This window comes from Gemmata algarum, assembly GCF_034097035.1.
GTDB lineage: Bacteria > Planctomycetota > Planctomycetia > Gemmatales > Gemmataceae > Gemmata > Gemmata algarum.
In genome coordinates this window covers 1-46,678 of the sequence record NZ_JAXBLV010000210.1, presented here as the reverse complement: position 1 = coordinate 46,678, position 46,678 = coordinate 1, and the positions used below count along the sequence as shown (strand labels likewise).

Sequence of the window (46,678 nt, the reverse complement as noted above, 5' to 3'; positions counted from 1 at the left end):
CGGGAACGCGCGCCGGGCCTGTCGGAACTCTCGGCGCGGCCGCCCGCCCAATCGCGAAACTCGGTTGACCGGCCCGGCGCGCCGGAGCTAAGAGAACTCTCGTCCCGTCGGCGTTGACCCGCCGCCTGATTTCTAGCGTCGCCCGTGAGTTCGCGGCCCCGCGCCGCGCGACCTCGTACCCCCACAGCGGGGCCGGCTGTCTCCGGCCCGTTTCGCCCCGTTATCCACAGGCCCGGCGCGCGCGGCCACAGCCCGCGTTCGCCCAACTCGTGCGCGCACCGCACTGCGCGCCGGAGGCACCACCATGTCCACGACCGACCGCACCCGCGCCGCGTTCCTGCCCAAGCTCGACGCGCTCGAGCACCGCGAGGTGCCCGCCGTCCTCGCGACGTTCAACACCGGCGTCCTCACCGTCATCGGCGACAATGCGGCGAACAACATCGTCGTCGCCGCGGACGCCAGCGGCGCGCTGCAGGTGACGAACAACGGCGCCGCGGTCACGATCCGCAGCACGTTCGGCACCCCGAACAAGGCCAACCTGCAAACCATCACCGTGGACGCCAAGGGCGGCGACGACTCGATCGTGATCCAGAACTCGATCAACGTGCTGGACGCCAACGGGAAGCTCGCGTTCGCGGCGAACAGCGTGCTCTACGGCGGGTCCGGCAACGACACCATCCGGGTGCTCGCCGGCGGCTTCGTCGGGGGGCTGCCGGCGCAGGGCCAGCCGCTGCCCGCCATCGTCGGCAACTCCACCATGTACGGCGGCTCGGGGGACGACTTCCTCGACAGCGGGTTCGGCAACGACACGATGTTCGGCGAGAGCGGCAACGACACGTTCCGCTGGCTGCCGGGCACGCTGATCGACGCCTACGACGGCGGCGGCGGGAACGACACCGCCATCGTGGTCGGCAACACCACGGCGATCCCGGACCTGACGACGCCCGACCCGAACGACACGGGCAACGGCGACAGCTTCCGCCTCGACGCCGACCCCACGACCGGCGGGGTCAAGTTCCAGCGCACGAACCTGGTGCCGTTCTTCATCAACATGACGACGATCGAAAACGTCGTCATGCAGACCGGCGGCGGGAACGACACGATCACCGTGACCGCGCTCGCCGGCACCGGGGTGAAGAGCGTCGTCATGGACGGCGGCGACGGGGACGACAAGCTCGACGGCTCGGCGGCCAACGTGGCGCTACAAATCTTCGGCGGCGCGGGCAACGACACGCTGCTCGGCGGGTCGAAGAACGACGTGCTCGTCGGCGGCGACGGGAACGACACGCTGAGCGGCGGGAAGGGCACCGACACGCTCGACGGCGGGGCCGGGAACGACACGCTCGACGACGGCGGCAAGGACGGCGCGCAGGACGTGCTGATCGGCGGGACCGGCGCGGACACGTTCGTGCGGCGCCAACTGAACAAGTCCACCGCCCCGGTCCCGCTGTTCGACGAGCTGGTGCTCGACTTCAGCGCCGCCGACGGCGACGTGACCAAGATCATGTTTATTTGAAACGTCCGGTCGCGAGGCCGCAACGACGAGAACGTTGGCCGAAAGCTCTCGGCGTTGCGACTCGCGACCGGATGATGTGTGACCTGGTGCGCGTATCCGGTAATACGGCCGCGTTCTTAACGAACCGCTCCCAGACCAGTCGCTTCAAGGGGTTTGGGTGTGCCGCATAGGGGTTACTAAGTTCAAGGTTCTCATTCACGTTCCGTCTAGTTGTGTCTGTTTCTTGTGGCACCGACATTCCTGTCTGCGCGGCGCGATAAGGCTGCACAGACACGGGCGCTGTTAACCCACGATTCGCGCCAGCGCGGGCGGGAGCGGCGCTTCCAGTTCGAGGCGCTCCAGCGTGAACGGGTGGTCGAAGCTCAACCGCCACGCGTGCAGTGCCAGGCGCCGGACGGGGTCGGTCGTCGCGCCGTACATCTTGTCGCCCGCGACCGGGCACCCCAGCCCGGCCAGGTGAACGCGGATCTGGTGCTTGCGCCCCGTTTCGATCTCCACTTCCACCAACGAGTAGCCGCCGCGGGTCTGCCGGACCGTGTAACGCGACGCCGCGCGTTTCGCGTCCGGCCCGGGGCGCGGGCTCGCGCGCACCCGTAGGTCGCGGCCCTCCGTCAGGTAGTTCTCGACCGCCCCTTCGGGCGCCTCCGGGCGGCCCTCGACCACCGCGAGGTAGGTCTTCGTCAGCTCCTCCCAGTTCCTCTGAAGTTGGTCGCGGACCTCGGCGCTGCGCGCGAACAGCAGCAGGCCCGAGGTGTCGCGGTCGAGCCGGTGAACCACGAACGGCCGCCCTGCGTTCCGCGCCCGCAGGTAGTCGCTCAGGCGCACGAACGCGGTGTCGAGCTTCTCCGACTCGGTGGCCACGGTGAGCAGCCCCGGCGGCTTGTCGATCACGACGAGGTGCGCGTCCTCGTGGACGATCTCCAGCCCGGACGCGGACGGCGGCGCGGGCGGCGCCTCACGCGCCACGCCCACCTTGTCGGCGGGCCGCACCGTGTGATCGTGCCGCGTCACGGACGCGCCGTTCACGACCACCCGCCCGGAGCGGAGGAGTTGCTTCACGCGGGTGCGGTTCATCGGCGCGAGCGCCGCCAGCAGGAACTCCAGCAGCGGCGTTTCGGAAGCAGGTGGAGACAGGTTCTGCATGAGACCATCACGTGCCTGCGGCGCCGGCGAATTTCGTCCAAGCTCGTTGTGCGAACGCATTCGGGTGACCTCCGATTATTACTACGCGGAGAAGGGCCGGCGGTCGCGCGGAACTGGCGGCCCTTTCATGAGACACGCGTTATCCCGGCGATGCCGGCCTGCGGCGAAAAATGAGGGTGGACTTGGCACCGATCGGCGCACCGGTGATGCTGGGGCGATCCCGGAGGGCGCCCAATGACGGAAGCGGAGTGGTTAGCGGCGACGGAGCCGCGGGGGGTGTTGGAAAGCTGGTCGCAGCCGACGAGCGAGCGGAAGATACGGCTGTTCTGCTGCGCGTGTTGCCGCCGCATTTGGCCGCTCATCACCGCTCCCGAGAGCCGGAAGGCGGTCGAGGTGTCGGAAGCGCTCGCCGACGGCCGCGCCCGGGAGGGAAGGCGTGCGGCCGCCAATCTGGCCGCGACAGCGGTCGCGAGACGGGAGCGGTCGTGGCCGTTTGCGGCGGCGGAGGAAGCGAGCAAGCGGCTCATCCGCGCCTACCGAAAGAGCCCTGCCCTCGCCACGTGGGCCGCGCGCACAGCATACTACGCTCACGAGGCGGCGTACCTCGGTACGTATTACGCGGTGGGAACGAACGACCGCGCGGCGTTCGATTCCGGCAACGTCGCGCGGCAAGCCGAGCAAGCGGCCCAGATTGCGCTCCTCCGCGACATCTTCGGCAACCCGTTCCGGCCGGTCCCCTTCTCGCCCTCGTGGCGCACCGATACCGTTCTCGCGCTGGCGCGGCGGGTGTACGAGTCCCGCGACTTCAGTGCGATGCCGATCCTGGCCGACGCGCTGCAAGACGCCGGGTGCGACAGCCCCGACGTGCTCGCCCACTGTCGTGATCCCCAGGGCACGCACGTGCGCGGCTGCTGGGTGGTAGACCTGGTGCTCGAAAAGGAGTAACATCAAACCAAATTTGGTGAACGGGCCGGATGGATCATGTTCGGTCTCCAGTACCGACGCGATCGGTACGTGTCGCCTTTTGGGAGTCGTCGCGTGAATCGTCGGCATCGGTTCCTCGCTGCGGTCGTGGTTCTTCTCCTCGCCGCCGCCGGCTGTAAGCCCCGTTCGGCCCCCGAATCGGCCACGGGCGGTTCGGGCGGGCTCAACGGCTTCCCGGCGGCTGCGCTTGCCGGGCCGCCGAAAGCCGCGCCAGCCGCGGCCGGGCTCGACGGAGCCTGGGAGAACGTCACGCCCGGTTTTAACCCGAACCTCCGGCAGATCAAGCACATCAACGGTAACCAGTTCACATGGGTGATCTGGGACCGGACCCGGAGGACCGCGGTCCTGGTGTCCGGGGGGACGTGTTCCCTCCAAGGGAACGTTTACAAAGAGGTCATCGAGTACTGCGGCGCGGGCATTCAGGAGCAGTTGCTCGGACGGGAGCAGGTCCTCACCGTGGAGTCGAACGGGGACCGGGTCACCTTTTCGGGCGTCCTGACGAGCGGCGTCAGGATCAACGAGACGTACCAGCGGATGCGGTGACCCGCGGTCAGCGTTCGGACCCGAAAGCCACCACCTACCCGCCCCTGCCATCCCTTCCACGTCGCATTGCGGTTGCGAGGCGGGTCATGTCTCGCCCACACGGGCCGAGAGGCCAAGAAGATTTTGACAGGATCAATAGGACTGAAGACCGATCAATTTCAAACCCTGTTAATCCTGTCGATCCTGTCAAAACTGGCCTTTGCAAACACGAAGAGCACGCGGGCCGGAACGAGGCCACAGCTATCCGTTCGTGCCGCCCGCTTTATAGACTTCTCGATAGCTAAACGGGAGCGATCCCGCAGGCTTGCCGATGGTTCGGTGACGGAGGATGCGCGGATGGCGGACGGCCCGACTTCCGATCGGCAGGGGCGTCTCCCCAACGTACTGGGGTGGCTCAGCTTCATCGGCCTATTCATGACCGGTGTGATAGGGCTATCCGGTGCGATCCGGCGTCCCCCCGATTTGGCTGGAGCGGCGTACCTGTTGACCGGCGGGCTCGCGTTCGGCGCGGTCGTACTTCTGGTGCTTCGTCGCGTACCGTAGAGGCCCAGCGAGGCAGGCTACAGCCGTTCGATCGCTACGAGTTCTGCAACCTTCTTCACGATGCCGAACCTCACACGTCCCAATCTGTGGCTCTGGCTCTCGCGCGTCTTCGGTTGGGACGGGTGCCTGCCACTTTTTGTCGTGCTCCTGCCGGCCGTAGTGGGTGCGGTCGCACCCAACGCGGAAAAGGCGATCAGCATGCTCGCGATCTTTCTTCCCATCGCGGCACTGTTCGCCCGCTATTACATCGGGCGGCGCGCCGTTGCCTCCAACCGCGTCGGCCCGGCGCTCCGGTTCTGCCAGCAGGTCGTGTTCACCGCCTCGATCCTGTTGCTGCTGTTACTGGAGTGCTTCGTCATTGCTCTCCATCTGGCCCCGGCCGTTCCGCTTGGGGACTTGTGCGCGGTTGTCGTGCTGTACGCTACATACCTGACCGGGATGATGTTCGCGATGTTCCCCGGGTGGGCGGATGGGCCTCGAGTGCAGGATGCGAACCGCGACGAGGGGAACGACGAGCGGGCGCACGTGTAAAGATGCGGGTGCGAGTCATTCGGCCTACTCGCACCCGGAATCGACGAACCCACCAGTACCCTCTAGCATAAGAGGGGATTCGTTAATGCCGGGCGCGAAGTAGCTCGGTACGCGGACAAATGATTAAAAGGCCTTAATGAATAGCACTTTGGGGCCAATGAGGTTGGCGCCACAATGCCGGGAGATTAACACGCGGGCATGAATTGCTAGGTCGTTTTGAGAATGAAGCTGCCTGCCGGTGCGTTGACGCAAAATAACTAAGCTGATAGAATTACACGACCGCACCGGTACATCTCGTGTGGTCGCTGCGTGGTCTGTAATCACTTTTGTTAATTGGGCCGAATATGTCTCTCCCCAAGACAACCCGTATGCGGTACGGGTTCACGCTTATTGAATTGCTCGTCGTTATTGCGATCATCGCCATTCTGATCGGGCTGCTGCTGCCGGCGGTGCAAAAAGTCCGGGAGGCGGCGTCCCGGCTCAAATGCAGCAACAACTTGAAACAGCTCGGCTTGGCGTACCACAACTATCACGACTCGAACATGCAGTTGCCCCCGGCCGCGATGGGCGACAAGTACGCGTCTCACTTTGTTCTCATCCTGCCCTACATCGAGCAAAACAACCTTTACAACAAGTTCAACGTCTCCCTGGAGATGACCTCCGGCGCCAACAACACCCAACTGCTGGCGAACGAGTCGGTCGTCAACACCTTCCTCTGCCCGAGCATCCGCAGCGGCAACGCGATGACAACGCTGGGGCCGGCGGTTGACTACGTGGCGACCGGTAACCGAGATCAGTCGAACGACTGCGACCGGCTCGACGGGAACCCGGAGCAGCACTGGGGCATGTTGATCTATCCGTCGGACCCGCTGCCGGGGACGGGCCGCACCGGCCTCAAGAGCCGCACGTCGTTCGCGAGCGTCACGGACGGGCTGAGCAACACCACCCTGTTGGGCGAGAAGCACGTCCCCTCGACCGGCATCGGCCAACCGGCCAACGCCGGCGACGGCACCTGGGGCTATTGGTACATCAGCGACTGGAAGACGTGGATGGTCGTCCGGAACGCCAAATTCGCCCTCGGGAAGGGGTCGAGCGACAACACGGGCGACTACCGGAAGAAGCTCGGCAGTTGGCACACGGGCGTGTGCCAGTTTCTGGTGGGCGACGGGAGCGTGCGGAGCGTGAACAACAACACCAGCACGGAAGTCCTGCTCCTCGCCGCCGACCGCCGCGACGGCCGGGCCGACAACCCGTTCCAGCAGTAACCGCCTCGCGGTAACAGCACAACGCCATACAGTGCGGCGCCGCACGATCGTGATCGTGCGGCGCCGCACTGTATCCCTTTCCTACCCCTCCCAATCTGATAACGCGTGCGCATATGAAAACGATGAAGAGCTCCGCAGCGTACCTGATGCTGGCCGTGACCGGCGCGTTCGCGCTCGTGGCCTCCGGCTGCTCCGACATGCCGGCCGTGGGCGGCAAAGTGCAGTACGAGGATAAGACCCCTGTTAAGGGTGGAACGGTTACGTTCAACAGTGCGGACAAAAAGATCAGCGTCACCGGTGTGATCGCGGACGACGGGACGTTCAAGCTCATGACGGACGGCAAGTCGGGCGCGCCGGCGGGCAGTTATACGGTTGTGGTGGTCGGGAAGAATGACGTTTACGGTGCGCCCCCCACGGTTGATGAGGTTTACGGAAGCCCGTTGACGACGCCGCTGAAGCAGGACGTTGCAGCCGGCGCCAACGACATTACGATCACCGTCAAACGCCCCGCGAACGCGCCGAGACGTTGAGCCCACGTTACGCGGCTCTGCTTGGATGTTCTGGTCACTCGAGGGGCGCGGTGAGCGATACCTGTCCACACTGCGGGGCCAAGCTCCCGTATGTCATTGATGCGTTCTGCCCGGAGTGTCGCGAGTCGCTCGCCGAACCGTCGGAAGTCGACCACCGGCCGAACGTTCTGCCCGTAGCCCCGTCCGCCGGTGAATTGCCCCGGAGCGCGGTCCCGCGCTCCGTTCACACCCGCCTGTTCGTGCTCGCGTATTACGCCCTGGCGGTCTCGTGGGGCGTCCGGAGCGTCTGGTTCTGGCTGCCGTCGGTGCTGGACGTGGCGATTCCGGTCGTGTTCGCGCTTTGCTCGGGGTGGTGGGCGGTTGTGGACGCCCGCCGGCGCGGGCACCCGATTCCGGTTCTGTCCCGGCCGTGGTTCTTCCTGCTGGCGGTGGTAGTGGTGCCGGGGTACGTCATCTGGAGCCGCCGCTGGTACGGGGTGGGATGGGTCGCTCTGCACGCGGCCCTCGGGTACTCTACGGCTTTCGCCGTCATGCACATCGGCGGCGTTATTGTGTTCGGGCGCCAGTGGTTTCGTGCCCTCGGCATTGATTAGGGGCCGAACCCGTGGCCTCGCTGAACCCGTTCATCGGATCTGTCGTCCGTTGGCCGTCAGTCGCTTGATCGCATTGTGGGTGCGCACGTCAACCAGAGCGTGCGTGTGTCGTTTGGTTGCGGGGCATGGCTGTGAACCCGTTTCCGGAATGGCTCGCCGAGGTCGCCGCGGACGCGATCACCGTCCACGCGGACGCCCCTCTCGCCGAAGCCCGCAGCAATCAGTGGAGTTTCGGTTTGGACGCCGGCCAGCGAGCGGTGGTCACCGCGGCCGACGTTGAGGGGTTCATTCGGGCGGTCGCGGTCGCGCGGGGGCGCTGGTTGGCCGCGCGCGAGATGGGGCCGATGCAGTTCTACTGCTGGCACGACGCTCAAATCGGGCAATTGCGGTTCAGCTTGGTCTCGGCCGGCGGGGTTCGCTCGGTGTTCGGCGCCCCGATCGAACCGGTGTCGGTTCTGCGCGCGGTAGTACACGAGTTCCTCGGCGCTGCTGCGCCGGGCGATCCGTTGCGGGTGTGGGTTCTGACGGTGCCGTGAGCGCCGGGTCGCGCGGCGCCGGACTCCATTAATTGGGGCCAATGCCGCGTCCGACCGCTTGATCCGCCAGAGGGCGACCGCGGCCGTGGTCGCACTCTGACCCCACGTTCGGCACCGCCCCGTGATCTTCCGCAAGACGCGCGAAACCCACAAGCCACAAGCAACCGGCCCCCGCGCCCGCCGCCTCACGCCTCCGAGTCGCCCCACTGCCATCGGAATTACAGCAGCGTATGCGCTAGCGCCGGCTGCCGCAGGCGCGTGAGCACGCGACCGTCGTTGCGCGCTGTCACGAGCCGGACCATTCATTCAACCGAACACGGGGCAGATCGAGTTCCTGCGCACGCGGGAACTTGCGCTGTGAACTGGTTCAACTGGTCGGTGAATGAGAGGCCGGGATTACAGGCGCTCCGGAAACAGGCGCGGCCGACCGCATCGTGAGCAGCAGTGGTCGTTGGCCCGCAGGCACTGTAACGGGGGTTACAGTGTCAACGGGTCCTACCCGACTGGACGCCGAGGGGCCTTCCGCGACCCGCGAGCTACCTGTTCGCTGGGTGATTGCTACCCACGAATCACACGCTCGGAGCACCGCCTGCGGTCGGCCGCTGAAATCGAGGTCGAGCCATAAGGCATTGAAAATTAATAAATTGCGTCCTGGTCGGCCCATACGAATGGCGGCAATGGGAGAGCGCCGGACACGGCGCCGGACGCTCGTGGTAGCGGCGGAAATCCCAGAAGTAGCGCGGGACAGAAAATGGGTGCAGCAATGCCCGATGTGTCGCTCGTTCAGCGGCACCCATCGGGGCGGTGGAGCGGCCCGAATGCCGTTGTGTCCCTCTGTGGTTCAACGCGATGGGAGTGCGGCCCGCAGGTTGAATCGATCTGCGGGCGTTACTTGACTGCGCCGACGTGCTGCGCCGCCGCCCGAAGCGCGGTCGCGGCGTCGGCGGCGCTCGTGCGCGGGTCGGGGGACGCCTCGAGTGCCGCCCGCGCGGAGCGCTCGGCCGCGCGGAGCGCGTGCCCCAAAACCGGATTGGTCAGCGGCACCGGCAGAACGGTTTCCGACACACGCTCGTGAGCTTCGCGCACCCGCTCGATCGCCTCGGCCCTCAAAATCGCCGCCCGCCTCGCGTCGGACTCGGCGACCCTCTGGCCGGCTTCGAGGAGCTTCTGCGCGGCCGCCCGCACCAACCCGGCCGCGCCCGCAAGCGCCGCCCGGGTCGGATCTTGTGGGTCGCGCAACGTAACGGCCCGTTCGAGCGTGTCGGCCAAGGTCGCGGCCCGGCCGGCGAGTTCGCCCGCCCGTGCCATCTGCTGGAGGACGGCCGCGCCGGAGGCGCCCACGAGCTGCGCGATGTCGCCGAGCCGGGCGCCCTGCCGCGCCGCCAGTTCAACGGCGCGTGCGCCCCACGGCTTCCCCGCGCCGGCCTTCGCCAGCCCGTCCGCGAACCGCAGGGCGGTTTCGGCTTGCTCCTTGGCTTCCGGGGCCGCGCCGGTGCGGAGGAAGTCTGCGGCGGCCCGGGCGGCTCGGGCCGCGGGCTCGGTGTCCGGCCCGAACGCGGCGAAATCGGCGGCGAGCGCGCGCTGCCGGGTCTCGAGCGCCGCGAACGTGTTGGCCGGGGCCGGGCGGAGGCGATCGGCCAGTGCCCGGGGCAGATCCGTGAGCCGCTCGTGCTGGGCGCGCTGGTAGTGGATCAGTTCGCGGCACCGGTCGGCGAACGACCGCGACGGCAGGTACGCGTCCGCTTCGGCTGCGGCCGGCGGCTCCGGCGGGGGGGCGGTCGCGAGTTCGGCGACATCGGCCATTTTCGCCGCGAGTTCGTCCAGCGCCTCCGCGAGCCCCCGCTGGTCCGACGCCAGCCGGTCCGGTTCGCGCCGGCCGCCGATCCGGGCGTACTGGTCCAGCACCCGCTTCCGGGCCGCCTGCCCCGCCGGCCCGACCCGCGTGTGCGCCAGTTCCTCGCACTCGCGCGCCAGTTGCCGCAGCGCCTCGTCGGACGCCGGGGCGCTGAACGGGGCCTTCGCGTCGGCCAGCTCTTTCGCCCGCACCGCCGCCGCCCGGCGGTACCCCGCGAGCTGCTGGACGCGAGCGAGGTCGGGCTCCGAGCCGTTCAGCCGCGCGGCGAGCTTTTCGAGTGCCTCGGCGGCACCGCGGACACGGAGGCGGGCCGCGCCGGGCTTTGAGCCGTCCCGGAGCGCGAGTTCGGCGGCCTGAAGAGCCAGGCGGGCGTCGTTCAGCAGTACGGCCGCTTCCGGAGCTCCGGCGGGCAGGAGCCGGAGCGCCTCTTGAACAACGGGAACGGCGGGTTCGAGTTGCTTCGCGGTGAGGTCCGGCCCATGAGCGTCGAGTACGACCGCCAGCGCGCCGAGTTTACGGCGCAGCTCTTCGCACCGCACGTCCGGGGGCGTTGCCCCTTCGAGCTCGAGTTTGAGCCGTTCGTACTCGCGCCGGGCCAGCAGTTGCGACGCTTGCACGTCGAACGGCGCGGCGCCGCGCAGGTCGGCGCCGGCCAGCGCGAGCGCCGCAGCGAGCCGGCCCTGTCGGGCGCCCATGCCGGGCAGATCGAGCGCCGCGGCCTGTTCGGACAGCCGGCACTGCCGGTCCGCCAGCGCGGCCAGCTTCTTCGCCGTCGGCGGGGGAACCGCGGGCTGCCCCTCGAACCCGCGCAGGGCCTGCTCGGTCGCGTTCGCCAGTGCCTCCTGCTCCGCGCGCAGCTTGTCGAAATCGCTTCGCGCTTTGTAGAGCCGCTCGCCGACCGGGGGCATCAGGTCCGCGACCCGCTCCAGCGCCTCGACCGCCAGCCGCATGGCGGTGTCCGCGCTGCGGCCGTCGGACGACATGGTCTGGACCGCCCGCCCGCAGTGCCGCGCCGCGCCGTCACGGGCCGACCGGACCGAGGCGTCGGGGGGCAGGTGCAGCCGGCCGACCGCGTCACCGACCGCGTGCTGCTCGGCGCGGAGCGCGGCCCGCGCGTCGGCCGGCAGCCGGTCGAACCCGATGCCCCGCGTTGCGGCGCGGAACCGGGTCAGCAGGTCGCCCTGCCACAGGGCGAGCTGTTTCGCGCCCTTCTTCGGGTCCGAACACGCCTCGGCCCAGGCATCGAACTCGCGCGCCAGCCGCTCAAGCGCCTGCGTCTGCTGCTCCAGTTCCGTGAGCGCCTCGACGGTGCGGCCGGTCGCGGCGAGTTCCGTCACTTTGCGGAACTCGTTCGCCCGGGGCGGCCCGACGCCGACGAGCCGGGCCGCCGTTTCCGTGGCGACCAGCAGCCGCTCGGCGCGCCGGGCCTGCTCTTCCTGGTCGGCGGCGAACCGGGCGACCAGCGCGGCCCGGGCGTCGGCGATCGTCCGCTGGCTCGCCGCGTCGAGCCCCCGCGCCGCCTCCGCCAGTTCGGCGAGGTCGCTGGCGAAGCGGCGGGCCTCTTCGCTGCGGCCCCCTTCGAGCGCCAGCCGCAAGGGCTCGCTGTCCGCCACCACCTCCTTCAGCCGGGCGATGAGCTCGCGCTGGCGCCCGCCGAACTCGCTCGCGCTCCGCTTGGCGCCGGCGAGCGCGGCTTGGTCGTCGGCGAGCGCCCCGAGCCGGGCGCGGTCGAGCCGGGTGCGGGCCAGCGCGTCGTTCTGGGCGAGAAGTGTGCCCAGCTTCGCGTCCGCGGCGGACAGGTCCGCGGACGCGGTCGCGAGCCCGTCGGCGCGGCTGCTCCCTTCCGATTCGGCGCGGGCCAGCCCCTCCTCAGCGCCCGGCAGCTCGCGCGCCACGAGGGCGCCCGCCGCCGCCGCGAGCGGGCGGAACTCGGGCACCAGCGCGGCGTCGCGTGCGAGTGCGGACAGCGAGGCCGCGGCGAGCCGCGCTCGTTCGCGCGCGACGTTCACCCGGACCGCCTGGTCCACGCTCAGCGCGCCGGTCGCCGGGGACTCGGCGCGGACGACCGCCACCGCCTCGGCCGCTTCGCGCACGGAACCGCGGGCCGCTTCCGCCGCCGCGCGGAACGCGTCCCGCTGGTTCCGCGCGTCCTGCTCTTCGAGCGGCGGCGCGGACGCGCTGAGCGTCAGCTCGCTCCACCCGTTCGCGGGGTACAGGGTTTCCTGGGGCAGCAGCTTAGGGTCTTCGGACGCGCGGTTGTCGGTCACACGGACCCGGAAGCGGACCGTACCGCCAAGCGGCGCGACCGCCGACGGGTCGAAGTCGAGGCGCCCGGTCGCGCGGGGCGTGCCCGCGCCGGTGAGCGGAATGGGGAGGACGTGTGTGCGCGAGTCGGGCAACTCCAGTGTGTACTCGAGCCGGGCGTCGGACACGCAGAAATCGTCACAAGCGACGACCGCGATCGGCACGCGGCCCTCGGGACGCACCGACCGCGGGCGCGTGCCGACGCCGGTCAGCGTCTCGAACCACGGCGCTTGGTCCGGGGCCACATGCACGTTCGCGGTCAGAACGGTGCGGAGCTTTTTGCCGTCCACCTCGCGCAGCAGAACGAGCTTCAGTTCGCCGCTCGTGCGAAGCACCAGCGACGACGCGCCGGAGAGCCGGTCGGGGGCGAGGGCCACCGGCACCGGGTCCATTTTTGTGGCCCCGTGCGCGTGCCACTCGAACAGCGCGCTCGCCGCCGGCTGGGTAAACGTCAAGCGAGCCGTGAGCCGGGACGCGTCCGGTGTGTCGAAGTCGGTGAGCGCAGAGAGCACGCGCGGGTGGGCCTTGACGTACCCCGGCGGCGCGACCTCGATGCGCGTGTTGGGGGCCAGGTCCACCGGGTCGAGAGCGGTCACCTTGAACCACTCGCTGGCCGCGCCGCCGATCAGAACCCGGTACTCGAAATCGTGGGGCACACACGCCCGGGTGACGTGGAACGCGCCGGCGTCATCCGCAGCCATCGCGACCGCCCGCTCGGGCGCCTCGGGCGCGTCCCGGAACACCGCCGTGGCCCGGTGCGCGACCGCGCCGGGGCGGGACTCCGTGTGCTCGGCGAACGCGCTTAGCGTGACCGCCGCGCCGCGCCGCACCACCGGCTCGCCCGACGTGACCACCACGCGCAGCGGGGCCGCCGGCGGGCGCGCCCACGGCAGCGCGACCCGGCGCAGCCGCTCGGCGCTGTTCGGCAGCAGCCCGGTGAGCATCAGGAACGCGAGCAGCGCGAGCAGCGCCCAGCACAGCGCCAGCAGCGTAGGGTGCGCGGGAACGGCCCGCTCGAAATCGACGGCCTTTGCGCGCCGGAGCGTGTCTTCCCGGAGCGCGGCGCGGACCGCCTCGGACGTGCCGTTCGCGGGGGCGATCACCGCCTGGAGCCGGTCCGCCAGTTCGGGGAGCCGCTGCGACAGTTCGGCCGCCACCTCCGAAAGGGGGATCTCCGCTTGCCACGGCTTGAGGACGAACTGCCAGACGAGCACGCCCAGCGCGGTGACCCACACCGCGACCAGCAGCCCGCGAGCGGTCTCGGGCAGGCCAACGAGCGCGTCGAGCACGAGTGCGAGGACCGCGCTGCCGACGGTCGCGAACAGGCACCGGCTGACCCCACGGGCGACCCGCAGCGCCCGCACGCGCGGGACCAGAGCGGCGAGGCGCTGCTCGAGGGCGGGCGGGACGGTGGCAGCCATCGACGCTCCGAAGAACCGGCACAGACCGTGCCCGGACACGCGCGAAGTGCGTAACGTAGACTATACCCGCGGTCGTCCGACCGCGGCAAGCGCCACCCGGAGCAGCCGAACCATCATGGTCTCGCCCGAACGACTGGAGTCGATGCAAAAGGGCTGGGTGCGGACGCTCGAGCGGTACCGCGTGGCCCCCGCGGACGCGTACCCGGCGTTCGACGTGCTGGTGGCGGCGTACACCGGCCCCGAACGGTTCTACCACAACCTCGAGCACCTGACCGAAATGTTCCGGGTGATCGAGCGGCTCTCTGCGGCCATCGAGGACCCGAACGCGATGCAACTGGCGGTGTGGTTCCACGACGCCGTGTACGACTCGCGCGCGAAGGACAACGAGCAGCGGAGCGGGGAGCTGGCCGTCGATTTGCTCGGCCCCATCGGGGTGCCGGCGTCCACAATCGAGCGCGTCGTCCGCATGATCTGGGCCACGGCGCACGCCGCGGAGCCGCCGGGCGACCGCGACACCCGGGCGCTGCTCGACGCCGACCTCGCCATCCTGGGCGCGTCGGAAGAGCGCTACGCCCGGTACGCCGCGGCCATTCGCAACGAGTACGCCTGGGTGCCCGACGCCGAATACCGTGCCGGACGTGCGGGCGTGCTAAACGGGTTCCTTGCGCGCCCGCGAATTTACTACTCGGAAATCCTGTTCGCAGAGGGTGAGGAGCGGGCGCGGACGAACTTGCGTGCCGAGCTGGATCGTTTGTCGGGGAAAACCCTCTAATGCGTGACGCCCGCTTCCACCACGTTTCGGAAGCGAGAGGGAGGAAACAACTTATGGATTTGAACCAGTTCACAGAGAAGGCCCAGCAAGCACTCGCCGGCGCCCAGAAGCTCGCGGCCCGGCTGAACCACCAACAAATCGACACCGAACACGCGCTGCTGTCGCTGCTCGATCAGGAGAAGGGGCTCGCTCCCGCGATCCTGGCGAAGGCGGACGTGTCGGTCGACGCGGTCACCGTCAAACTCCAGCGCGAGCTGGATCGCTTACCCAAAGTGATCGGCACGAACGCCGAGCCGCGCCTGACGCAGCGGCTCGTGAAGCTCATCGACGCCGCCGAGGCGGAAGCCAAGAAGCTCAAGGACGAGTACGTCTCGGTCGAGCACCTGCTGCTGGCCGCGACCGACGACACCGGCACCGCCGGCAAGACGCTCCGCGAGTTCGGGCTGACCCGTGACCGGCTGCTCTCCGCGCTGAAGGAGGTGCGCGGGAGCCAGCGCGTGACCTCGCAGAACCCCGAAGAGACGTACCAGTCGCTGGAGAAGTACGGCCGCGACCTGACGCAGTACGCGCGCAACGGGAAGCTCGACCCCGTCATCGGGCGCGACGAGGAGATCCGCCGCGTCATGCAGGTGCTGTCGCGCCGCACCAAGAACAACCCCGTCCTCATCGGCGAGCCCGGGGTCGGTAAGACCGCCGTCGTGGAAGGGCTGGCCCAACGGATCGTGCGCGGCGACGTGCCGGAAGGGCTGAAGGACAAGCTTATCGTGGCGCTCGACATGGGCGCGCTGATCGCCGGGGCGAAGTACCGCGGCGAGTTCGAGGAGCGGCTCAAGGCCGTTCTGAAGGAGGTGACCTCGTCGGACGGGCGGATCATCCTGTTCATCGACGAGATGCACACCATCGTCGGCGCCGGCAAGGCTGAGGGGGCGATGGACGCCGGCAACCTCCTCAAGCCGCTGCTGGCCCGCGGCGAGCTGCACTGCATCGGCGCGACCACGCTCGACGAGTACCGGCAGCACGTCGAGAAAGACGCGGCGCTGGAGCGGCGGTTCCAGCCGGTGCAGGTAGGCGAGCCGTCGGTGGAGGACACCATCAGCATCCTCCGCGGGCTGAAGGAGCGGTACGAGGTTCACCACGGGGTGCGCATCAAGGACGGGGCGCTGGTGTCGGCGGCGGTCCTCTCGAGCCGCTACATCGCGGACCGGTTCCTGCCGGATAAGGCGATCGACCTCGTGGACGAGGCCGCGGCGAAGCTGCGCACCGAGATCGACTCGATGCCGACGGAGCTGGACGAGATCAGCCGCCGGGTGATGCAACTGGAGATCGAGCGCGAGGCGCTCAAGAAGGAGTCCGACCGGGCCTCGAAGGACCGGCTCGAAAAGCTCGAGCACGAACTCGGCAACCTGAAGGCCGATGCCGACGCGCTGAAGGCGCGCTGGCAGGCCGAGAAGCAGGCCGTTCAACAGGTTCAGACGGTGCGGGAGCAGATCGAACAGGTCAAGGCCGACATCGAGAAGGCGGAGCGGGCCTACGACCTTAACAAGGCGGCGGAACTGAAGTACGGGAAGCTGCCGGCGCTGGAGAAGCAGCTCGCCGCAGCCGAGACGGCGTCCGCCCGCGACCGTGACAACAAGCTCATCAAGGAAGAGGTGGGCGAGGAGGAGATCGCCGCGGTCGTGAGCCGGTGGACCGGGGTGCCGGTGTCGAAGCTGCTGGAGGGCGAGAAGGAGAAGCTCCTGCACCTCGAAGCCGAGTTGCACAAGCGCGTCATCGGCCAGGACGAGGCCGTCACCGCGGTCGGCGAGGCGGTCGTTCGCGCCCGGAGTGGGTTGAAGGACCCGAACCGGCCGATCGGCAGCTTCATCTTCCTCGGCCCCACGGGGGTGGGGAAGACCGAACTGGCCCGGGCGCTGGCGGAGTTCCTGTTCGACGACGAAAAGGCGATGATCCGCATCGACATGTCGGAGTACCAGGAGAAGCACACGGTGTCGCGGCTGGTCGGCGCGCCCCCGGGCTACGTCGGGTACGACGAGGGCGGGCAGCTCACGGAGGCGGTCCGCCGGCGGCCCTACAGCGTGGTGCTGTTCGACGAGATCGAGAAGGCGCACCCGGACGTGTTTAACACGCTGCTCCAGGTGCTCGACGACGGCCGGCTCACGGACGGCCAGGGCCGCACGGTGGACTTCAAGAACACCATCGTCATCATGACCTCGAACGTCGGCAGCCAGCGCATCCTTCAGTACAAGGGCACGCACATCGGCGAGGTGTACGACCGGATGCGGGCGGCGGTGATGGAGGAGCTGCGCAAGGGGTTCCGGCCCGAGTTCCTGAACCGGATCGACGAGATCATCGTGTTCCACGCGCTGACCGAGGCGGATCTGACGAAGATCATCGAGGTCCAGTTGGGGAACCTGCGGAAGCGGCTCGCGGAGCGGAAGATCGGGCTGGCGCTCACCGAGGGGGCGAAGGCCCACATGGTGCGCGTCGGGTACGACCCGGCCTACGGGGCGCGGCCGCTGAAGCGCACGATCCAGAAGGAGGTCGAAACGCCGCTCGCCCGGCTGCTTCTTAAAGGCGAGGTGACCGACGGTGGCTCGGTGTCGGTCGATTACGACGCGGCGCACGACGCCCTGAGCTTCACCGCGACGCCGGGCGAACCGGTGGGGTAATAGGCGCCTCAACTTCGAGGCGCCCAGGAATGGCCGCGGGGCACTTCAACAGCCCCGCGGCTTCACACACTTGGGGACTCGGGTTAGAACCTGGAGCTACTAGTCGGGTGCGAACAACGATTGGGAGGATGCGATATGGAAGACCTGACTTTGGAAGCGCTCGCCAAACGGGTCGAAGCACTGGAGAAAAAGCTGGCCGAGCGGCCGGTGCCCGGCAAAATGGACTGGCTGAAAGTGGTCGGCATGTTCGACGCTGACCCGGAGTTCATGCAGCAGGTCATTGCCGAGGGAGACGCCGTTCGCGAGAGCGAGCGAAAAGCCGCTCGCGAGGGCGCGGAATGATCCTTCTCGACACCGATCACATTTCCGTTCTCGAAGTGCCCAGCAGTGATCGCCGGACACGGTTGGTCGCCCGGCTTGCACAAGCGGCGGCGGAGGGCGGGGTGATCGGAACAACGGTCGTGACTGTCGAGGAGCAGATGCGCGGGTGGCTGGCGTCGATCGCAAAGGAGCGCCAGGCCCAGCGCCAAGTGAACGCTTACCGCCATTTGGCGAGGCTGTTCGCGTTCTTTCAGCCTTTCCATCTCGCTCTGTTCGACGAGGCGGCGGCGGACCTCTTCGACCAGTTCGGGCGCATCCGAATCGGAACGCCGGACAAGAAGATCGCCGCTATCGCGCGAGCGAACAACGCGCTCTTGCTGACCGCCAACCGACGGGACTTCGAGCAGATTCCGGGTCTTCAGTTCGCGAACTGGATGGACCCGCCGGCAGGCTGAATGCTTGAAACACCCCATACGCGGGACGCAATAGCACCGCGGCGCGAGGGAAGGACGTGGTCCGCCCTCGCGGGGTAAGTCATGAGGGCCATCGGACGGAGAAGGCACGCGGGTTACATCAGAGGTGGCTTGCCGAGACTACGGCGGATGGTCGAGAGCTGGCCGCAGTGCATGGCGAAGTGCATGGCCCCGAACAGCACGGCCTCGCCGTAGTTCGTTGCGAACGGCCCCGGGTTTGCCGGCGGGCTGACGAGCGACTCCGGCGGTAGCGCGCCGAGCGCGCCGAGCAGTTGGTCCACACACACGTCGAGCAGGCGGAGCAATTTGGTCGGATCGTCCAGTTCGGGCTGGTCGTCCGCCGGCTTACGGGTCACGCTGTACTTCCCAATGAACTCTTCCGTTAAGAGCGGCAGCTCTGTGGCTCCGAGGCGCTCGGCGGTGCGGCGGGCGGTAACAGCCAGGTGCCCGACGATCCACGCCGCCGAGTTCGCCCCCGCCACCGGTTGGCGCGTGAACTCCGCGGCCGTGAGGTCGCCGGCCATCATGTGAAGCATTTGCCGACCCATCCGGTAGCCGCCGGCGAGCAGGTCGTTCGGGGACATCGACGGGCTCCGCGGGTGCTGCGTTGAGGGTATGTCGGATAGCATAGCCGTTCCGCGCAGCAGGGGCGCCAATGTCCGCACGCGCCTGCGGGCGGTATAACCCCTCGTGGGCACGGAGCGCGACAGATGACGCAGGCCATTCGCGACCTTCCCCGGCTGCCGCGGCGCGACGCGACCGGGCACAAGGGGACTTACGGTAAGGTTCTGGTGGTCGCCGGGAGCCGCGGCATGAGCGGCGCCGCGGTGCTGTGCGGCCGGGCCGCGCTCCGCGGGGGCGCCGGGCTCGTCCAGGTCGCGTGTCCACAAAACGTTCAGGACGTGGTGGCCGCCGCGCACCCGGCATACACGACCCACGGCATCCGCCAGCACGCGGACGGCACCTTCGGCGACGGCGCCGCGGAGGAAGTGCTCGCGCTGGCTTCGGCAGCCGACGCGGTGGTGATCGGACCGGGATTGGGGCGCGCGGAGCCGACCGTGCGGTTCGTACTCCGGCTGCTCGAAGACCTGACCGCTCCCGTGGTGCTGGACGCCGACGGGCTGTTCGCGGTATCACCGTTCGGCGACCAGTTCGCACGCCGCACTGTGCCATTGGTCCTGACCCCGCATCCGGGCGAGTTCGCGCGGCTTACCGGCAAACCCGTTCCCGCGACGGACGCGGAGCGCGAAGAGCAGGCGACCGCGTTCGCGGACACCTTCGGTGGTGTGATGCTGCTGAAGGGCGCGGGGACCGTTGTGACCGATGGCACCCGCGTGTACCGGAACGCGACGGGCAACCCCGGGATGGGCACCGGCGGCACCGGTGATGTGCTCGCGGGTGGGATCGCGGCTCTCATCGGCCAGGGGCTCAAGGCATTCGACGCGGCGGTGCTGGGCGCGTGGGTACACGGGCGGGCCGGCGACCTTGGGGCGGAAGCGCTGGGCCAGACGGCTCTGACCGCGCCCGACCTGCTCGATCACCTCCCGGCGGCGTTCAAAGAGTTGGAATCTCACTGGTAGGAGCGGACATGCGGTTAGTGTGCCCACAGTGCATGAGCAACGTGACGGTGCCCGACAACACGGCCGGGAAGGAGGCGACCTGCCCGAACTGCGGGAAGTCGTTCCCGACCCCGGCGCGGTACACGGCCACCGTGTCGGAACTCGGGACCGCAGCCGTCCCGCCCCCCGGGCTGGCGCCGCCCATACCGGTGCTGCCGGTGATACCGCCGGTGCCGCCGGCGCCACCGGGGCTGGTTTCGCCGCCCACGGGCGGGTTCCTTCCGGGGCCAGCCAACATTGACGCGCCGACCGGGTATACTAAGTCCCGCGGTATCACGATTTCGCCCACGGTCGTCGCGTGGCTCCCGGCGGCGCTGCTGACGGCGGTGCTGCTGCTCACGTTCTTCCCGTGGGTGGGCAGCTACGCGGGGAACTCGGCGGTCTACTCCCAGCGCCCGTGGGGCGCACTGTTCAGTGGCACGCCGAGCAGGAACTTCCGCCTCGAACAGGCAAACCTGATCCCCGGCGGGTGGATCGATAAGACCCACAGCGACTGGCTGTTGCTCCCGTTTTTCTTGTGTCTGCTGACCGGCCTTGCGTTTGCCTGGGCCGAGCGGGCAATGAAGCCCCCCGGTTTGAGCGCACCGCCGCCGCTTGTCAAACTGTGGCCGTGGCGGAACTCGATCGTGGCCGGGTGCGCCGCCCTCGCGCTGATCTTCCTATTGTGGCAACTGGCAAACGGGTTCGGGATGGAGCGTGCCATCAAGCAACACATCGCGGAACAGTTCTCCCAGCGCCGGGCCGAGGCGGCTGACAGTCCAGGCAAACTCGAAGCGTTGGAGTACGAGGAGGCGCAGGAGCTGCGCAAGTACGACATCGAACGGACGACGTGGCTGTGCCTCGCGCTAATGTGCAACGTGCTGGCCGTCTGTGCGGTGGTAACCAGGGTCGCCCTGGACAACCGCGGCAACAAGCCGCCGCCCAAGCTGTTGCTGCACTATTGATCGGATCAAGTCAAAAGTTGAAAGTCGAAGGGCAACACCAGCAGCTTACGACCGCTTGTTTTTGCCCTTCGACTTTCAACTTTTGACTCACTTCTCCTTCCAGCTCGCGGCCTCTTCGCCGTCGAGTCGCAGCGTCAAGCACTTCGCGCTGCCGCCGGCTTTGAGGAACTCGTCCAGTTCCACCTCGATCGACCGATAACCGGCGCGAGCCAGCTCTTCCGCCAGTCGCGGGCACCGGCTGTTGTGAACCACCGTTTTGCCCACCACCACCGCGTTGCACCCGAACCGGTGCGCCTCCTCTTCCACGACCGGAATGAGCTTCGGGACGTGCGTGCTGAGCACCCGCTGGCCGTAAGTGTCAAACGCGTTGGGGAAGTAGAGCGCCTCGCCAGGGGCGAGCGGACAGAAGCAGGTGTCGAGGTGATAGAACCGCGGGTTCACCAGCTCCAGCGGCAGCACGCGCACGCCGAACTCCTTCCCGACCCACTGGTGCGCGCTGGCGTCCGATCGGGTCCGGTAACCGGCGAACAGGGTGTCGCCACAGAAGAGCGCGTCGCCCGCCCCCTCGTGGTAGGAGTTCTCGGGCAGGTGCTTCACCTCGAAGCCGTGCTCGCCGAGCCACGCGTCGAAGTGCGGCGACTCCTTCGCGCGGACCTCGTGCCGGAACCGGCTGCTCAGGAACGTGTTCCGAAACATCAGCCCGGCGTTCGCGGTGAACACGAGGTCCGGCAGCCCCGGTTGCGGGGTCATGGTTTCGACCTGCACGCCGAGCCCCTTCAGCGTGTCGTGGAGGGCGCGCCACTGACGGAACGCGAGCTCGCGGACGGCGCCGAGCGACCGGTTCATCCACGGGTTGATTTCGTACTCGATGCCGTAGTGGTCCGGCGGGCACATCAGAATGCGCGGCTGCGACATGGCTTCGCTTCCGTGGTTGCGTGAATGCGGCGTCTGTGCTCCATTTTACGGGCGCGGGGTGTCGGGGCGGGCCGGGCCTGAAATCACTTGCGTCCGTTGCGTGCCTTGATGCCCGCGCGCCGCTCCCGTGATTGCGGAACGGCTGCGCTTGTGGTCCAGTGAGCGCCTTCCAACGAACCGAGGCGGACCGATGCAGGTGCTCAAACTCGCAACCGAACAGCCCGAGGCCGGGACCGACGTGACCCGGCTCTGGCTCGGCCCCGGGCTCGCCCGCATCGCGGTGGTGTTCGGCAACGGCGTTCCGTTCAACGGGTCCGTGCTGTGCTGGGACGCGAGCGCCGGTCGCGCCCTCTGGCGCGCCCCGCTTCAGGACGACGACGACACCTACGCCGATCCCGATTTCGACCGCGATGTGACCCGGTGTGCGTACACCGTCGCTCCCGATCGTGACGACACCGATGATGCGTCCGAGGGCGGGGTGGCGGTTTGTGACCTCGCGACCGGCGCCGCGGTGCGGCTCGGAAGCGACCACACGGCCCTGCCGGCGCTCACCTCGGACGGAAGGTCCGCGCTGGCCGTCGAGTTCGACATGCGGAATCGGCGCGGGGTGCGTCGCTGGGAGGTGCCGGTGCCGCTCGCTTCCACCGATACACCGCTTGCACCCGTTTCCCGATGGCGCATCGATTTGCCCGTTCCGACCGATCTCGCGCGGCACACGGATGAGACTCCGCAAGCGCTTGCCGTGTCGCCAGACGGTGCCCGAATCGCGCTCGGTCGCACCGGCGGATCTGTGACCGTGTGGGAGCGATCGAACCGGCGCGAGGTGCTCTCGGTTCCGGCCCTGAAGGGGATGAAGTATGTGCGGTTCGGTGTTCACCGGTTAGCGTTCTCCGACGATGGGAACCGGCTCGCCGCGGTCCGTGGGCGGTGGGCCGATAAGCGATACGGGTTCCAGGTCCACGTCTGGTCACTGTCCGATGGCACGCAACTGCGCGGGCCGAAGGAGACGGCGAACGTGAACGGGGTCGCGTTCAGCCCGGACGGGCGCACCCTCCTCACGGCCCGCGAGGACGGCACCGTCGGCGAGTGGGACACCGCGACCTGGAAGCTGCGGCGCGAGATGGCGTGGAAGATCGGCAAGTTGTTCAGCGTCGCGTTCGCCCCCGACGGGCTGACCTGTGCGGCCGGCGGCGAGAAGGGGCGGGTGGTGGTGTGGGACGTGGACGTGTAGCCGCATGGTAAGCTGACCTCACAGGGGGACCGATGCGCGAGTTGCGACTCAAGGTGCCGAAGCGCGCAGACCTCAGTACGGTGCGCCGGCTCCAGTTCGTTGCCGGTGGCGCCGACCTCGTCATTTGGGTCGGTGAAGGCGGCACTGGAGGCGGCACGATGACGCTCCACGTTCACACCCTCTCAACCGGAACGACACGCGAACTCAACAACGACATACTCTGGGAGTCGATGGAGCCGGTCGTGTCTCCGGACGGCTGGTTCCTGGCCGCTGAGAACGTGTACCACAGTTCTCACATTTACGTCGAAGATCTCACGCGCCGGTCCGAAGACGGTTTCCACTTGCCTGCTGTAACCGGGCCGGAGTTCGGGTTGAGTGAGATCGTGTTCACCCCGGACGGGTCCGAGTTGCTGGCGGTGCGGCACCTCTCCCAGCAGGGGCGAGTGACGCACACACGCGACCTGGCACGGTTCCCGCTGGGGCCGTACCGGGAACCGCCGCTCGGTTACGAGCAGAAGATCAACCCGCTGACCGAACTCCCATTTCAGATGCCGATCTATGACGTGGGGTGGCGCGACGAGATTCCGCTTCCGCCGGGGCGGTACGTCCATTCCGCCGCGATCTCGGCCGACGGACGGTTGTTCGCGGCCGGCGATGCCGGAGGGGGTGTTCTGGTGGTCGAACTCGCGCGCGGGGAAGTACTCGCCTCGTTCCGCCGTACTTGGCCCGCACTTGCGGAGGAATCCGAACGAGTTGTTCGCCGGGTCGCGTTCGTTCCGGGTGGGGAGTGGGTGGTGTCGCGCGCCGGCGGGCGCCTGTTCGCGGACCCGCTCGGCGCCGCAAAGCCCTGGAAGACGGGTTCGGAACTGGCGCACGTGAACGACTTTGCTGTTCATCCGTCGGGGCGGCTCATCTGCGCGGTGTGTGCCGACGGGCGGACGCGGTACCTCGACCCCGCGACCGGAACTGTGACCCAGACGTTCAAATGGGCGAAAGGGGTACAGCAACTGTGCTCGGTCTGCTTCGCCCCGGACGGCCTGACCTGCGCGGCCGGCGGCACCGCCGGTCGGGTCGTGCTCTGGGACGTGGACGCGTGAGGGTGTGGCGTGCGCGAGTACAAGCTGAAGAAGTGCAAGCGGGTTCACAGCGTCCACTTTACCCCCGACGGTGTGCGGCTCCTGGCGCTCGGGGGCGCCGAGGCGCGGATGGTGGACGCGGCCGTGTGGCTGAACCTCGCGACCGGGGACAACGAGGGCCGCGTCGAGCGGTTCGTGACCTGTGCCGCCGTCGATCCGGGCCTGACCCGGTATGTGGTCGGCGGGGCGGACCATTTCGCGCGCGGCGTCGCCGCGGTCGAGTGGACCGCGCTCGACCGGGCGGTCGAGTGGCGTCGGTTCGTGTGGCCCAAGCGCACCCTGCCGCCGACGTACAAGAACGTGTCCGGGCTGGCGTTCGACCCGACGGGCTCGCGCTTGGCGGTCGGGCACAGCCGGGTGATCGGCCCGCGGGGCGCGAACCGGTCCCGTCCGTTCCTCACGATCGTGGACCGCGACACCGGCGAGGCCGAGGCCGAACTGCCCACTGCCCGGGAGGCGTGCGTGATGAGCTTCCGCGCCGACGGCGCGCGGCTGGCGGTCACCGGCGGGTTGGACGGCGACACCGCGGTGACGGTGTTCGACGTGGCGGCGCGAAAGGAGCTGTTTACGTTCGAGCCGAAGGGGACCGTAACGCGGTGCGCCGTGTTCCTTCCCGACGGCCGCCTGGCAGTCGCGAACGGACGATTCGTGTACGTGCTCCCGGCCGACCGCGCGGCGCCGCAACTCACACTCGACGGCCACCCGAAACAGGTGAACGCGGTAGCCGTTGCCCGGGACGGCCGGCGCATCTTGACCGGGTCGCACGACGGGCTCATCCGCACCTGGGATGCCGCGAGCGGCGCCCCAGGTCCGAGCTTCGACTGGCACATCGGACCGGTGACCGCGCTCGCGTTCGCGCCCGACGGTTTGACGTGCGCCGCCGCCGCCCTGAACGGGAAAGTGGTGGTGTGGGACGTGGACGGGTGATGGCCGTTCACGCGCTTCCCGTTTTGTCCAACTCGGCCACCAGCGATCGCAAGAACGGTTCGGCGTCGCTGACGATGCCCACCGTCTGCGTGCTTCCGCGGTCCATCAGCTTGGTGACCGTCGCGGGGTTGATGTCCACACAGGCCACTTTCACCCATGCGGGCAACAAGTTCCCGACGGCGACCGAGTGCAGCGTCGTCGCCACCATTAAGCAGAACCCGACGCCCGGGATGAGCTTGCGCATCGCGTCCTGGGCCGCCAGCGCGTCCGTGACCACCTCCGGGAGCGGGCCGTCGTCGCGGATGCTGCCGGCCAGCACGAACGGCACGTTGCGGGTGGCGCACTCGAACATGATCCCGCTCGTCAGTTTCCCGGCTGCGACGGCGTTGCGAATGCCGCCGAGCCGCCGGACCGAGTTGATGGTGCGCAAGTGGTGCTCGTGGCCCTCATCGGTCGGCAGCCCGTGCGTCAGCGACACCCCGAGGCTGGTGCCGTAGAACGCCTGCTCCATGTCGTGGGTGGCCAGCGCGTTCCCGGCGAACAAGACGTTGATGAACCCGTCGCGGACGAGCTTCGCGACCAGCTCGGAACCGCCGGTGTGGACGACCGCCGGGCCGAGCACCGCCAGCACCTTGTCGCCGGCCGCGCGGGTTTTGCGCATCGCGTGCGCGATCTCGCGGACGCTCACCGCCTTCGGGCGCTCGCTCGAAACCGGGCTGGCCATGAACTCGAACAACTCGTGCTTGCGCATTTCCGCCTCCGGGGGCAGCACGCGCGTTCCGTTCCGCCCGACGAGCACCCGGGCGCCCGTTTTTACGCCGGTCATCGGGACGCAGCGGGCCGCCGCGCCTTCGGAATCGACGACGATGCCGCAGTCCATCTCCTGGTCCTCGACGTCGATCCACTCCCCGTTGAGCCGCACCTGGGTGCGGAAGTTGGTGGAGCAGTAGAACCCGTCCGGGAACGCGCCGTCCATGTCCGCGGGCGCGGTGCGGCAGTCGCCGGTCTGCGCGGGGACCGCGCCGTGCGGGTGGACCTCGGCGAGGATCGCTTCGAGCTGCTCGGCGGTGTCGGCCCGGACTTCGAGGCGGACGAAGCTGGAATCGTCCTGGCGCTGCCCCAGGCGCAGGGTCTCGATGTTGTAGCGCCCGCCCCGGGACAGGATCGCGTCGAGCACCTTCGGCAGGAGCAGCGAGTCGACGATGTGGCCGGTCATTTCGAGGTGTTCGACGTGGGTGGCCATTCGGTGAACTCCGGAAGGGGTTTGCTCTCCCTTTTTTCATACCGAACGCGGAACGCGGGTACGAGGCGGGTATGGCGGGCGGACTGGCCGAGCGCATGAAGTTGTACGAGGGCGCGGAGTCGGGGCGCCGGCTGATGCCGCGGCTGCCGGCGCTGGCGCGGCTCGACGGGCGGGCGTTCCACTCGTTCGTGCGCGGCTTGGCGCGGCCCTTCGATCAGCGCCTCTCGGCACTGATGATCGACACCCTGGGTTTCCTGGTGCGCGAAACGAACGCAACGGTCGGGTACACGCAGTCGGACGAAATCACGCTCGCGTGGGTACCGTTGGGGGCGGATGCGCAGGTGTTTTTTGACGGGCGTGTTCAGAAGATGACCTCCGCGCTGGCCGCGCTGTGCTCGGTCCACTTTTGTCGTCGGTTGCCGGCGTTCCTCCCGGCCGATGGCACCGACCGGTTTCCGACGTTCGATTGCCGGGTGTGGAACGTGCCGACGCTCGACGAAGCGGCCAACGTGTTCGTGTGGCGCGAGCTGGACGCAAAGAAGAACTCGATTTCGATGGCGGCCCGTGCCTACTACGACCACGCGGCGGTTCACGGTCGTACCGGGGCCGAGTTGCAGGAGCTGCTTTTTCAGAAGGGTGTGAACTGGAACAACTACCCGGCGTTCTTCAAGCGGGGCACGTATTCGCGCCGCTGCGTGGTGCGCCGCCCGTTCACAGCGGATGAACGGAATGTGCTCCCGGTCAAGCACCAGGGGCGCAACAACCCGGATCTGATGATCGAGCGATCGGAGGTGGCGGTATTTAACTTGCCGCCGCTCCCGAAGTTAGAGAACGGTGCGGGTGTGCTGTTCCGGGATGAAGAGCCGGTGCTCAAAAAGGGCACGGCTGCTGTGCCCCAGAACGCACTTGGCGAACGGTCAGTACACGGCACGACGCGGCGGGCGGGTGAGCAGGCCGACGACCGCTGCGAATAGGACACCGCCGATGATCGACCAGACGATCGGGAACGGCTTTCCACCGACCTCGACGATGAAGATTTCGGGCAATCCAGTTGCGCGCTGGAGCCACAGGCCGACAAGCGCGCCTATGAACCCAACGGCAATGGCCACGAGGAGGCCGCCGCGCGAGAAGCCGGCAATGGTTTGTGCAACGGCCCCGCAAATCGCGGCGATGAGAAGGAGCAGAAGGAAGTCGAGTACGTCCATTGTTCAGTCCTCGTATCGAAACGGGCCGCCGAGTGTGGCCCGGTAAGGGGTACTAATGCAACCGCTGTGCCGCCTTGCGTCCCTTGCCTCCGCGAGAAATGCGAAGGACGGTTGACCCAATCGCCGGGGCTGCTAAAATCAGTGGTGTCAACGAACGAGCCGAATCGTCGGCTGGATGGTGGCTGTAGCTCAGTTGGTTAGAGCGCCAGATTGTGGATCTGGATGTCGCGGGTTCAAGTCCCGTCAGTCACCCTGAACGAATCGCAACGTAAGCTCTTGGAAAACCAAGGGCTTACGTCATTTTTGTGCCTATCCATTCTTTCTGAACTCCTGTGTCATCCTGGCGCATCTTAAACCCTGTTTGGGTAAGAAGAGCGTAAGAAAAGGTTCCTCAAGAACTTGCGCCAAAAGGGTAAACGCAACGGTCCTCCCCTCTCTCAAACCGCTCACGTCGCGTTGCTCCGGATCTGCCAGAGGTACAGCCGAAGCCTCTGCCATTGCTGACTGTAACCCTCGTTCCACTTGAGGCCCGCTAGCCCTCAATCGCAGCGCACAAAGCCGCTATTCCGTTTCATCGTCTCAACTCCGGCGACCGGTCGATTCGGAGCATTCCGGGCGACCGGTCGCGATTTCGTGTCAGCGACACAAGGAAACTGTGGTAGCTCGGCGGTAGTCTTTGGGTAGCGGAGCGACTTCTGGTGAGGGAGTCGGTAGCCGGTTGCCACTCGCTCGGACCTTTCGCGTTCCCACACACATCGCCTCACGGCGTCACTGAGTCCGAACTGCCTGCCGCTCTTACGCCCTTCGTAGAGACAGTAATGCTCAACGCCTCACGGCGATCCGACACATCTCAAGTAAAGGGCAACGACGCGAACCGCACACGACAAAGAAACGTGCAACGTTTTCACCTCGCGGTTCCTTCCAAAAAATTGTCGTATTGCCTCCTGAACTTGTCCCTTGAGTAATGGGCGGGTAGATTTCATAGACGTACTGACTCTAAGAAGGAAGCGCGGTGCAAAACTACCACCAGGAAGACATTGCCGCCTTGTTGCTTGCCGTGGGACGCGATTTTGATCGGAAAGAGCATCGCAAGAACGCGCACCAAGAACACCTCGCCGAAGTGTTCCTTCGAGTCGTCGCTGAACTTGACAAGGAGAACGGGAAGACGATCCATTCGCTCGAAGCCTTTGTGCGTAGCGTCGGGGCGGAAGAATTCCGCCGTGCATCCTGGCGCGAACGTAAGCAGGCACAGCGACACACCCCAACGGCTGATGACACGGCTCTCGAATGCGGTGTCGCACACGGCGCACGTCGCGCCCCACTCTCTTATGCCAGCCCGCTCGATGAACTCATTGTGAAGGAAGAATCTGCCGTGCTTGCAACGTTTCTGGCAAGATTACCGGAAGCCGAGGCCCAACTTGTCCGGACGCTGCCCCGCGGTTCGTCAACGCATTCGCTTAATGATATCGCTCAACAGAGCGGGACATCCGTTCGTACCATCCAGCGCCGGCGGGGCCGATTAGTGGCCAGCTTTCGCGCGGAGGTGGCGGGCTGACCATTCTTGCCGTTCTGTCGAACTGCGCCCGCGCGATCGGAACAACGATCGTGGGCGACCGAATTCGGTTCGATCGAACGACTACGAACATTGACGCCGGCTGTCCCGGCCGCTTAACTCCGTATCTCGAAATTGGTCCGACGCTTTTTCTCGCCGCTGAACATCTTTTCAGAGATGCGATCAGATGGAGGGCACCGGTGGTTGATCTCGTCTTTCCGGTTCGGGGCGGGTCGGTGCCGACCGATCACGCGTACCCGCTGTACGGTGCGCTCTCGGGTGCCGTGCCCGCGTTTCACGACGCGCAGCAGTCCCTCCGGTTCGCCCCGCTGACCGGGGTGCGGGACGAGGCCGGCCGGTTGCGGCTCGCGCCGTGGTCGCGGCTCCGCGTGCGGCTCCCGGCCGAGGCGATTCCGAACGTGTTGCCGCTGGCCGGCCGCGCGCTCGACATAGCCGGCGCCCGGGTGGCGCTCGGGGCACCGTCGGTGGAGGCGCTGGTGCCGGCCCCGGCGCTGGAGAGCTGGCTGGTGACGTTCAAGCACGGCGAAGAGCCCGCCGCGTTCCTGGCCGCGACCCGCGCCCGGCTGACCGAACTCGGTGTCGCGGGGGAGCCGGCGGTGCGGGCGTTCGAGTCCGGCCCGCGTGCGGGGGAGGTGCGGCGGCGGGTGGTCCGGGTGAGCGGCGCGGCGATCGTGGGGTACGCGCTGCTGGTGTCCGGGCTGACGGCCGAGGAGTCGATCCGCCTCCAGGAGTGCGGGCTGGGCGGCCGCACCAAGATCGGCTGCGGGTTCTTCCTGCCCGCACGGGAGGCGAAGTGATGAGCGAATTGCTGGCGAAATCGCCGCGCGGCAACACCCGGATAACGCTACTGGAGCACACCCGCGATGTGATGAATGCGGCTGAGGCATTGTTCGGCAATGCGCAGAGCCCCACACGGCTAGGCACGTGCTGGCTAAGGTTCTTCCGCATCCCCGAAATGTCGTGGACGAAATTTCACGGCAACCTGCTCGCCGCTTGCGGCCTGCACGATTGGGGGAAGGCCAACGACGGGTTCCAGAAGGCGGTTCGGTTCCAAGGCCCGCAGGCAATTCGGCACGAACACTTCAGCGCGCTGCTCGTTGCGCAGAAGGCGTGTTGGGACTGGCTCGGCCAGCGCCCGGATCTTGACCGCGAGGTGATCCTGTCGGCAGTGTTGACGCACCATTTGAAGGCGCGGGAAGACGCCGACGCCGCACACGGGTTCGCCACGGCGGTCGAGAACGGCAGCCGGTTTCAGTCGCTCCACACCGACACTAGTTTTCCGCCAATCGTTGCGGAGATTGCCGGGCGCGTCGGGTTGCCCAGCGAACTTGATCTGTTGAAGGTGCCCACGGCTTGGGCTTTTGCGCCGCGGGGCGGCATCGACACCGAACGGAAGCGAATCAAAGGTGCCCTTAAGCTGTTTTGGCGCGTGGTGGATGGGGATAACGTGCGTCGGCGGTTCCTGCACGCGGTGCGCGCCGCTCTTATCGCGTCCGACGCCGCCGGGTCCGGTATTCGGCGTATCGGCCAGGACATCCCGCAGTGGGTGGCGGGGACGTTCGACACGGTCCGTGAATGGACCGATGCCGACGTGCGGAGCAATGTAATCGGACCGCGAACGGAGCAAGTGGCAAAGGGCGGCACATTCAAGTGGAACGACTTCCAGGAACATTGCGCCGATCCGAAACGTGTACCTAGTCGTGCGCTGTTGCTGGCTCCGTGCGGCAGTGGCAAGACGCTCGCCGCGTGGCGGTGGATTGAAGAGCAGGCGAAGCGCCGCGTCGGCCATGTGTTGTTTCTCTACCCGACTCGCGCCACGGCTACGGAAGGGTTTCGCGATTACGTGTCGTGGGCGCCAGAGGCCGATGCGGCGCTGATGCACGGCACCAGCGAGTTCGACCTGAACGGCATGTTTGAGAATCCACCCGAGGGTGACGCACGCAAGGGGCGGACGTTCGCACAGACTGAGGCGGAGCGGCGACTGTTTTCGCTCGGCTTTTGGGGCCGGCGGGCGTTCTCGGCCACTGTCGATCAGTTCCTCGCGTTCTTGCAGTACGGCTACGGTCCGATGTGCATGTTGCCGGTACTCGCGGACTCCGTCGTGGTGATCGACGAGGTCCACAGCTTCGACAAGAACATGTTTGCGGCGCTCAAAAAGTTCCTGACCGAGTTCGATGTGCCGGTGCTGTGCATGACTGCCACGCTCCCCAATGACCGGCGTGCCGAGTTGGTGAACGAATGCGGGCTCAAGGTGTACCCCGATGGGGAACTGCCACCGGATTTAAAAGAAGTAGCTGAACGCAAGCGGTACCGCTTGCGTCGGCTCGAATCGCGTGACGAGGCTGAAAAGGCCGTGCGAACCGCGCTCGCTGACGGCAAACGTGTGCTGTGGGTCGTGAATCAAGTGAAGCGGGCTCATGCGGTCGTTGCCCGGTTCGTGAAGGAGTTGCCCGCCGATTCGGAAGACACGAAACTCGCGACCGCCGATACCCCTCCCGTGCCGGTGTACTGCTACCACAGCCGATTCAAGCTCACCGACCGAGTGAACCGGCACACGGCACTCATGGCGGCGCTCAAGGCGGACAAGCCCGGCCCCGCGCTGGGCGTGACGACACAGGTCTGCGAAATGAGCCTCGATATCGATGTGGACCTGCTCGTTACCGAGGATTGTCCGGTGACGGCCCTTGTGCAGCGCATGGGACGGTGCAACCGCGCCCAGAAACCTCGCGCACTTGGCTCCGCAGGCGATGTTCTCGTTTACAAGCCCGAAGAGGACGCACCTTACGACGCGAACAGTCTCACCGGGCTTGCGGAATTTCTTGACGCGGTGAAGGGGCGCGAACTGTCGCAGGACGATCTCGAGAAGGCACTGCGAGAAGCACCATCACCGGCGTCGCTCGGAGACCCGTTGTGCTCGTTTCTTGAAAGCGGGCCGTATGCGGTCGCAGGTGAAGAGCAGTTCCGCGACAGCGAGGAGTTCAACCGTCCCTGTGTGCTGCCAGGGGACGTCACAGCGTACTTGAGCGCAGGGACGCGCCAGCCGGGGTTCGTGCTACCGGTGCCCAAGAAATTTGCTCGCGAGCGCGACCCGGACAATCCCGATCACGCGGAACTGAGCGGGCACCTTGGGGTTGCGCGCGGCGGGCAATATCACGCGGCCGTTGGTTACTGCGACAATTCGCTGACCGAATGGAGGGGCGTCTAATGGGCAAGGCGAGACCAAAGGCCGGGGCATCCGCTGCGCCGGCAGCGCCGACGGCGGTAAGCGTGACCTACGACCTGTTCGACCTACCGACGGCCCAGCACAAAGCCGGGCTGGCTGGGCTGTTGTTTCAGATTCGGCACATGGAGGGCAAATCACCGAAGCCCGCCGCTATTCCGAAGGTGGCGGCACTGACCGCGACGAGTGCGACTATTGAGTTCACCGCCGACTCGGTGCAGTGCCTCTTCGACGATTTGTATGCGACCGATATTGCGGTCGTGCGCACCAAAACAGAATGGGATGCGCAAGAGGCCAAGCCGTCTGAAGTCGTTGAAGAAGAGATCGACGACGAAGATAATGATGGCAACCCGATTAAGAAGAAGGTGAAGGTCAAATATTTCTTTTATCACCAAGAGCAGCCGTGCGGCAACGCTATCCGGCAGTACATCAGGGACGAACCGGAGCTCTGGCTGAAGTTGTGGCGGGACATGCTGTGGGCTATCCCTCGCGGCAACCCACAGAGCCGCAAACCGTACAAGGAACGTGCAAAAGGTCTGTCGTGTAGTGAAGGTGCCGAGGTCTGGGGTGATTTGCTCAAGGCCGAGAAGGCACGAGCGAACAGTGAATTCCGCACCGACGAGGTGGCCGGGGCTCTGTGGCTCGGCGCGCAGGCGGTGAACGCCGAGAGCGTGCCGTTCGAGGGCCGAGTCGAACAGACGCTGCTCCTTCACTTCTGGCCGTTGACGGTGCAGGTGTACGCACCACAGGCGGTGCAACCGGACGGAGAAAACGAGTTCGTCGGTTACGTGCTCGCGATTCCCGAGGTCTCTGATCTCGAAGGGTTCTTGAAGGATTATCCGCGGTTGCTCGGCAACCTCAGCGGGGACATTCGTGGATACCGCCCGGCGGAAGCGGTCATCGATTTGCCTGCCGAAGGCGCGCTGTCGTTCCTTGAACACCTTGCCCGTCTCACCAGCGAGAAGACGACCGACATCGACTACAACGCGCTCGCGTACAACCTGGGCTCGGTCGAGTTCCTGCATCTGGCCAAATTCGGCAACAACATCAAGACGCTCGCGAGTGGGCGGGTCGCTCCGCGTCCGGGACTGATGCACGGTTACCTTCAAATCGTCGGCAAGACGGGGGAAAAAGCGCCTTATGCCAACCCGCTGTTTCGTCGCGGTCTGATGCTCGCCCTCCTGGAGGGGCGGCCGTGGTTCCAGCCGTTCGGCAAGTTGTTCGCCGAATGGGATGTGTCGTTCTTCATTCCGACCGACGCGCCACCCAAGCTGTCGTGGTTTTGGGCTGACGCGAGAAGGAAAATTCAGGAGATCATTCAAGCTATGCCGACCGCACCGAACCCCGACGACAAATCGCCGGAAGCCGACGACCTGCTCATGATGCTGATTCACCGCCTGACTCGCACCTACCTTGCGGCACGTGCGAAGGAGAAATCGGGAATCGACCCGGAGCAGTTCAAAGATGGCGACAAGATCGCCTGGGACAAACTGCCGAAGGATTTCCACGATGCCCGTCGCGCTGCCGGCGAATCCCTCTTTTATGAGTTTCGGTCCCGCCGCGATCAGGCATTCGTTCAGCACTTTGCACAGACATTTTTTGCCACCAAGCAGTACGTCTCGGAGGATCACTACACCGAGATCGGTCGCGCGCTGATGACTCGCACTGACGATGTCAAGACGCTTACTCTGATGGCCCTGTCCGCTAACTCCTAACGCGAGGTATGTAGCCCGATGAACCTGTTCGCCACCGTTCTGACCTACCCGGCCCCGAGTGCCAACTACCGCGGTGAGTCGGAACTGAACCGCACTGTCATCCAGAAGGTGACCGACGGGCGGTTTGATTATCCCATCTTCTCCCCGGAGAGCATGCGCAACGCGCTGCGGGAGGTGCTCCGGGGGTACGGATTACCGAGCAACCGCGAGCGCCTGCACGACGAGGATCAACTCGCGGTTCGGTTCGCCGACCTGCCCGACCCGGACCAGTACGCCGACGACTTCTTCTTCGGCTTCCTCGTCGCAGCCGGCGCGGCGGATCGCAAGAAGCACCTGGCCACGATTACCGAAAAGCGGGGCAAGGAGGCCGCAAAGGCGTTCAGGTTCAAACGCGATTCCATCCTGCGCATGAACATGGCGAAGGCGCTGGAACCGTACCGGCACAACGCGGTGTTTACTCAATCACCCCTTGCGGCGAAGGACGGAGCTTACCAGAACGCGACCACGTCCGCACTGCTGCACCGTGAAACGGTCGTCGCCGGCTTCCAGTACCCGTTCGCGCTTAACCTCGACGACTGCAAGCCGAAGACGGCTTGGACGCGCAAGCTGCTGAAGGCCATTGGTGAGTTGAACGACGTGGCCGGGAACCACGCCCGGAGCTACTTCGAGTTCGCCCCAGCCAGCGTTATTGTTCGTCTCACGCAGTCGCTCGTTGCGGGGTACCAGACGTACTGCTTCAAGCCGGATGGGTCGATGCCCGACGTGCTGACCGACATCCTCGCCGACTACTACCCCGGTCAAGAATTTTACGTCGGCGGCGAGATCGTCAAGCGCGGGCTGAAACCGGAGCAGCTGGACGCACTCAGGGCAAATGGCGTGACGCTCGATGGCGACCCGCAGCGCTTGCTCGCCACCGTCGCCGACGCCGCACTGGGCAAGGAGTAGCGCATGCTCTGGCTCCGTATCGAAGCGCCATTTGCGACGTTCCGCACGTTCACCGCCGGGTGGTATCGGCCGACTGCGACGTTCTTAACGCCCTCTGCGGCTTACGGCTTGGTGATGAACTTCGCGGGCATCGAAACCCGGTTGCGGGAGGGCGAGGACGGGCACAACGGCAAAACCCCTGCGTCGTTGACGGCGAAGGGACTGCCGTCACTCAAACTTGCGATCGGCGCCGCGGGCGAAGACCGCCGTGGGCAAACGATACCATTCGAAGAAGCCTTTCCGCGAGTGCAGACGACGTACCAGCAGTTGCACAACTACCCGGTCGGAAAAGGTAACAAAGTCGATGACCCGGACGCGCCCGGTGAAAAGGCGTACCAGGGTGACATCGCGGCGCGGCGCGCACAAGGGAACAAGTCGAACATTACGCCGGTACGGCGCGAGTTCCTATCGGACCTCCGCGCCGTGATCGGCATTGATGCCGAGATTGCTGTTCTCGACCGCGTGCGCCGTGGGTTGGCTGGAGAGTTCCCGCGTTACGGCGTGCCTTTCCTGGGCGACAACAATTTCTTGCTCGACCGCGTCGAATTGTTTAACGCACCGAAGCCGGCCTACTGGTTCGTCCCGGTTGCCGGGGCCGGTGGTGGTCCGCGCCCTCGAACCGTGCGGTTGACCATTGCAATCGATCGCGCGGATTTGTCTCGCACGACAAGCCAGTTGTTCGCACCGGAAGCGGAGGCAAATGCGACCCCGCCAGTGGAGTCGTGGACGCCATTCGCGGGAACATGAATTTATCGCACAGGCGTCGCATTTCGGCATTTCGGGGGGAACAGAGGGGCGGGCGGGCATGTGGCTCCGCCCGTCCCTCCAACCCCGAGCGCTCATGATCCCCCTTCCGGTCCTCGATTCACATGCGCCACAATTGCGGGTCGAGTCGCTGCACGCCTGGGCCTATTGCAAGCGGCTGTACTACTTCCAAGAGATCGAGCGCATCGCCGTTCCCCACGAGCGCGTGTTCGCCGGGCGGCACCTGCACGCGGCCCTGGAGGCCGACGAGGACGGCGCGGCGGTGTCGGTCGAGCTGGCCAGCGAGCGGCTCGGGCTGTTCGGCAAGGCCGACTGCCTGCGCCGGCGCGACGGGTCGCACCTGCCCTACGAGCACAAGCGCGGCCGGCCCGCCCGCGGCGCCGACGGCGCGGCCGAGGCGTGGCCGTCGGACCGGCTCCAGGTCGTCGCCTACGCGGCGCTGATCGAGGACGCCTTCGGCCAGCCCGTGCCCGAGGGCCGCATCCGGTACCACGCGGCCAACGTGACCGTTCGGGTGCCCGTCGACGACCGGGCGCGGGCCGACCTGTCCGCCGCGCTGGCCGACGCCCGGGCGCTGCGCGAGTCGGTCGAGCGCCCGCCGATCACCGAGAACGCGCGGCTGTGCGAGAAGTGCTCGCTGGCGCCGGTCTGCCTCCCCGAAGAGGTGCGCCAGGACCGCGAGCCCGAGCGCGAGCCGCGGCGGCTGTTCCCGCAGGACCGGGACGGCGCCACCCTGCACGTCGTGAGCCAGGGGACGGCGGTGGGTGTGAGCGGCGATTCGATCGTCGTCAAGCCGCGCGAGGGGCCGGAGGCCAAGCACGCGATCCGCGGGGTCGAGACGGTGCTGCTCCACGGGTTCACGCAGATCTCCACGCAGGCGATCCGCAAGTGCGTCGAGCACGGGGTCGGGGTCCACTGGCTGTCGGTCTCCGGGCACCACACGGCCAGCACGGTGCCGACCGCCGGTCAGGTGCAGCGGCGGGTGCGTCAGTACAAGGCGCTGACCGACCCGGCGACGTGCTTGCGGCTCATCAAGCACCTCGCGTCGGCCAAGGTCGAGGGGCAGTACCGGTACTTGCTCCGCGCCACCCGCGGCGACCCGGCGCTGCGGGAGCAGGCGCAACCGCACCTGAACGCCATCCAGCCGCTGCTGGGCCGGATCCCGGGGGCCGCCGAGGCGGAGACGGTCCGCGGTCTGGAGGGCGCGGCGGCGGTGGAGTACTTCGCGGCGCTGCGGTCGGTGCTGGGGCCGCAGGTGCCGGAGGAGCTGCGGGCGGCGTCGCGCTCCCGGCGGCCGCCGGTGGACCGGTTCAACGCGCTGCTGAGCTACGGGTACGGGCTGCTCCACACGGCGGTCATGCGCGCGGTCCTGGCGAGCGGGCTGGAGCCGGCGCTCGGCTTCTTCCACACCCCGCGGAGCGCGGCCTACCCGCTGGTGCTGGACCTGCTGGATTTGTTCCGGGTCACGGTGTGGGACATGCCGCTGGTGGGGTCGCTCAACCGCGGGCAGTGGGACGCGGCGGCGGACTTCGAGGTGACGCGGGCCAAGGTGTGGCTGTCCGAGCAGGGGCGCAAGAAGGCGATCGGGCTGTTCGAGGACCGGATGCAGGAGACGTGGAAGCACCCGGTGCTGAACTACTCGCTCAGCTACGCGCGGACGATCGAGCTGGAGGCCCGGCTGCTGGAGAAGGAGTGGACCGGGGAGCCGGGGCTGTTCGCCCGCTCCCGGCTCCGCTGAGGCGCGCCGATGGCCGATACCAAGTGGTGGCTGGTGTGTTACGATGTGCGTGACCCGAAGCGGCTGCGGAAGTGCGCCCGGCACATGGAGGGGTACGGGGAGCGGGTCCAGTACTCGGTGTTCCGCTGCTGGATGAGCCAGACGCAGGTGGAGCGCCTCCGCTGGGAGCTGACGCAGTTGCTCGCGTCCGAGGACGAGGTGATGCTGATCCCGCTGCCGCAGGCCAGCGTGGACGGGATCGTGGGCATCCACGGGTCGGACCGCCCGCCGGAGTGGACCGCGGAGCCGCCGCGGCACCGGATCGTATGAGGGCGGGGCCGACAAATGCCGAATCACGCACCCGCGTGTGTGTGCCGGGTTCCGTCACGGGACCGATCCAAACCTGAGTTATGGTCTGGGTTTAGCGCTCTTTGACAACTCGCCGGGGTGCTTGACGGCCGTCTGCGCCTTAAAATCCGTGTGAAGCGTGTCGTGAGTGGTTGGTGTCGGTCGTGCGGTCACGCTCGGAGCGATGGGGTGCGTGAAAACGGGTACCCGACGCGGCCGATTTTGAGCATTTCGGTAAGTAAGCGGTGCAGACTTCAGTGACGCCGTGAGGCGTTGAGCACTCAACACCGTAGCCCGCGTGCCACACGGCCACACCGTGCAGACTTCAGTGACGCCGTGAGGCGTTGAGCACCGGAACAAGCTCGAGGAGACCCAGCGGGCACAGATCGAGTGCAGACTTCAGTGACGCCGTGAGGCGTTGAGCACCACACCGCGACGGGACAACGAAGGTGGCCAAGATGAACGTGCAGACTTCAGTGACGCCGTGAGGCGTTGAGCACCGTACTGCGGGACTGTCGGGCACGATCCACCCGAGGTGCAGACTTCAGTGACGCCGTGAGGCGTTGAGCACTGTCGGTAGCCCACTACCTCGACCGCGGTGGCCCGTGCAGACTTCAGTGACGCCGTGAGGCGTTGAGCACACGGGAGCCGGCGGCTACTGGCTGATCGAGTGGCTGTGCAGACTTCAGTGACGCCGTGAGGCGTTGAGCACGTGCCCCCGTCGGGCACCGTGACGAGCCGCTCGAACGTGCAGACTTCAGTGACGCCGTGAGGCGTTGAGCACACATCTACCCGGGCGAGTACGCCCGCCGGCTCGAGGTGCAGACTTCAGTGACGCCGTGAGGCGTTGAGCACAGCAGGAGCGGCTCCAGTCGAGCCTCGAGCACCTGGTGCAGACTTCAGTGACGCCGTGAGGCGTTGAGCACGCGATGCCGGTCTCCGCCGCGACCTTCAGAGACAGTGTGCAGACTTCAGTGACGCCGTGAGGCGTTGAGCACCGGTCACCACGTGAGGGGTGGTATGAGCCAGCGACCCGGTGCAGACTTCAGTGACGCCGTGAGGCGTTGAGCACAGCCCGCGGTCGATCAGGTCGCCCATATAGCTCCCGTGCAGACTTCAGTGACGCCGTGAGGCGTTGAGCACGCGTTCCGCCCCGCCGGCGTGAGCCGCACCTCGGACGTGCAGACTTCAGTGACGCCGTGAGGCGTTGAGCACTCGGGCAGACCCTGGTGGTGACCGGCGGCCCCGGGTGCAGACTTCAGTGACGCCGTGAGGCGTTGAGCACACCTGAAGTCACACCGGAGCGATACCGGGTAGGGGTGCAGACTTCAGTGACGCCGTGAGGCGTTGAGCACAAAAGGCCGGTCGGCAAGTGGGTTCCGGCGACCACGTGCAGACTTCAGTGACGCCGTGAGGCGTTGAGCACCGGGGCTCTGTCGCACGGCGTATCGTGACGACGGGTGTGCAGACTTCAGTGACGCCGTGAGGCGTTGAGCACAGGATTCGCGGGAGTGGGTCGCAACCGGCATCGGGGGTGCAGACTTCAGTGACGCCGTGAGGCGTTGAGCACCCCGTGTCACTGTCACCGTTCTCGGGCTCGTTCTCGTGCAGACTTCAGTGACGCCGTGAGGCGTTGAGCACGGAAGAACAACTTGATCGGCGGACACATCGAACCGGGGTGCAGACTTCAGTGACGCCGTGAGGCGTTGAGCACCGAGCAGGCGATACCGGCCCGCCCGTGACGCGCTGTGCAGACTTCAGTGACGCCGTGAGGCGTTGAGCACCCATGACCGACCCCAACACCGGCGAGCCGATCGGCGGTGCAGACTTCAGTGACGCCGTGAGGCGTTGAGCACCCGTGTACCCGCGCAAAAGCCCAATCGCGTTGCCGTGTGCAGACTTCAGTGACGCCGTGAGGCGTTGAGCACCCGTCGGTGCCGCGGCACCGGTCGCCGGCCCGCGGGGTGTGCAGACTTCAGTGACGCCGTGAGGCGTTGAGCACTCGGCCAAATCTTCAAACACCCGCACGTGACGGGTGTGCAGACTTCAGTGACGCCGTGAGGCGTTGAGCACCTCACCACCGTCACGGGCTTGAGCAGCGGAGCGAGTGCAGACTTCAGTGACGCCGTGAGGCGTTGAGCACAAATGAAGGAGTGCATGGCCGCCAAGGGTGACCCGTGCAGACTTCAGTGACGCCGTGAGGCGTTGAGCACTCCCATCGACGGGGTAGCCCACCACCGCGGCAGGGGTGCAGACTTCAGTGACGCCGTGAGGCGTTGAGCACCCAGGGCCGCCGTACCGCTGAAACACCTCAGCGATGGTGCAGACTTCAGTGACGCCGTGAGGCGTTGAGCACTAGACGGCACGCGCGGCCTTTGTAAACCCGACAGGTGCAGACTTCAGTGACGCCGTGAGGCGTTGAGCACACTTGGCCGCCTTCTTGTGGTGCTCAAACACGCACAGTGCAGACTTCAGTGACGCCGTGAGGCGTTGAGCACAAGCCCGCGAAGCCGAAGCTCACGGTACTCGACGAGTGCAGACTTCAGTGACGCCGTGAGGCGTTGAGCACCGACCATCGATCATGTCCCGCAGCGGGGCGCCGTGGTGCAGACTTCAGTGACGCCGTGAGGCGTTGAGCACACCTGAAGGCGGTCATTGCGGAGGAGTTCGGCGGCGTGCAGACTTCAGTGACGCCGTGAGGCGTTGAGCACAACTGCGGCCAGGTCACGAGCTGCGCCTGGTACGCGTGCAGACTTCAGTGACGCCGTGAGGCGTTGAGCACATACATGTATACGTGACGACACGAGACGAGTATGCGGTGCAGACTTCAGTGACGCCGTGAGGCGTTGAGCACACGGAGTGACCGATGCCGGAGATCACGAACGGCGCCGAGTGCAGACTTCAGTGACGCCGTGAGGCGTTGAGCACCGTACCTGGACCGCGACGGCCCGGTGTGGCTGGCGTGCAGACTTCAGTGACGCCGTGAGGCGTTGAGCACACGCCCAAAAGAGCTTCGACGCGGCCGTCACGGCGTGCAGACTTCAGTGACGCCGTGAGGCGTTGAGCACAACCGGCACCTGGAACTGATCGCGGTGAAGTTGGGTGTGCAGACTTCAGTGACGCCGTGAGGCGTTGAGCACTCCGTCGCGGCGTCGGCCTCGGCGCCGATCACGAGGTGCAGACTTCAGTGACGCCGTGAGGCGTTGAGCACCAGGGCCGCGCGTACGCCCAGGACATCCGCCAGTTGTGCAGACTTCAGTGACGCCGTGAGGCGTTGAGCACCTTCCCGTCTGCGTGAACAGAATTCCGTTAGTCAGTGTGCAGACTTCAGTGACGCCGTGAGGCGTTGAGCACCCAACGGGAACCGCAAGCCAGACCGAAAGCGTAGTGTGCAGACTTCAGTGACGCCGTGAGGCGTTGAGCACACACCAGACACCAAACACCGATCGCCGACACTAAGCGTGCAGACTTCAGTGACGCCGTGAGGCGTTGAGCACCCTCGCTCTCGGGTTTAACGCCCATCGTCCACCTGTGCAGACTTCAGTGACGCCGTGAGGCGTTGAGCACAAGTGAAAGGTGGGCACTGAGCAGAACGGGAATTGACGTGCAGACTTCAGTGACGCCGTGAGGCGTTGAGCACATTCGAGCGGGCGCGGCACAGTTGGTAATTTCGGTGTGCAGACTTCAGTGACGCCGTGAGGCGTTGAGCACTTGCGGCCTCCACCCGCGCCACCCGCTCCCGCCCGTGTGCAGACTTCAGTGACGCCGTGAGGCGTTGAGCACTAGTGGGGGCTGCCGTCCGGCTTCTTGCCGACGATCACGTGCAGACTTCAGTGACGCCGTGAGGCGTTGAGCACACCTGGTACGGGCGCCAGCACAGGCCCTCGGCGTTCGTGCAGACTTCAGTGACGCCGTGAGGCGTTGAGCACAGCTGATCTGACTCGCGGCCCCGCTACGCCAACCGGTCGTGCAGACTTCAGTGACGCCGTGAGGCGTTGAGCACAGCCCGGCACCGGGGAACCTGACGCAACACGGAACGTGCAGACTTCAGTGACGCCGTGAGGCGTTGAGCACTGGCACGTGGTGGACACCGCGAAAAAGGCCGCGCACGAGCGCGTGCAGACTTCAGTGACGCCGTGAGGCGTTGAGCACAGGTGGCCATCCTCGAGGAGGGGGACAAGTTCCACGTGCAGACTTCAGTGACGCCGTGAGGCGTTGAGCACTCGAGACGTTGCGGAAGTGGGTTCTGGGGTTGAGCGTGCAGACTTCAGTGACGCCGTGAGGCGTTGAGCACACGCAGGCGGGATGTACTACCGGTCAGCAGCCGGTGTGCAGACTTCAGTGACGCCGTGAGGCGTTGAGCACCGACCTTTCCACGCTCGAAGAGGCTACCGAGTCGGCGTGCAGACTTCAGTGACGCCGTGAGGCGTTGAGCACCGGTGAGTGCTGGTGGGTTGGGCTTAGTTGACGACGTGCAGACTTCAGTGACGCCGTGAGGCGTTGAGCACCCGCGACTGGTTCGGCCCCTTCGAGCGTTGGTTCTGGGGTGCAGACTTCAGTGACGCCGTGAGGCGTTGAGCACTATGCGTAGTTCCCCGGCTTCCACTCGTCCCACTTGTGCAGACTTCAGTGACGCCGTGAGGCGTTGAGCACCCGGCAACTGGTACACGGGCGACTTCCACCTGTTCAGGTGCAGACTTCAGTGACGCCGTGAGGCGTTGAGCACAGTTCCAGTTTGGGGGCTCTGGCTCTTCCAACGACGTGCAGACTTCAGTGACGCCGTGAGGCGTTGAGCACGCATCCGGACCCTGATCCTCGACGTGGAAGAGCATCGTGCAGACTTCAGTGACGCCGTGAGGCGTTGAGCACGAACCTGACCCATGAACTTCGATGACATCCCGCTGTGCAGACTTCAGTGACGCCGTGAGGCGTTGAGCACCGAGGTACGCCTGCTCGTCCTTGATGAGAGCGAGCCGCTGGAGTGCAGACTTCAGTGACGCCGTGAGGCGTTGAGCACACTATAAGAGCGGCTCGGAAGCGGATCTGGCGCTGTGTGCAGACTTCAGTGACGCCGTGAGGCGTTGAGCACGCGCTGTTCGCGCACAAGCGCGACGGCGACGGGCGGGTGCAGACTTCAGTGACGCCGTGAGGCGTTGAGCACCGCTGACGGCCGCGAAGTCGGTCGGGGTCGGGTTGGTAGCGTGCAGACTTCAGTGACGCCGTGAGGCGTTGAGCACAGCTGATGTACGGCAACGCGTGGATCGGGATCGTGGTGCAGACTTCAGTGACGCCGTGAGGCGTTGAGCACCCGACCCCAGCCCGAACCCGTTCGGGGCGCGCGGGGTGCAGACTTCAGTGACGCCGTGAGGCGTTGAGCACCCGCCGACCTGGACGGGTGCCGGATCGAGGTTGTGGCCGTGCAGACTTCAGTGACGCCGTGAGGCGTTGAGCACCGACGTGCGCCCGGTGCGGCGCGTGGGGCGGGTTCTGGGTGGTGCAGACTTCAGTGACGCCGTGAGGCGTTGAGCACCAAACCTGGCCCACGGCGACGCCAAGGACGGGCGCGTGCAGACTTCAGTGACGCCGTGAGGCGTTGAGCACTGTGGACGAACTGTCGAAGCAGGCGGCGGCCGATGGTGCAGACTTCAGTGACGCCGTGAGGCGTTGAGCACTAAGTTCGCGACCAGATGTAAGGCCGGTTGGCAGGAGTGCAGACTTCAGTGACGCCGTGAGGCGTTGAGCACCGTGGACGCGAGCGAGTTTGCCGACAGATTTCCACCGTGCAGACTTCAGTGACGCCGTGAGGCGTTGAGCACCCGACGGCATACGTCGCGCCCGACGGTACGTTCATGTGCAGACTTCAGTGACGCCGTGAGGCGTTGAGCACCCTTGACGGTGCGGCACGGTTTCGCGGCGCGGCAACGTGCAGACTTCAGTGACGCCGTGAGGCGTTGAGCACGTGACAATGACGGTCGGACCTCCGTAGTCACGGGGGTGCAGACTTCAGTGACGCCGTGAGGCGTTGAGCACCGGCCGGTCGCGTCGTAATGGACTACTCCTCGGGCGTGCAGACTTCAGTGACGCCGTGAGGCGTTGAGCACAGCGGAAAAAGATGATGGACGCCATCGCCGCGCGGTGCAGACTTCAGTGACGCCGTGAGGCGTTGAGCACCGGAGGGCCGCATCGCGGTTCGACTGGTACCTGGGGAGTGCAGACTTCAGTGACGCCGTGAGGCGTTGAGCACAGTGACCTCGCCGAGTGTGCGGCGTGGTGCCAGTGTGCAGACTTCAGTGACGCCGTGAGGCGTTGAGCACCCGACAATCGCATCCCGCCGCGGCTGCTTTTCCTTGTGCAGACTTCAGTGACGCCGTGAGGCGTTGAGCACCTCTGTTAGCGGGTGGAACCCGTTACGCGTCCGGGGAGTGCAGACTTCAGTGACGCCGTGAGGCGTTGAGCACCGTCATTACTGGTACGAGTGGGTTCTCTACGCGTGGTGCAGACTTCAGTGACGCCGTGAGGCGTTGAGCACATCACGTCGAGCCCCACCCCGCCTGGGATACGGAGTGCAGACTTCAGTGACGCCGTGAGGCGTTGAGCACAGATACCAGTGGTGAAGGGCTGGGGCACGGCCTCCCAGTGCAGACTTCAGTGACGCCGTGAGGCGTTGAGCACGCGCCGGCCGGCTACGGGCCGCCGGCGCCGGGACGAGTGCAGACTTCAGTGACGCCGTGAGGCGTTGAGCACCCCACCAGCCCTTGATCGCGCTCGCCCGGTCCCACGTGCAGACTTCAGTGACGCCGTGAGGCGTTGAGCACAGCTTGGGCGGGTAGGTGGCGAAGTGGGCGCCCTTGTGCAGACTTCAGTGACGCCGTGAGGCGTTGAGCACCTCTGAAGCTGCACGAGTCGGTGGACGAGACGGCCGTGCAGACTTCAGTGACGCCGTGAGGCGTTGAGCACTGGTACCCGTCGGGAATCTCGACGCCGTTTTGCGGTGCAGACTTCAGTGACGCCGTGAGGCGTTGAGCACTCATCGTTGCCAAGCAAACAGGCGTTTCAGAACTCGTGCAGACTTCAGTGACGCCGTGAGGCGTTGAGCACAACGGCAAAACGGCCAAGCTGACGATTCACGCGTCGTGCAGACTTCAGTGACGCCGTGAGGCGTTGAGCACCTCGCCTTGTGGGCCGCCGCTACGGTCGCCGCAATGGTGCAGACTTCAGTGACGCCGTGAGGCGTTGAGCACCGGCAGCACTGGCGGACGTGTATTTGTTCGCCGCGGAGAAGGTGCAGACTTCAGTGACGCCGTGAGGCGTTGAGCACCTGGACCCGTGGGAAAAGCCCTCGGGTCCGGTTGACGTGCAGACTTCAGTGACGCCGTGAGGCGTTGAGCACTCATTCTGGGCGACATCGCCAAGAAGATTCCCAAGTGCAGACTTCAGTGACGCCGTGAGGCGTTGAGCACGGGCACCCGTTCGGGCACCGGGCGTGCCTCCCGGGCGTGCAGACTTCAGTGACGCCGTGAGGCGTTGAGCACACATTGAAATCGTCATCTTTGATAAGGTAAGAATGTGCAGACTTCAGTGACGCCGTGAGGCGTTGAGCACATAAGACCGGCTTCGTCCGCACCGGTCTGACCCGTGCAGACTTCAGTGACGCCGTGAGGCGTTGAGCACTGAAGAGCGCGTTTACCCGCAAGCTGCCCGTGTAGTGCAGACTTCAGTGACGCCGTGAGGCGTTGAGCACAATCCGGCCGCACCAACAAGGACGCCGGCGACTCGGGTGCAGACTTCAGTGACGCCGTGAGGCGTTGAGCACCGCAAGCCGTGACGTGTGGGAACGTCGCTGGCTCGTGCAGACTTCAGTGACGCCGTGAGGCGTTGAGCACTCGCCGAGCACCAGCCACTTGCCCGCGTCGGGGCAGTGCAGACTTCAGTGACGCCGTGAGGCGTTGAGCACCGGGGAAGGGGGCGGGAGTCTGACCTACAACCTGAGGTGCAGACTTCAGTGACGCCGTGAGGCGTTGAGCACAGATGGCCAAGCCGGTAATCACCACTATGGAAAAGGTGCAGACTTCAGTGACGCCGTGAGGCGTTGAGCACCCTCCCGCGAGGTCACGGAGGCCCAGGAGAAGCTTGTGCAGACTTCAGTGACGCCGTGAGGCGTTGAGCACATGCCCCCGCCGCGGTCCTCCGGGGCCGGGAGTAGGTGCAGACTTCAGTGACGCCGTGAGGCGTTGAGCACCGGCAGAGGTGGAGAGGATTAGGGCGAGGCTGAGTGGTGCAGACTTCAGTGACGCCGTGAGGCGTTGAGCACATGCCCCCGCCGCGGTCCTCCGGGGCCGGGAGTAGGTGCAGACTTCAGTGACGCCGTGAGGCGTTGAGCACCCATCGGGCGGAACATCAATGCCCGGAACAACACTGTGCAGACTTCAGTGACGCCGTGAGGCGTTGAGCACTTGCCCGTTGCATGGTGGCCGAACACGAACCATGCCGGGTGCAGACTTCAGTGACGCCGTGAGGCGTTGAGCACACACCGGCGAGAACGTGTGGTGGATCGAGGGGGAGTGCAGACTTCAGTGACGCCGTGAGGCGTTGAGCACCGCGGTGAAGACCGGTTCACGCACAACATCACCGTCGTGCAGACTTCAGTGACGCCGTGAGGCGTTGAGCACGGTAGCGCGAGCGGCCCCGGGATCACTCCCGGGGCCGTGTGCAGACTTCAGTGACGCCGTGAGGCGTTGAGCACCATGTGGTGATTGCTACTTACTCTTCCGCTCTCATGGTGCAGACTTCAGTGACGCCGTGAGGCGTTGAGCACAGCTGGAGCTGGAGAACTTCAGCAAGAAGCAGATGTGCAGACTTCAGTGACGCCGTGAGGCGTTGAGCACCGCTGACCGACCCCCGGGCGCACCTGATCGCGACCAGTGCAGACTTCAGTGACGCCGTGAGGCGTTGAGCACAAGCTGAGCAGCGGGGAGTGGGGGGTGCGGGTGCCCGTGCAGACTTCAGTGACGCCGTGAGGCGTTGAGCACCGGCCGCGTCCGCCTCCGCGGCGGCCCGCTCCTCCTGCTGTGCAGACTTCAGTGACGCCGTGAGGCGTTGAGCACGCGACAACGGCGAGTACGCGGTGCTGACCTTGG

32 protein-coding genes, 1 tRNA gene and 1 CRISPR repeat array are annotated in these 46,678 nt (G+C 66.4%); of the genes, 27 read left to right on the top strand and 6 right to left on the bottom strand.

The annotated features are described in order from the left end of the window. Nucleotides 1–304 precede the first annotated feature (304 nt). A complete protein-coding gene (locus R5W23_RS24310) occupies nucleotides 305–1,516 on the top strand; it encodes a calcium-binding protein (protein WP_320688555.1) in 1,212 nt (403 codons plus the stop codon). A 282-nt stretch (nucleotides 1,517–1,798) separates the two neighbouring features. Here the strand turns inward: R5W23_RS24310 and R5W23_RS24305 are convergent, their stop codons facing one another. After that, nucleotides 1,799–2,659, bottom strand: a complete 861-nt coding sequence (locus R5W23_RS24305; RefSeq protein ID WP_320688554.1) for an RluA family pseudouridine synthase — start codon at nucleotides 2,657–2,659, stop codon at nucleotides 1,799–1,801. A 234-nt stretch (nucleotides 2,660–2,893) separates the two neighbouring features. On the opposite strand from R5W23_RS24305, the gene R5W23_RS24300 reads away from it, so the two are divergent. From R5W23_RS24300 to R5W23_RS24270, 7 genes are all read left to right on the top strand, one after another. Then, nucleotides 2,894–3,604, top strand: coding sequence for a hypothetical protein (locus R5W23_RS24300; RefSeq protein ID WP_320688553.1), 711 nt, complete (start codon nucleotides 2,894–2,896; stop codon nucleotides 3,602–3,604). Between the two features lie 93 nt (nucleotides 3,605–3,697). Beyond that, nucleotides 3,698–4,186 carry a hypothetical protein gene (locus tag R5W23_RS24295; RefSeq protein WP_320688552.1) on the top strand — a complete coding sequence of 163 codons (489 nt, stop codon included), beginning with the start codon at nucleotides 3,698–3,700 and terminating at the stop codon, nucleotides 4,184–4,186. 603 nt (nucleotides 4,187–4,789) lie between these two features. Next, complete coding sequence (locus R5W23_RS24290) at nucleotides 4,790–5,260, top strand: hypothetical protein (RefSeq protein WP_320688551.1); 471 nt, start codon at nucleotides 4,790–4,792, stop codon at nucleotides 5,258–5,260. Between the two features lie 368 nt (nucleotides 5,261–5,628). Continuing rightward, entirely contained in the window at nucleotides 5,629–6,525 is an 897-nt protein-coding gene (locus R5W23_RS24285) for a DUF1559 domain-containing protein (protein WP_320688550.1), read from the top strand. Between the two features lie 122 nt (nucleotides 6,526–6,647). Further along, nucleotides 6,648–7,055 carry a hypothetical protein gene (locus tag R5W23_RS24280; protein WP_261190336.1) on the top strand — a complete coding sequence of 136 codons (408 nt, stop codon included), beginning with the start codon at nucleotides 6,648–6,650 and terminating at the stop codon, nucleotides 7,053–7,055. A gap of 50 nt (nucleotides 7,056–7,105) precedes the next feature. Further along, nucleotides 7,106–7,648: a hypothetical protein gene (locus R5W23_RS24275; protein ID WP_320688549.1), complete on the top strand. Its 543-nt coding sequence runs from the start codon at nucleotides 7,106–7,108 to the stop codon at nucleotides 7,646–7,648. Nucleotides 7,649–7,779: 131 nt separating this feature from the next. Then, nucleotides 7,780–8,184, top strand: a complete 405-nt coding sequence (locus tag R5W23_RS24270) for a hypothetical protein (RefSeq protein ID WP_320688548.1) — start codon at nucleotides 7,780–7,782, stop codon at nucleotides 8,182–8,184. An 888-nt stretch (nucleotides 8,185–9,072) separates the two neighbouring features. On the opposite strand, the gene R5W23_RS24265 is transcribed toward R5W23_RS24270, so the two are convergent. Next, on the bottom strand, nucleotides 9,073–13,764 hold the full coding sequence (locus R5W23_RS24265) for a hypothetical protein (RefSeq protein WP_320688547.1): 4,692 nt from the start codon (nucleotides 13,762–13,764) through the stop codon (nucleotides 9,073–9,075). A gap of 115 nt (nucleotides 13,765–13,879) precedes the next feature. Between R5W23_RS24265 and R5W23_RS24260 the strand changes: the two genes are divergently transcribed. The 4 genes from R5W23_RS24260 (at nucleotide 13,880) to R5W23_RS24245 (ending at nucleotide 17,981) form a co-directional block, all read left to right on the top strand. Further along, nucleotides 13,880–14,536 (top strand): HD domain-containing protein, encoded by a 657-nt coding sequence (locus R5W23_RS24260; protein WP_320688546.1) that lies wholly within the window; start codon nucleotides 13,880–13,882, stop codon nucleotides 14,534–14,536. Between the two features lie 53 nt (nucleotides 14,537–14,589). Beyond that, the gene (gene clpB, locus R5W23_RS24255; RefSeq protein WP_320688545.1) at nucleotides 14,590–17,205 is read left to right on the top strand and encodes an ATP-dependent chaperone ClpB; all 2,616 of its coding nucleotides are present in this window, start codon (nucleotides 14,590–14,592) and stop codon (nucleotides 17,203–17,205) included. Nucleotides 17,206–17,340: 135 nt separating this feature from the next. Further along, nucleotides 17,341–17,547, top strand: coding sequence for a hypothetical protein (locus R5W23_RS24250; RefSeq protein ID WP_320688544.1), 207 nt, complete (start codon nucleotides 17,341–17,343; stop codon nucleotides 17,545–17,547). Then, nucleotides 17,544–17,981, top strand: a complete 438-nt coding sequence (locus tag R5W23_RS24245; RefSeq protein ID WP_320688543.1) for a type II toxin-antitoxin system VapC family toxin — start codon at nucleotides 17,544–17,546, stop codon at nucleotides 17,979–17,981. The genes R5W23_RS24250 and R5W23_RS24245 overlap by 4 nt, the downstream gene beginning before the upstream one ends. Nucleotides 17,982–18,094: 113 nt before the next feature. Here R5W23_RS24245 and R5W23_RS24240 read toward each other — a convergent pair whose 3' ends face one another. Then, a complete protein-coding gene (locus R5W23_RS24240) occupies nucleotides 18,095–18,583 on the bottom strand; it encodes a DinB family protein (protein ID WP_320688542.1) in 489 nt (162 codons plus the stop codon). Nucleotides 18,584–18,709: 126 nt separating this feature from the next. Here R5W23_RS24240 and R5W23_RS24235 point away from each other — a divergent pair, with 126 nt between their 5' ends. Both R5W23_RS24235 and R5W23_RS24230 read left to right on the top strand, forming a co-directional pair. Then, entirely contained in the window at nucleotides 18,710–19,579 is an 870-nt protein-coding gene (locus R5W23_RS24235; RefSeq protein WP_320688541.1) for an NAD(P)H-hydrate dehydratase, read from the top strand. A gap of 8 nt (nucleotides 19,580–19,587) precedes the next feature. Further along, complete coding sequence (locus R5W23_RS24230; protein WP_320688540.1) at nucleotides 19,588–20,562, top strand: zinc ribbon domain-containing protein; 975 nt, start codon at nucleotides 19,588–19,590, stop codon at nucleotides 20,560–20,562. 87 nt (nucleotides 20,563–20,649) lie between these two features. On the opposite strand, the gene R5W23_RS24225 is transcribed toward R5W23_RS24230, so the two are convergent. After that, nucleotides 20,650–21,477: a dimethylarginine dimethylaminohydrolase family protein gene (locus tag R5W23_RS24225; RefSeq protein ID WP_010042141.1), complete on the bottom strand. Its 828-nt coding sequence runs from the start codon at nucleotides 21,475–21,477 to the stop codon at nucleotides 20,650–20,652. A 190-nt stretch (nucleotides 21,478–21,667) separates the two neighbouring features. Between R5W23_RS24225 and R5W23_RS24220 the strand changes: the two genes are divergently transcribed. Genes R5W23_RS24220 through R5W23_RS24210 form a run of 3 tightly spaced genes read left to right on the top strand, consistent with a single transcriptional unit; the run spans nucleotide 21,668 to nucleotide 24,771 of the window. Then, nucleotides 21,668–22,708, top strand: a complete 1,041-nt coding sequence (locus R5W23_RS24220) for a WD40 repeat domain-containing protein (protein WP_320688539.1) — start codon at nucleotides 21,668–21,670, stop codon at nucleotides 22,706–22,708. Nucleotides 22,709–22,740: 32 nt separating this feature from the next. Next, nucleotides 22,741–23,805: a hypothetical protein gene (locus R5W23_RS24215; protein WP_320688538.1), complete on the top strand. Its 1,065-nt coding sequence runs from the start codon at nucleotides 22,741–22,743 to the stop codon at nucleotides 23,803–23,805. Nucleotides 23,806–23,814: 9 nt separating this feature from the next. Then, nucleotides 23,815–24,771, top strand: a complete 957-nt coding sequence (locus tag R5W23_RS24210) for a WD40 repeat domain-containing protein (RefSeq protein ID WP_320688537.1) — start codon at nucleotides 23,815–23,817, stop codon at nucleotides 24,769–24,771. 7 nt (nucleotides 24,772–24,778) lie between these two features. On the opposite strand, the gene R5W23_RS24205 is transcribed toward R5W23_RS24210, so the two are convergent. Further along, nucleotides 24,779–26,014 carry an ornithine cyclodeaminase, nickel-pincer nucleotide-dependent gene (locus tag R5W23_RS24205; protein ID WP_320688536.1) on the bottom strand — a complete coding sequence of 412 codons (1,236 nt, stop codon included), beginning with the start codon at nucleotides 26,012–26,014 and terminating at the stop codon, nucleotides 24,779–24,781. Nucleotides 26,015–26,085: 71 nt separating this feature from the next. Here R5W23_RS24205 and R5W23_RS24200 point away from each other — a divergent pair, with 71 nt between their 5' ends. Then, entirely contained in the window at nucleotides 26,086–26,988 is a 903-nt protein-coding gene (locus R5W23_RS24200; protein WP_320688535.1) for a tRNA(His) guanylyltransferase Thg1 family protein, read from the top strand. Here R5W23_RS24200 and R5W23_RS24195 read toward each other — a convergent pair. Then, nucleotides 26,932–27,219 carry a hypothetical protein gene (locus R5W23_RS24195; protein ID WP_320688534.1) on the bottom strand — a complete coding sequence of 96 codons (288 nt, stop codon included), beginning with the start codon at nucleotides 27,217–27,219 and terminating at the stop codon, nucleotides 26,932–26,934. The two genes, R5W23_RS24200 and R5W23_RS24195, sit on opposite strands and share 57 nt — an antisense overlap. A gap of 178 nt (nucleotides 27,220–27,397) precedes the next feature. On the opposite strand from R5W23_RS24195, the gene R5W23_RS24190 reads away from it, so the two are divergent. The 9 genes from R5W23_RS24190 to cas2 all read left to right on the top strand — a co-directional run bounded on the left by R5W23_RS24190 (nucleotide 27,398) and on the right by cas2 (nucleotide 37,523). After that, nucleotides 27,398–27,471, top strand: a tRNA-His gene (locus R5W23_RS24190). Nucleotides 27,472–28,231: 760 nt separating this feature from the next. After that, nucleotides 28,232–28,774 carry a hypothetical protein gene (locus R5W23_RS24185; protein ID WP_320688533.1) on the top strand — a complete coding sequence of 181 codons (543 nt, stop codon included), beginning with the start codon at nucleotides 28,232–28,234 and terminating at the stop codon, nucleotides 28,772–28,774. A 50-nt stretch (nucleotides 28,775–28,824) separates the two neighbouring features. Then, nucleotides 28,825–29,589 (top strand): type I-MYXAN CRISPR-associated protein Cas6/Cmx6, encoded by a 765-nt coding sequence (gene cas6 / locus R5W23_RS24180; RefSeq protein ID WP_320688532.1) that lies wholly within the window; start codon nucleotides 28,825–28,827, stop codon nucleotides 29,587–29,589. Then, nucleotides 29,589–31,997 carry a CRISPR-associated helicase Cas3' gene (gene cas3 / locus R5W23_RS24175; protein WP_320688531.1) on the top strand — a complete coding sequence of 803 codons (2,409 nt, stop codon included), beginning with the start codon at nucleotides 29,589–29,591 and terminating at the stop codon, nucleotides 31,995–31,997. The genes cas6 and cas3 overlap by 1 nt, the downstream gene beginning before the upstream one ends. Nucleotides 31,998–32,059: 62 nt before the next feature. Beyond that, nucleotides 32,060–33,727: a type I-MYXAN CRISPR-associated protein Cmx8 gene (gene cmx8, locus R5W23_RS24170; protein WP_320688530.1), complete on the top strand. Its 1,668-nt coding sequence runs from the start codon at nucleotides 32,060–32,062 to the stop codon at nucleotides 33,725–33,727. 18 nt (nucleotides 33,728–33,745) lie between these two features. After that, a complete protein-coding gene (locus R5W23_RS24165; protein ID WP_320688529.1) occupies nucleotides 33,746–34,672 on the top strand; it encodes a type I-B CRISPR-associated protein Cas7/Cst2/DevR in 927 nt (308 codons plus the stop codon). A gap of 3 nt (nucleotides 34,673–34,675) precedes the next feature. Further along, on the top strand, nucleotides 34,676–35,458 hold the full coding sequence (cas5, locus tag R5W23_RS24160) for a type I-MYXAN CRISPR-associated protein Cas5/Cmx5/DevS (protein ID WP_320688528.1): 783 nt from the start codon (nucleotides 34,676–34,678) through the stop codon (nucleotides 35,456–35,458). A 94-nt stretch (nucleotides 35,459–35,552) separates the two neighbouring features. Continuing rightward, nucleotides 35,553–37,214: a type I-MYXAN CRISPR-associated endonuclease Cas4/Cas1 gene (locus R5W23_RS24155; protein WP_320688527.1), complete on the top strand. Its 1,662-nt coding sequence runs from the start codon at nucleotides 35,553–35,555 to the stop codon at nucleotides 37,212–37,214. 9 nt (nucleotides 37,215–37,223) lie between these two features. Beyond that, on the top strand, nucleotides 37,224–37,523 hold the full coding sequence (gene cas2 / locus R5W23_RS24150) for a CRISPR-associated endonuclease Cas2 (protein WP_010033577.1): 300 nt from the start codon (nucleotides 37,224–37,226) through the stop codon (nucleotides 37,521–37,523). A 263-nt stretch (nucleotides 37,524–37,786) separates the two neighbouring features. Continuing rightward, nucleotides 37,787–46,645: a CRISPR direct-repeat array (repeat unit 36 nt; unit sequence GTGCAGACTTCAGTGACGCCGTGAGGCGTTGAGCAC). Nucleotides 46,646–46,678: the final 33 nt, after the last annotated feature.

Bases quoted from the DNA above. Each gene is read 5' to 3' on its own strand.
- R5W23_RS24310 (WP_320688555.1), top strand. From the start codon at position 305: ATGTCCACGACCGACCGCACCCGCGCCGCGTTCCTGCCCAAGCTCGAC.
- R5W23_RS24305 (WP_320688554.1), bottom strand. From the start codon at position 2,659: ATGCAGAACCTGTCTCCACCTGCTTCCGAAACGCCGCTGCTGGAGTTC.
- R5W23_RS24300 (WP_320688553.1), top strand. From the start codon at position 2,894: ATGACGGAAGCGGAGTGGTTAGCGGCGACGGAGCCGCGGGGGGTGTTG.
- R5W23_RS24290 (WP_320688551.1), top strand. From the start codon at position 4,790: ATGCCGAACCTCACACGTCCCAATCTGTGGCTCTGGCTCTCGCGCGTC.
- R5W23_RS24285 (WP_320688550.1), top strand. From the start codon at position 5,629: ATGCGGTACGGGTTCACGCTTATTGAATTGCTCGTCGTTATTGCGATC.
- R5W23_RS24280 (WP_261190336.1), top strand. From the start codon at position 6,648: ATGAAGAGCTCCGCAGCGTACCTGATGCTGGCCGTGACCGGCGCGTTC.
- R5W23_RS24265 (WP_320688547.1), bottom strand. From the start codon at position 13,764: ATGGCTGCCACCGTCCCGCCCGCCCTCGAGCAGCGCCTCGCCGCTCTG.
- R5W23_RS24260 (WP_320688546.1), top strand. From the start codon at position 13,880: ATGGTCTCGCCCGAACGACTGGAGTCGATGCAAAAGGGCTGGGTGCGG.
- clpB (WP_320688545.1), top strand. From the start codon at position 14,590: ATGGATTTGAACCAGTTCACAGAGAAGGCCCAGCAAGCACTCGCCGGC.
- R5W23_RS24250 (WP_320688544.1), top strand. From the start codon at position 17,341: ATGGAAGACCTGACTTTGGAAGCGCTCGCCAAACGGGTCGAAGCACTG.
- R5W23_RS24245 (WP_320688543.1), top strand. From the start codon at position 17,544: ATGATCCTTCTCGACACCGATCACATTTCCGTTCTCGAAGTGCCCAGC.
- R5W23_RS24240 (WP_320688542.1), bottom strand. From the start codon at position 18,583: ATGTCCCCGAACGACCTGCTCGCCGGCGGCTACCGGATGGGTCGGCAA.
- R5W23_RS24235 (WP_320688541.1), top strand. From the start codon at position 18,710: ATGACGCAGGCCATTCGCGACCTTCCCCGGCTGCCGCGGCGCGACGCG.
- R5W23_RS24230 (WP_320688540.1), top strand. From the start codon at position 19,588: ATGCGGTTAGTGTGCCCACAGTGCATGAGCAACGTGACGGTGCCCGAC.
- R5W23_RS24225 (WP_010042141.1), bottom strand. From the start codon at position 21,477: ATGTCGCAGCCGCGCATTCTGATGTGCCCGCCGGACCACTACGGCATC.
- R5W23_RS24220 (WP_320688539.1), top strand. From the start codon at position 21,668: ATGCAGGTGCTCAAACTCGCAACCGAACAGCCCGAGGCCGGGACCGAC.
- R5W23_RS24215 (WP_320688538.1), top strand. From the start codon at position 22,741: ATGCGCGAGTTGCGACTCAAGGTGCCGAAGCGCGCAGACCTCAGTACG.
- R5W23_RS24205 (WP_320688536.1), bottom strand. From the start codon at position 26,014: ATGGCCACCCACGTCGAACACCTCGAAATGACCGGCCACATCGTCGAC.
- R5W23_RS24200 (WP_320688535.1), top strand. From the start codon at position 26,086: ATGGCGGGCGGACTGGCCGAGCGCATGAAGTTGTACGAGGGCGCGGAG.
- R5W23_RS24195 (WP_320688534.1), bottom strand. From the start codon at position 27,219: ATGGACGTACTCGACTTCCTTCTGCTCCTTCTCATCGCCGCGATTTGC.
- cas3 (WP_320688531.1), top strand. From the start codon at position 29,589: ATGAGCGAATTGCTGGCGAAATCGCCGCGCGGCAACACCCGGATAACG.
- R5W23_RS24165 (WP_320688529.1), top strand. From the start codon at position 33,746: ATGAACCTGTTCGCCACCGTTCTGACCTACCCGGCCCCGAGTGCCAAC.
- cas5 (WP_320688528.1), top strand. From the start codon at position 34,676: ATGCTCTGGCTCCGTATCGAAGCGCCATTTGCGACGTTCCGCACGTTC.
- R5W23_RS24155 (WP_320688527.1), top strand. From the start codon at position 35,553: ATGATCCCCCTTCCGGTCCTCGATTCACATGCGCCACAATTGCGGGTC.
- cas2 (WP_010033577.1), top strand. From the start codon at position 37,224: ATGGCCGATACCAAGTGGTGGCTGGTGTGTTACGATGTGCGTGACCCG.